The 57671-nt window shown below is 53.4% G+C and carries 50 protein-coding genes, 1 pseudogene and 1 other annotated feature (1 of these 52 running past the window's edge); of the genes and pseudogenes, 43 read left to right on the forward strand and 8 right to left on the reverse strand.

Translation table 11 applies throughout. From position 1 onward, the window contains the following. Positions 1-45: 45 nt before the first annotated feature. The 7 genes from tenA to GCU45_RS30885 all read left to right on the forward strand — a co-directional run bounded on the left by tenA (position 46) and on the right by GCU45_RS30885 (position 7082). A complete protein-coding gene (gene tenA / locus GCU45_RS30855; RefSeq protein ID WP_116230874.1) occupies positions 46-744 on the forward strand; it encodes a thiaminase II in 699 nt (232 codons plus the stop codon). After that, positions 741-1589, forward strand: coding sequence for a hydroxyethylthiazole kinase (thiM, locus tag GCU45_RS30860; RefSeq protein ID WP_425281319.1), 849 nt, complete (start codon positions 741-743; stop codon positions 1587-1589). Before tenA ends, thiM begins: the two co-directional genes overlap by 4 nt. Further along, on the forward strand, positions 1586-2401 hold the full coding sequence (gene thiD, locus GCU45_RS30865) for a bifunctional hydroxymethylpyrimidine kinase/phosphomethylpyrimidine kinase (protein WP_152403724.1): 816 nt from the start codon (positions 1586-1588) through the stop codon (positions 2399-2401). Before thiM ends, thiD begins: the two co-directional genes overlap by 4 nt. A gap of 191 nt (positions 2402-2592) precedes the next feature. Beyond that, complete coding sequence (locus tag GCU45_RS30870) at positions 2593-4095, forward strand: carboxylesterase/lipase family protein (protein ID WP_152403726.1); 1503 nt, start codon at positions 2593-2595, stop codon at positions 4093-4095. A 235-nt stretch (positions 4096-4330) separates the two neighbouring features. Further along, entirely contained in the window at positions 4331-5614 is a 1284-nt protein-coding gene (locus GCU45_RS30875; protein ID WP_152403728.1) for an alpha-L-fucosidase, read from the forward strand. A 24-nt stretch (positions 5615-5638) separates the two neighbouring features. Next, on the forward strand, positions 5639-6511 hold the full coding sequence (locus GCU45_RS30880) for a sugar phosphate isomerase/epimerase family protein (protein ID WP_152403730.1): 873 nt from the start codon (positions 5639-5641) through the stop codon (positions 6509-6511). Between the two features lie 88 nt (positions 6512-6599). Further along, complete coding sequence (locus GCU45_RS30885; RefSeq protein WP_152403732.1) at positions 6600-7082, forward strand: NUDIX hydrolase; 483 nt, start codon at positions 6600-6602, stop codon at positions 7080-7082. On the opposite strand, the gene GCU45_RS30890 is transcribed toward GCU45_RS30885, so the two are convergent. Next, positions 7079-7453, reverse strand: a complete 375-nt coding sequence (locus tag GCU45_RS30890) for a hypothetical protein (RefSeq protein WP_152403733.1) — start codon at positions 7451-7453, stop codon at positions 7079-7081. The genes GCU45_RS30885 and GCU45_RS30890 overlap by 4 nt on opposite strands. Positions 7454-7524: 71 nt before the next feature. Continuing rightward, positions 7525-7959, reverse strand: coding sequence for an Lrp/AsnC family transcriptional regulator (locus GCU45_RS30895; RefSeq protein WP_152403735.1), 435 nt, complete (start codon positions 7957-7959; stop codon positions 7525-7527). 222 nt (positions 7960-8181) lie between these two features. On the opposite strand from GCU45_RS30895, the gene GCU45_RS30900 reads away from it, so the two are divergent. From GCU45_RS30900 to GCU45_RS30965, 14 genes are all read left to right on the forward strand, one after another. After that, positions 8182-9192, forward strand: a complete 1011-nt coding sequence (locus GCU45_RS30900) for an oxidoreductase (RefSeq protein WP_152403737.1) — start codon at positions 8182-8184, stop codon at positions 9190-9192. An 81-nt stretch (positions 9193-9273) separates the two neighbouring features. Next, the gene (locus tag GCU45_RS30905; protein ID WP_152404678.1) at positions 9274-10224 is read left to right on the forward strand and encodes an AraC family transcriptional regulator; all 951 of its coding nucleotides are present in this window, start codon (positions 9274-9276) and stop codon (positions 10222-10224) included. 207 nt (positions 10225-10431) lie between these two features. Next, a complete protein-coding gene (locus GCU45_RS30910; protein WP_152403739.1) occupies positions 10432-11346 on the forward strand; it encodes an SDR family oxidoreductase in 915 nt (304 codons plus the stop codon). 148 nt (positions 11347-11494) lie between these two features. Continuing rightward, positions 11495-12475, forward strand: coding sequence for an aldo/keto reductase (locus GCU45_RS30915; RefSeq protein ID WP_152403741.1), 981 nt, complete (start codon positions 11495-11497; stop codon positions 12473-12475). A 178-nt stretch (positions 12476-12653) separates the two neighbouring features. Beyond that, complete coding sequence (locus tag GCU45_RS30920) at positions 12654-14462, forward strand: LTA synthase family protein (RefSeq protein ID WP_152403743.1); 1809 nt, start codon at positions 12654-12656, stop codon at positions 14460-14462. A 140-nt stretch (positions 14463-14602) separates the two neighbouring features. Next, the gene (locus tag GCU45_RS30925) at positions 14603-15022 is read left to right on the forward strand and encodes a MarR family winged helix-turn-helix transcriptional regulator (RefSeq protein ID WP_152403745.1); all 420 of its coding nucleotides are present in this window, start codon (positions 14603-14605) and stop codon (positions 15020-15022) included. Positions 15023-15113: 91 nt separating this feature from the next. Then, positions 15114-15947: an alpha/beta fold hydrolase gene (locus GCU45_RS30930; protein ID WP_152403748.1), complete on the forward strand. Its 834-nt coding sequence runs from the start codon at positions 15114-15116 to the stop codon at positions 15945-15947. A gap of 247 nt (positions 15948-16194) precedes the next feature. Continuing rightward, positions 16195-16800 (forward strand): DUF2087 domain-containing protein, encoded by a 606-nt coding sequence (locus GCU45_RS30935; RefSeq protein WP_145023034.1) that lies wholly within the window; start codon positions 16195-16197, stop codon positions 16798-16800. Between the two features lie 12 nt (positions 16801-16812). After that, the gene (locus GCU45_RS30940) at positions 16813-17472 is read left to right on the forward strand and encodes a spermidine synthase (RefSeq protein WP_244364743.1); all 660 of its coding nucleotides are present in this window, start codon (positions 16813-16815) and stop codon (positions 17470-17472) included. A 371-nt stretch (positions 17473-17843) separates the two neighbouring features. After that, entirely contained in the window at positions 17844-18509 is a 666-nt protein-coding gene (locus GCU45_RS30945) for a Vat family streptogramin A O-acetyltransferase (RefSeq protein WP_152403750.1), read from the forward strand. Then, the gene (locus GCU45_RS30950) at positions 18499-19386 is read left to right on the forward strand and encodes a Vgb family protein (RefSeq protein WP_152403751.1); all 888 of its coding nucleotides are present in this window, start codon (positions 18499-18501) and stop codon (positions 19384-19386) included. Before GCU45_RS30945 ends, GCU45_RS30950 begins: the two co-directional genes overlap by 11 nt. 312 nt (positions 19387-19698) lie before the next feature. Beyond that, positions 19699-21768 (forward strand): GxGYxYP domain-containing protein, encoded by a 2070-nt coding sequence (locus GCU45_RS30955; protein WP_152403753.1) that lies wholly within the window; start codon positions 19699-19701, stop codon positions 21766-21768. Positions 21769-21940: 172 nt separating this feature from the next. Then, positions 21941-22984, forward strand: a complete 1044-nt coding sequence (locus GCU45_RS30960; protein ID WP_244364744.1) for an alpha/beta fold hydrolase — start codon at positions 21941-21943, stop codon at positions 22982-22984. Positions 22985-23049: 65 nt separating this feature from the next. Continuing rightward, on the forward strand, positions 23050-23640 hold the full coding sequence (locus GCU45_RS30965) for a TetR/AcrR family transcriptional regulator (RefSeq protein ID WP_152403757.1): 591 nt from the start codon (positions 23050-23052) through the stop codon (positions 23638-23640). 81 nt (positions 23641-23721) lie between these two features. On the opposite strand, the gene GCU45_RS30970 is transcribed toward GCU45_RS30965, so the two are convergent. Together GCU45_RS30970 and GCU45_RS30975 are read right to left on the reverse strand one after the other, a co-directional pair. Beyond that, positions 23722-24969, reverse strand: a complete 1248-nt coding sequence (locus tag GCU45_RS30970; protein WP_152403759.1) for a stalk domain-containing protein — start codon at positions 24967-24969, stop codon at positions 23722-23724. Positions 24970-25228: 259 nt separating this feature from the next. Next, positions 25229-26161: a DMT family transporter gene (locus GCU45_RS30975; protein ID WP_152403761.1), complete on the reverse strand. Its 933-nt coding sequence runs from the start codon at positions 26159-26161 to the stop codon at positions 25229-25231. A 129-nt stretch (positions 26162-26290) separates the two neighbouring features. Here GCU45_RS30975 and GCU45_RS30980 point away from each other — a divergent pair, with 129 nt between their 5' ends. The 9 genes and pseudogenes from GCU45_RS30980 (at position 26291) to GCU45_RS31020 (ending at position 38790) form a co-directional block, all read left to right on the forward strand. Beyond that, the gene (locus GCU45_RS30980; RefSeq protein ID WP_152403763.1) at positions 26291-27715 is read left to right on the forward strand and encodes an aminotransferase-like domain-containing protein; all 1425 of its coding nucleotides are present in this window, start codon (positions 26291-26293) and stop codon (positions 27713-27715) included. Positions 27716-27886: 171 nt separating this feature from the next. After that, entirely contained in the window at positions 27887-28666 is a 780-nt protein-coding gene (locus GCU45_RS30985) for an alpha/beta hydrolase (protein WP_145946217.1), read from the forward strand. 214 nt (positions 28667-28880) lie between these two features. Continuing rightward, on the forward strand, positions 28881-30596 hold the full coding sequence (locus GCU45_RS30990) for an alpha-keto acid decarboxylase family protein (protein ID WP_152403765.1): 1716 nt from the start codon (positions 28881-28883) through the stop codon (positions 30594-30596). A 278-nt stretch (positions 30597-30874) separates the two neighbouring features. Then, a complete protein-coding gene (locus tag GCU45_RS30995; protein WP_152403767.1) occupies positions 30875-31057 on the forward strand; it encodes a hypothetical protein in 183 nt (60 codons plus the stop codon). A 102-nt stretch (positions 31058-31159) separates the two neighbouring features. Then, a complete protein-coding gene (locus GCU45_RS31000) occupies positions 31160-32638 on the forward strand; it encodes a polysaccharide deacetylase family protein (protein WP_152403770.1) in 1479 nt (492 codons plus the stop codon). A gap of 14 nt (positions 32639-32652) precedes the next feature. Then, positions 32653-33974: pseudogene (locus GCU45_RS31005) on the forward strand (nucleotide sugar dehydrogenase). Between the two features lie 9 nt (positions 33975-33983). Next, complete coding sequence (locus GCU45_RS31010) at positions 33984-35861, forward strand: glycosyltransferase family 2 protein (RefSeq protein ID WP_152403772.1); 1878 nt, start codon at positions 33984-33986, stop codon at positions 35859-35861. 36 nt (positions 35862-35897) lie between these two features. Next, complete coding sequence (locus tag GCU45_RS31015; RefSeq protein ID WP_152403774.1) at positions 35898-37667, forward strand: polysaccharide deacetylase family protein; 1770 nt, start codon at positions 35898-35900, stop codon at positions 37665-37667. 49 nt (positions 37668-37716) lie between these two features. Then, the gene (locus GCU45_RS31020) at positions 37717-38790 is read left to right on the forward strand and encodes a glycosyl hydrolase family 18 protein (RefSeq protein WP_167527296.1); all 1074 of its coding nucleotides are present in this window, start codon (positions 37717-37719) and stop codon (positions 38788-38790) included. Between the two features lie 34 nt (positions 38791-38824). Here GCU45_RS31020 and GCU45_RS31025 read toward each other — a convergent pair whose 3' ends face one another. Further along, positions 38825-39727 (reverse strand): helix-turn-helix transcriptional regulator, encoded by a 903-nt coding sequence (locus tag GCU45_RS31025; RefSeq protein WP_152403777.1) that lies wholly within the window; start codon positions 39725-39727, stop codon positions 38825-38827. A gap of 202 nt (positions 39728-39929) precedes the next feature. Here GCU45_RS31025 and GCU45_RS31030 point away from each other — a divergent pair, with 202 nt between their 5' ends. From GCU45_RS31030 to GCU45_RS31055, 6 genes are all read left to right on the forward strand, one after another. Then, positions 39930-41012 carry a glycoside hydrolase family 172 protein gene (locus GCU45_RS31030; RefSeq protein WP_152403779.1) on the forward strand — a complete coding sequence of 361 codons (1083 nt, stop codon included), beginning with the start codon at positions 39930-39932 and terminating at the stop codon, positions 41010-41012. 85 nt (positions 41013-41097) lie between these two features. Beyond that, positions 41098-41361 (forward strand) — a binding site (T-box leader). A gap of 71 nt (positions 41362-41432) precedes the next feature. After that, positions 41433-43118: a glutamine--tRNA ligase/YqeY domain fusion protein gene (locus tag GCU45_RS31035; RefSeq protein WP_152403781.1), complete on the forward strand. Its 1686-nt coding sequence runs from the start codon at positions 41433-41435 to the stop codon at positions 43116-43118. Between the two features lie 68 nt (positions 43119-43186). After that, the gene (locus GCU45_RS31040; protein ID WP_167527297.1) at positions 43187-43870 is read left to right on the forward strand and encodes a VOC family protein; all 684 of its coding nucleotides are present in this window, start codon (positions 43187-43189) and stop codon (positions 43868-43870) included. A 96-nt stretch (positions 43871-43966) separates the two neighbouring features. Continuing rightward, on the forward strand, positions 43967-44920 hold the full coding sequence (locus GCU45_RS31045) for a LacI family DNA-binding transcriptional regulator (RefSeq protein WP_152403785.1): 954 nt from the start codon (positions 43967-43969) through the stop codon (positions 44918-44920). A gap of 302 nt (positions 44921-45222) precedes the next feature. Further along, a complete protein-coding gene (gene rpoD / locus GCU45_RS31050) occupies positions 45223-46128 on the forward strand; it encodes an RNA polymerase sigma factor RpoD (protein ID WP_186381884.1) in 906 nt (301 codons plus the stop codon). A gap of 184 nt (positions 46129-46312) precedes the next feature. Beyond that, positions 46313-46885 carry a restriction endonuclease gene (locus GCU45_RS31055; RefSeq protein ID WP_244364746.1) on the forward strand — a complete coding sequence of 191 codons (573 nt, stop codon included), beginning with the start codon at positions 46313-46315 and terminating at the stop codon, positions 46883-46885. A gap of 58 nt (positions 46886-46943) precedes the next feature. Here GCU45_RS31055 and GCU45_RS31060 read toward each other — a convergent pair whose 3' ends face one another. Both GCU45_RS31060 and GCU45_RS31065 read right to left on the reverse strand, forming a co-directional pair. Then, positions 46944-48548: a response regulator gene (locus tag GCU45_RS31060; protein ID WP_152403789.1), complete on the reverse strand. Its 1605-nt coding sequence runs from the start codon at positions 48546-48548 to the stop codon at positions 46944-46946. Positions 48549-48559: 11 nt separating this feature from the next. Further along, positions 48560-50287, reverse strand: a complete 1728-nt coding sequence (locus GCU45_RS31065; protein ID WP_152403791.1) for a sensor histidine kinase — start codon at positions 50285-50287, stop codon at positions 48560-48562. Between the two features lie 274 nt (positions 50288-50561). Between GCU45_RS31065 and GCU45_RS31070 the strand changes: the two genes are divergently transcribed. From GCU45_RS31070 to GCU45_RS31090, 5 genes are all read left to right on the forward strand, one after another. Continuing rightward, positions 50562-51485, forward strand: coding sequence for an ABC transporter permease (locus GCU45_RS31070; protein ID WP_244364747.1), 924 nt, complete (start codon positions 50562-50564; stop codon positions 51483-51485). Positions 51486-51509: 24 nt separating this feature from the next. Continuing rightward, a complete protein-coding gene (locus GCU45_RS31075) occupies positions 51510-52418 on the forward strand; it encodes a carbohydrate ABC transporter permease (protein WP_116231709.1) in 909 nt (302 codons plus the stop codon). Between the two features lie 40 nt (positions 52419-52458). Beyond that, positions 52459-54063, forward strand: a complete 1605-nt coding sequence (locus GCU45_RS31080; protein ID WP_152403794.1) for an extracellular solute-binding protein — start codon at positions 52459-52461, stop codon at positions 54061-54063. 53 nt (positions 54064-54116) lie between these two features. Then, positions 54117-54845, forward strand: a complete 729-nt coding sequence (locus tag GCU45_RS31085; RefSeq protein ID WP_152404682.1) for a ThuA domain-containing protein — start codon at positions 54117-54119, stop codon at positions 54843-54845. 114 nt (positions 54846-54959) lie between these two features. Further along, positions 54960-55073: a sporulation protein YjcZ gene (locus GCU45_RS31090; protein ID WP_145134200.1), complete on the forward strand. Its 114-nt coding sequence runs from the start codon at positions 54960-54962 to the stop codon at positions 55071-55073. 221 nt (positions 55074-55294) lie between these two features. Here GCU45_RS31090 and GCU45_RS31095 read toward each other — a convergent pair whose 3' ends face one another. After that, positions 55295-56182 carry a helix-turn-helix domain-containing protein gene (locus GCU45_RS31095; RefSeq protein WP_152403796.1) on the reverse strand — a complete coding sequence of 296 codons (888 nt, stop codon included), beginning with the start codon at positions 56180-56182 and terminating at the stop codon, positions 55295-55297. A gap of 136 nt (positions 56183-56318) precedes the next feature. Between GCU45_RS31095 and GCU45_RS31100 the strand changes: the two genes are divergently transcribed. Both GCU45_RS31100 and GCU45_RS31105 read left to right on the forward strand, forming a co-directional pair. Continuing rightward, positions 56319-57194, forward strand: coding sequence for a sugar phosphate isomerase/epimerase family protein (locus tag GCU45_RS31100; RefSeq protein ID WP_425281320.1), 876 nt, complete (start codon positions 56319-56321; stop codon positions 57192-57194). A 12-nt stretch (positions 57195-57206) separates the two neighbouring features. Then, positions 57207-57671, forward strand: partial view of a Gfo/Idh/MocA family protein gene (locus tag GCU45_RS31105; protein ID WP_152403798.1) — the 5' portion only. 594 nt of this gene lie beyond the right edge of the window; the window shows 465 of its 1059 coding nt (coding positions 1-465); the start codon lies at positions 57207-57209; the stop codon falls past the right edge of the window.

Here is a 57671-nt window from a genome sequence, read left to right on the forward strand (position 1 = left end):
GCTCGAACATGCGATTTTCGTCAAAATTAACGGAGGTGCATTATCATGGCCCGGTTTACCGAAGAATTGAGACACGCGGCAGATCCTATTTATCAAGCGATCTTCAAGCATCCGTTTGTACGGGGGATTGCGGAAGGTACATTGTCCAAGGAACAGCTGATTCACTATGTGAAGCAGGATTTTGAATATCTGAATGCCTACATCCGGATCTATGGCATTGCCATATCCCGATGCGATTGCCGGCAGACGACCGCGCTTTTCAACGAACAGATTTCGTTTATTTTGAACAGCGAAACGCATCCCCACCAAAACTTTTGTGATGTCGCCGGTGTTGCATATGAGGAACTGCAAGGCTATCCGCTGGCTCCATCGGCCAATCATTACATCCGGCATATGCTGAACGTCGCCCACGAAGGGGGACTAGAAGATATTGTAGCTGCTCTGTTACCTTGCCCGTGGACCTATACGGAAATCGGCCAACGTCTTCTGGAGGAAGTCCAGCCGGAGAAATCCCATCCGTTTTATGAATGGATGCACTTTTACGGAGACCGAGAAAGCGGCGTGACGGTGCAGCTGCGGCGGCTGCTCGACGAATGGGCGGAGGGCCTGCCTCCCGCAAGAAAAAAACGGCTGATGGAGCATTTTCTGACCAGCTGTCAGCTGGAGTACATGTTCTGGGATATGGCGTTTACGCTTGAGGATTGGCCGGTTTCCCTGGCTGCAGCGGAAGGGGTGGGACGATGACCGCCGATATGTTTCCGTCCCGACTCATCCAGCTTCCTTTACGGATAAAAGAGCAGCGTCCGCTCATTCACAACATGACGAATGTGGTCGTGACCAACTTTACGGCCAACGGCCTGCTTGCCCTTGGCGCCTCCCCGGTTATGGCCTATGCCAAAGAGGAGGTGGCCGATATGGCTCGGGTCGCCCAAGCCGTCGTTCTGAATCTGGGAACGCTGAGCAGCGAATTGGTGGAAGCGGCGATCATCGCCGGCCGATCGGCAAATGATCATGGCGTTCCGGTGTTCCTGGATCCCGTCGGCGCGGGAGCGACCGCATTTCGCACGGAGGCTGCGCTGCGAATTTTGCGCGAGGTGCGCGTGTCTCTGGTTCGGGGCAACGCAGCGGAGGTTGCCTATCTCATTGGAGAATCCGGCGCGATTAAAGGCGTCGACGCAGGGGAGGCCGGGGAGTCTGCTCCTACCGACTTGGCGGCACGGGCGGCACACCGTCTGGGGACTCTTGTCGCCATTACCGGACAAGAAGATGTGATCACCGACGGAACGAAAGGATACTTGATCCGGGGCGGACATCCGATGCTGACCCAAGTCACCGGGACCGGCTGCCTGCTGACATCGGTGATCGCCGCTTTTGGAGCGGTCGAATCCGATCTGCTGTCCGCCGGCGCGGCCGCCTTGGCGTACTACGGTGAAGCGGCCGTTCGGGCATTTGAGCGGGCAGGCATTGAGGGGCCCGGAAGCTTCCAAATCGCTTTCCTCGACGCGTTGTCTGTGATGGACCGGCATCCGCTGGAGGAAGGAACCATTACCGCTCTTCTGGAGTCGGCAGGAAGGGGATTTGTGCAATGAGCATCCCGAAAGCATTGACGGTAGCCGGTTCTGACAGCGGCGGCGGGGCAGGCATCCAGGCGGATATCAAAACGTTCCAGGAGCTCGGCGTATTCGGTATGTCGGCCATTACAGCCATTACCGTTCAAAACACACTCGGGGTACAAGGCGTATATCCGCTTCCCGCGGCTGCGGCAGCCGAACAAATGGATGCCGTGGGCACCGACCTCGGCGTGGATGCGGTCAAAACCGGTATGCTGTTCAGCGCGGATATTATTGAGGCCGTCGCAGGACGAATAGCCGCTTTTGGCTGGAGGAATGTGGTCGTCGACCCGGTTATGGTCGCCAAAGGCGGCGCGCGCCTTCTGCAGCAGGACGCTGTTGACGCGCTGAAGAACAAGCTGCTGCCGCTGGCTGCTGTCGTCACCCCCAACATTCCGGAGGCGGAAGTGATCGCGGGGATGGCGATCCGGTCGATGGAGGAACGCTGCGAGGCGGCCTACCGCATCGCGGCTTACGGTCCGGCGATGGTTGTGATCAAGGGCGGACATGACGAATCGTCTGACAAGGCGGTTGATCTTACTTTCGACGGAAAATCCTTCTCGACCCTGGAAGGAAGTCGGATTGACACGCGTCATACGCATGGAACGGGATGCACCTTCTCGGCTGCGATCGCCGCTGAGCTGGCTAAAGGGAACCCGGTCAACGAGGCTGTACGGACAGCCCGTGAATTCATTCAGGCGGCCATCGAGAACGCGCTCGGCATTGGCGGCGGGAGCGGTCCGACGAATCATTGGGCCTACCGCAGCCAAAAGGAAGGGGCGGCAAGATAGAGGCAGCCGATACCGGCCTGCTTCACAAGCGATTAGCACCTGTCTATATAGACAGGTTTTTTTCTTGGCGATGGCTTCCTTAAGTGGTCGTCGATAGATGGTTTTTTGCACCGAGCTTCGGTTAGGCTTTGTCCAATTTTTAGTGTTACAATGGTAGAACGATTCCAACGCTAGAAAGGATGTTAACGAAATTGGACCAACTCCTCATCCGTACTCATAATGGCCTGATTCAAGGATATGTTCAGAACGGCGTCCGGACTTGGAAGGCGATTCCTTACGCCCAGCCCCCCGTCGGCGAGCGGCGTTTTCGGGAACCGCTTCCTGCACGGCCATGGGCAGGCGTCAGATCCGGGGACATGACGGTACCGCTTGCCCCGCAGCGCGTCAACCCCACGGGTGGCGCGTATAGACTGAAACGGGATCAGATCCCGCAGTCCGAGGACTGCCTGTACGTCAATGTGTGGGCCCCTGACGAGCCGGCACCGCAGCCGCTTCCGGTCATGGTGTGGATCCATGGCGGCGCCTTCGTGACGGGCGGCGGCGGACTGCCCATTTATGACGGCTCCGAGCTGGCGCGCCGGGGAGGCTTAATTGTCGTCAGCCTCAGCTACCGGCTGGGTCCACTCGGTTTTACGCATTTTTCTCCATTTTCCGGAGAGTCCGAAGACGGTTATGTAAGCAACGCCGGTCTGCTGGACCAAATCGAAGCGCTGCGCTGGGTGAAGCACAACATCGCCGCTTTCGGCGGAGATCCTCAACAGGTGACCGTATTTGGTGAGTCGGCGGGAAGCATGAGCATCGCGGCGCTGCTCGCAATGCCTGCGGCACAAGGCTTGTTCACCCGGGCGATTATGCAGAGCGGGGCTTCCCAGGCGATCTCGGACTCCCATGGCAGGCTGCTTACGAAGGGACTGCTGGATATCCTTGGCATTCCTGAAGATCAGCTGGAGCGGCTGCAAGAAGTACCGGCCGAGGATATCCTAAGAGCGGCAGACGAGTTAAAACAGGCGGCGGGAGCAAGTGCCGTCATGCTGTTCCAGCCGGTCGTCGATGGGGAGCTGCTGCCTGTGATGCCCTTGGATGCGGTGGCTGCCGGTTCCGCAGCCGGCATCGAGATCATCATTGGTACGAACCGGGATGAGGGGGCGCTTTTTATACCGGAAGGCATGCCTATGCTGACCAAGGAACAGAACGCCCGGGCGTATACAGCGGTAACCGGATCGAAGGAAGCGGCGAGCTGGATCGAAGCATATCCGGCCACCGTGGAGGGACAGCGTCAGGCGATGACCGAGCTGTTCTTCTGGAGGTCGACCCTTCAGTTCGCAGAAGCCCAGATGCCGCATGCGACGGTATGGATGTACCGTTACGATTATGCGATGGTGCCGGGCGATCCGCTGCTGGGAACGGCCTTTCATTCCGCCGAAATTCCGTTTGTGTTTAACAATCTCGACTTGCTTGCAGGCGCAGGTATGCCGGTGAACGAAGAGATGAGGAGCGTGGCGGAACGCATGCAGGAGGCCTGGACGTCTTTTGCCAAGCGCGGACAGCCCTCAACGCCTTCTCTGCCGTGGCCTGCGTACGATGCGGAGGAACGCTGGACGATGGTGTTCGGTGCAGACAGCGCGGTTACCCGTGATCCGGACGCGGATAAACGGCGGATGCTGACCGGCGGGTCTGACAGAAGAACAACTTAAGCTCCCTATGTCAAAAGGTCACGCCTGGCAATCCAGGTGTGACCTTTTTTTCTTAAACCATGACGGTATTCATAGATGACTAGATTTCGTGCGAAAAAAGCGAGTTTGAATAAAAGGGTATCCCGGATGCCGGAACGAAGAATAAGGGAGTGCCGTCCGGCAGTGCAGTAAGCAACGCTGTCGAATTTTGCTGCGGCACAAGTCAAGAAAACAGCTATTGGAGGGCGAATAGGGCATGAATCCGCGTTTTGAAAGAACGGCAACATTAATGAACGACCGCTTTGGCCTGTTTATTCATTGGGGATTGTATGCGATTCCGGCCAGAGGCGAATGGGTACGGAGCCAGGAGCGCATCACGAACGAACAGTACCAAGCCTATTTTGAGGAGTTTAATCCGACTCTGTATGATCCGCGTGCATGGGCCAAGGCGGCCAAAGCGGCAGGACAGCGCTACGCCGTGCTGACGACCAAACATCACGACGGCTTCTGCTTGTTTGACAGCGAGCTGACGGATTATAAAGCAACGAATACGCCGGCTGGAAGAGACCTGATCCGCGAGTATGTCGATGCGTTTCGCGAAGAGGGGCTGCAGGTCGGTTTCTATTATTCGTTGATCGATTGGTACCATTCGGATTATCCTGCCTTCGGCGACCGCCAGCACCCGATGCGTGCGGAAGAATCGTACAAGAACCGGGAGGAGCAATTCGACCGGTATTTGGAGTATATGCACGGACAGGTCCGCGAACTGCTGACCAACTATGGAAAAATCGATATCATGTGGTTCGATTTCTCATATGATGATATGACCGGCGAAAAGTGGCGCGCCACCGAGCTGATCCGGATGATCCGCTCCCTGCAGCCGGACATCGTCATCGACAACCGCTTGGGCGGCAATATTATGGCGGCGGAGCCGGAGGAATACGCGGGTGACTTCTTCTCGCCTGAACAGATTATTCCGCCGCGCGGCATCGTGAATGACCTGGGCGAGCCGATTCCGTGGGAGGCATGTATCACCCTAAACGACCATTGGGGCTACCATGCGACGGACAAAAACTATAAGTCTCCGAGACAGGTCATCCGTGCGCTGGTGGAATGCGTCAGCAAAAACGGCAATTTGCTCCTGAACGTCGGACCGGACGCCAAAGGGGAAATTCCAAAGGAGTCCCTGGCCATTTTGTCCGTTGTTGGTGAATGGCTGCGCCGGAACGGGGACAGCATTTACGGCTGCGGAATTGCGGCGCTTCCCAAGCCAGAGTGGGGGCGGTATACGCAAAAAGGCAATAAGCTGTACGCCCATATTTTTGACCGCGGCATCGGCCCGATCTACTTCCAGGGACTGAAGGGGAAGATCAAGAAGGCCCGCCTGCTGTCGGACAGCAGCGAGCTGCACGTGGAAACGCCTTGGATGGCCGATCAATATTCGGATACGGACAGCGGCGCGTTTATTCACCTGACCGGCGGCGATCTGCCGGATGAACTGGATACGGTCATCGAACTGGAACTGACAGAAGAAATTTAACAACAGACCGGAGGGATTGCGCGAATGAAGCCTGGAGTAAGTACATACAGCCTTTTGCAAGCGATTAAGGCGGGAGAGATGACCGTACTGGACGTCATCGACTGGATTGCGGAGCAGGGCGGGGAACATATGGAGATCGTACCGTACGGATTTACGCTGGAGGATCAGCCGGAGCTGGCCGATGCGGTTCGTGAGCGGGCCGCCGCCAAAGGCATCGAGCTGTCTAATTATTCGATGCCGGCCAACTTCGTACAGGATACGCCGGAAGCCTTTGAAGACGAAATTGAACGCATCAAGCGGCATGTGGACACCGTTCGCCGATTGGGTATGAAGCATATGCGTCATGACGTGACCGCATTTACGCTGCCGCCGGAGAAGCGGGGCATCGATTATCTCGAAGCCAACCTGGACCAGATCGTCGAAGGCTGCCGGCGGATCGCCGATTATGCGGCGGGGTTCGGCATCACGACCACCGTCGAGAATCACGGCATGAGCGTTCAGGCCAGCGACCGTGTTCAGCGCGTGCTGCAGGCCGTGGACCGTCCCAATTTCAAAACGACGCTCGATATCGGCAACTTCCTCTGCGTCGATGAGCAGCCGCTTGTCGGCGTCAAACGGAATCTCCCTTATGCATCGCTTGTGCACGTAAAGGATTTCTATATCCGTTCGGCGGATCAAAATCCGGGAGGCGGCGCCTGGTTTCTTACCTCACACGGCAACTATTTGCGGGGAGCTATCTTCGGGCAGGGCGATATCGATGTTCGGCGGGTGCTCCGTTTGATTAAAGAATCCGGCTACGACGGATACATTACGCTGGAGTTCGAGGGCATGGAAGAGTGCCGGGAAGGCACGAAGCTTGGCCTTGAAAACCTGAAGCGGATCTGGGACGAAGTCTAAAGCACTCCGATAGGGAAGCGGCTGCCGGGCCTGCCCGGCAGCCTTGTTTTTTTGCTGAAACGTAATCATTTACTTGGAGGTTGATTGCATGATGATGCCTACGCATATCGGAGCCGTCGGAGGCTTTGTTGAGAACGGCCGCGGGGATATTCTCTTGGTCAAGACACGGCACGGCGGATGGGTTTTTCCCGGTGGCCAGGTGGAGAATGGTGAGAACTTGATGGATGCCCTGACCAGAGAAATCAAGGAAGAGAGCGGCATCGACACCGAAGTGTCGCATCTGATCGGGATTTATTCCAATACGGGCAGCTACCTGTGGCATGACGGACAAACCCCGGTTCCGACCAAGCTGATGCTGGACTTTGTATGTACACCAACTGGAGGGGAGCTGTGCACATCCGAAGAGACTTCAGACAGCCGCTGGGTGCCGAAAAGTCAGGTGCTCGACCTCGTAACCGCGCCGGCCATCCGGCTCCGCTATCAGGCTTACCTGGACTTTAGCGGTAAAATCCATTATATGGAGTACATCACGAAACCGGAATTTGAGGTTAAGATGCGAAGAACGCTTTAATCCGAATGTAACGCCCCGGGCTCGGGGCGGGTCCATTTGACCCATACCCGATAGATGGTTGTTTTATCAATGACGTGCTGCTCGTCGGCAAACACCTCACGCCTGCCGTCACCCGCGGTCTTCGCTTTCATCAGCTCCCATACCAGGGCGCCGGCGATCTTCGGATCGGCCGTCCGGTACCCGTCATACTCCCAGCCGAGTTTGTTATAGGGTTCGTCCAATGCCCATACTTGGGCTTCATACATCGAATCAAACGTCATTTCTTCATCGTGCCAAATCAAACCGGACAAGTCGTGCTGCTTCAATCCATTGCCCGTACCTTGGGTTACAAGCTCGAAAAATGGCTCAGGCTTGTTTCCATCATGCTTCATGTCCTGTCATCCCCCCAATTATCAATTCAACGAAACGCCGTACTAGCGGTGCATAAGTTTCTTGCGGATGCTTAAGGTTCGTCCAGCGCAAAAGCTCTGGAATCAAACGTCGTTGACAGCACGGTGATCGTCTGCGTGAAGCCGTACTTGCTGCAGGCCATCCGGAACTCCTCCAGCGATTGCATCGAAGCCGCAACCACCTTCAGGATAAAATTATATTGACCGCTGATTTGATGCAGCTCAAGCACGTCGGGAGACTGGGAGCAGAATTCGGTCAATGCGTTGCAGTGATCGGCCTGCACGAGAATAAACGCCGTGATCGGTTTGCCTATTTTATCAGCAGACAGCACCGCACGGTAGGATGCTATGACGCCTTTATCCTCCAGCTTGCGGATCCGCTCGGTCACGGCCGGACCGGACATGTTGATCATGCGGCCCAGCTCGGAAATGGAAATCCGGGCATCCTTTTGCAGAATATCTAAAATACGCAGGTCAATTTGGTCCATAAAGTGAACTCCTTTCGTCATTTGAAAAAAATCCAGGCAGAGCAAGCCTCTTGATTCAGATTCCGGACAGAACCTTCAAATTATAAATTCCGGAACGGTGGATAACTTCAAATTCAAAGTATAAGGGTAGGAATAACTTGGTTTTTGTATGTAACGATGCCCCTGTGACTCTTACAATGGAGTTAAGAAATCCAAACACAAGAGTCTTAGGAGGAGATAACCATGAAAACCATCATATATAGCGAAAAACATATCGGAGGGCTGAAGCTGAGCAACAGATTGATCGTTTCCCCCATGCAGCAGAACCAGGGGACGCCCGAAGCGTTCGCCACCGATTATCACGTGAACCACTACGGACGGCTTGCCGGCGGAGCCGCGATGGTGATGCTGGAATCGACCGGGGTATCGCCGAACGGCAGGCTGTTCAGCAACGACATCGGTATTTTTACGGATGAGCATATCGCCCCTTTGAAAAAAGTGGTCGAAGCTGTCCACGCCAAAAACACGCCGGTTTTCATTCAGCTTACGCATGGCGGCAGAAAGTCGTGGAGAAACGGGGTGTCTCGTCTGCTAGCACCGAGTCCGATTGCCTACGACGACGAATACGGGATTCCGGAAGAAATGAGCTTGTCGGAGATCTGGAGCGAGATCGATAATTTCCGGCTAGCTGCCAGAAGAAGCCTGGAAGCCTGCTTTGACGGCATCGAAGTGCACGCAGCACACGGCCATTTGGTGCATCAGTTCCTCTCCCCGCTGTCCAACCACCGGACAGATGAATATGGCGGCTCTCCGGAAAAACGAACCCGGTTTCTGCGTGACATTTTGGAAGCCGTCCGCTCGGAGGTGGGACGCGACTATCCGGTACTGATCCGCGTATCCGCGTCCGATTTTACCGAAGGGGGCCTTACGCCCGTAGATGTGGCGCAAATTTCTGCTTCCCTGGAACCACTGATCGATGCCGTTGACGTGTCTTCCGGCGGCCTGCTCCCGGTCAATCCCGCCGCGACGCCCGACGGGTATCAGGTACCCTATGCCTCCATTATAAAGCAATACGTGAGTATTCCCATCATTGCCGTGGGTAAAATTTACACCAAAGAACTTGCCGAGTTTATCCTAACGGACCGACTGGCGGACTTTATCGCCATCGGACGGCCGCTGCTGGGCAATCCGGAGTATATCCGCAGCACTTTTTTTACTTCTGAAGTAGAAGCCGTCGGTGTTAATTCTAATTGAGCCTTGAGATGAAAGAGTATCGAAGCTATCGTTAAGGGAGGAAGTATATGATATGAGGAGTTGTTAAAAACGGTGCAGCTAATGAATGAACATGCAGTTCCATCGGCATATCCTGACGCCGGGGGGACGCTTGAAGCCGAAACAGCCCGGCTGATACAGCTGATCTACCTGTATGCTCCGCATGACGGTGCCTTTGATCAGCGCATCCCTGGATTGTTCATCGGCCGCTATTCACGAGTAGATATGGACAACGTTAAAACCTTTTACTCGCCTTCTTTGGGAATCGTTGTGCAAGGAGCCAAGGACATCACGGTCGGGAAGGAGGTTCATCGGATCGGCCAATCGGATATGTTTGTGACGCCCGCGGCCCTGCCGGTTGCTGTTCAGACCACACAAGCCAGTCATTCCGAGCCGCTGCTTGGTGTCAGACTGGATCTGGATCCGCAAAGAATCGCCGAGTTGGTCCTGAAAGTGTATCCCCAGGGACTGCCTCCAATTCATGAACGGACTGCATGCTACGTCACTCACGCAGACTTAGGCATTGTAAGGACGATGTCGAGACTGATAGAGTATCTATTTCACCCCGGCGATGCCGAATTGCTGGCTCCACTCGCAGTGGATGAGATTTTAATACGCCTTCTGCGCAGCCCCGTCGGCGTTCATGTTGCCGAAATGGGTTTTGCTGACTCGGAAATGCAGCCTGTGGTGAAGGCCATTGCTTGGCTCCGTGACCATTTTTCTCAGCAAATAAAGGTTGAAAACTTAGCGGAATTGGAGCATATGAGTGTGTCTACTTTTTACAAGCATTTTAAGTCAGTCACGTCGATGAGCCCGCTGCAATACCAAAAAGCGCTGCGCCTTCAAGAAGCCCGGCATCTGATGTTATCTCGCCAAATGGACGCGACCACTGCATGCCGGCTTGTAGGGTATGTAAGCGACTCCCAGTTCAGCCGGGATTACAGCGCTTATTTTGGACGCCCTCCAAGAAGGGACGTTTCCAGATTGCGTCAAAGAGAACTAATCATGGACTGACCGAATGGTGTGGGTGAGGCGGGGGTTCGATCAGATTCGGGAAGCATTCCAGAATATCAGGCAAAGAGCGGCGAGGATCAGGCAAAGATCTAGGTGAGCTGTGGAGTATGCTAAGTTTAACGTTGAATCAGCGGCAAGGGGATAAGAGATCACCGCCGGAAGAGATGCAGCAGCTAAACTACTCTACAGCTTTAGGAGGACTTTACTATGCGTGTTTTTGTTACAGGAGCAACAGGCTTTATCGGTTCCGCTGTCGTCCGCGAACTCTTGGGTGCCGGACATCATGTGGTGGGGCTTGCCCGATCAGACAAATCGGCCGAAGCATTGACTGCCGCCGGGGTTGAGGTGCATCGGGGCAACCTCCACGATCTCGACAGCCTTAAAGCTGGCGCCGAGGCATCGGACGGTGTCATTCACACGGCTTTTAACACGGATTTTAACAACTTTGACGAAACCACGAACTTTGTAGACACCGTCGAAGCGGACCGGCGAGCGATCGAGACGTTGGGCGAAGCGCTCGCGGGAACGAATCGGCCCCTCGTTGTCACATCCGGTACCGCCCTTCTTAGACCGGGCCGTCTCGCGATGGAAGAGGACCCGCTGGATTCACAGTCGTTCGCAGCGCTTCGGATCCGATCCGAAGAGACGGCACTGTCATTCGCCCAACAAGGTGTGCGTGTATCGGTGGTGCGGCCCCCGCTGTCCGTACACGGCAAAGGGGATCATGGATTCATCCCGGCCCTCATCAACCTAGCTCAGACCAGAGGTTTCTCGGCATACTTAGGCAAAGGGTCTAATCGGTGGTCCGCTGTGCACCTTCTCGATCTCGCGCACCTGTTCCGGTTGGCCTTGGAAAAGGCTCCTTCCGGCGCACGGCTGCATGGTGTCGGCGAAGAAGAAATCCCGTTCCAAAATATCGCCAATGTCATTGGCCAACGCCTTGAAGTGCCGGTAAAGGCCATTCCCCCCGAGGAGGTTGATGAACATTTCGGTTTTCTTGCTGCCATGGTAAAGATGGACAACCCGGCCTCAAGCACCTGGACCCAAGAGCAGTTGGGCTGGTCTCCCGTGCAGCCCAGGTTGATTGCTGACATCGATCAGAACTACTTTACAAACTCATAATTCGGACCTACCGGCTTAGGCGGTCGACAAACCCTTGTTGGTAATTCATCTAAATTGGTTCTTCCAAAATCGCATGTATTGGCTCTGATCATAAGCCATTTTCCTTATTATAATGAAGCCATACACAAGCGAAAGGGAGGAAATGTTGATGAACAGAACCTTGGGATCATCCGGTATTCCTGTAAGCCCACTGGGGCTCGGCTGCTGGGCGATTGGCGGAAACTTTACGCTCGGCGGCCTGCCTGACGGATGGGGCGAGGTGGACGATGCGGAATCGGAAGCGGCCATTCATACGGCGCTGGATATGGGAGTAACCTTCTTTGATACGGCCGACGCTTATGGAACCGGACATAGTGAAGAAGTGCTGGGGCGCGCGGTCAAGGGGCGCCGGCAACAAGTGGTGATCGCCACCAAATTCGGATTTTTGCAGGACGCCGCGAACAGGGAAGTACATTTGCGTTACGACGTCTCGCCCTCCTATGTACGCTTTGCCTGCGAGCGTTCGCTCCGACGGCTGGGGACCGATTACATCGATTTGCTGCAAATTCATCCGGGTTCATTGACCCGCGAAGAGATGGAGTCCGTGATCGATCCGCTGGAACGTCTGCGCGGGGAGGGGCTTATCCGGGCATACGGGTGGAGCACGGGTGATGCGGAGAACGCCGAATTTTTCGCCAGCCGGTCGCATGCAGCCGCCATTCAACATGAGCAAAATGTTTTCCATGACAACCGTGCCGTCGTGGCCGTTTGCGAGCGCTTGGGTCTTGCAAGCATTAACAACACGCCGCTGGCGATGGGGCTTTTGAGCGGCAAATTCCGGCCGGAGACAAGCCTGCCGAATACGGATGTCAGAGGCAGCGGGCATGACTGGGTGAGGTACTTTAAAGACGGCAGCCCCCTTCCCGAGTTCATTGAGAAGCTTGACGCCATCAAAGAAATTTTGACGAGCGGCGAGCGGACGCTGGTGCAGGGAGCCCTTGCCTGGTTGTGGGCGAGAAGCGATGCCGCGATCCCGATTCCGGGCTTTAAAACGAGACGGCAGGTGGAGGAACTGGCAGGTGCTGTATCCCTTGGCCCATTATCGGCTAAACAAATGCAAGAAATCGATGCGATTGTGAACAGCTTCTAGCAAAGTTCGCAAGTCGATATAGGTATGATCCGACCCTCACGGCATTTCCGTGGGGGTTTGTCAATTCACAGAATTGTAATGTCAGTATAAAGAGAATGTTAAATTTTCGTACGATTTTAATGTTTTTTTAAGATAATTGGCGTATACTGTTCGCTTGAGAACAGATGGGAGTGATACCGTGCGCCAATTATTTGTGCCGTCCAGGCGGGTGGGGACAACCCTTTTCTCCTTGCTGCTCGGCGGTTTTATTTTGAACTTCTTCATGCAGGCGGCTTCGCTCGGAATGAATATCGGAAGCGTGCTGAACTGGATTTCCCAATATTACTGGCTGTATTTATCCGGCAGTTTGTTTTTCTTTTTCGTGCTGCTGGTCTGTGCCATGATTATTCCGAATGTCTATACGGGGGCGTTGATCGCTTTTATCGTATGCGTGGTCCTCGGGATCGCCAATTATGAGAAGTTGTCCACAACGGGCGAGCCTCTATTTCCATGGGATTTAATGCAGATCAAGAACGCCCAGGAAATGACGAAAATTACGAAGGGTATGATTTCGCCGACAGCAGTCATCGTATCGGTACTGCTCGTTGCGGCATTGATCTATCTGATGCTGAAGCTGCCAAAGGTCAAGGTCCGTCTTCCGCTGCGGATTACGCTTGGCATTATCTCGTTGGTGGCAGTCGGCGGATTTATACAAATGGTAGGAGGCCAGCACGCACTGGCCACATCGCTGAAGTATCAGAACATTCCGTGGAACCAGAAGGTCAACTACGCCCAGAACGGGTTCGTGTACGCCTTCGCCGGCAACCTGATGCAGAACCTGATCGAAAAACCGGAGGGTTACAGCAAAGAAGCGATCGAAGCCATCTCGCAAAAATACGGAACATCTACCGGTACGCCGTCAAACAAAACGATAGAGCAGCCGAATATTATGTATATGATGGACGAGGCTTTTTTTGACCCGACCCGGATGCCGTCCTATACGTTCAGCGAGGATCCGCTGAAGTTTATTCACCAGAACGCCCAATCGACGCCGGATGGTTTTCTGCTGTCCCCTGAGTTTGGAGGCAACACGGCCAACGTGGAATTCGAGGCGCTGACCGGCCTGTCGATGTATTTTTTGAAGGACGGGTCGATTCCGTACCAGCAGCGAATTGTCAAAATGTCCTCACTGCCGTCCATCGTCAGCATTCTGAAGGACCGGGGATACGAGGCGCTGGCGCTGCATCCGTTCGATGACACGTTCTACAACCGCAATCGGGTGTATCCGATTCTCGGCTTCGACCAATTCACGAGCGAGAAGGACCTGCCGAACGCCAAGCGGTATACGCCGAACGGCTACATTTCCGACATGGCCGCCGTGCAGGAAGCCGTTCGTGAGCTGAAGTCGGCGAGCAAGCCGACGTTCCTGCACCTGGTGACGATGCAGAACCATTTTCCGTTTACCAAGGGGTTGAACGGTTCGAACACGATTACGGTTTCCGGCGTCAAACCGGAATACAAAGACGAGCTGGAAACGTACACACATGATACCAAGCTGACGGATGAGGCGGTGGCTTACTTGAGCCAACAGCTGAAGACGATTCAGCGGCCGACGATCGTCGCGTTCTGGGGCGATCACCTGCCGGCATTGTCCTCCGGGGTGTATGCCCAGGCCGGATTTAACGACAACCCGCGCCTGAAGCATGAGACAAAGCTGATCTACTTGGCCAACTTTGATATCGGCAGCAAATCTCCGGGCACGATGAGTCCCGCTTTTATCGGACCGACCGTGTTCGAGCTGTCCGGCCAGAGCATGCCGGCGTATTACAAGCTGCTGGAGAAAGTGAAGTCCGAAATTCCCGGCTTGAACAAAAGCGTGTTAATCGGCAAGGATAACGCCGTGATCTCTGCCTTGACGCCGGAGCAGCAGTTGCTGCTGAACGATTACAAGCTTGTGGTTTACGATATGCTGGAGGGAGAGCAGTACGGCAAAGATTTGCTGTACTGAATCCATGCTCTATCATGATAAAATAAGGATGTCCCGGATTGCTTCCAATGAATTCGCGGATGTCCTTTTTGTTAGTTGGCATGGAGTGAAACAGGGAGAACTCGGTGTATATGTACTCTATTTGACAGGATGGGATTAGGATGAAAAAAAACGCAGCCACGATGTTCAGCAAAATCCGCAACGCCATTAACGCCATGATCATATCGGAACTGGAACAGCGCGGCATCGAGGGCATCGTTTCCTCACACGGCGATATTTTGTGGGCGCTGTATATCCAGGACATGCAGCCCATAACCGTCCTGAGCGAAAAAATCGACCGGACGCAGCCGACGGTCACTGTGCTCGTAAACAAACTGGAGAAGCTGGGATATGTCCGCAAAGTGAAGAGCAAGGAAGACAGCCGCATTACGCTGGTTTCGCTGACGCCAAAAGGGAAAGAATTGGAGCCGGTGTTCCAGGAAGTGTCCGCCCGTCTCAACGAGACCATATACGGCGGACTTTCCGACAAGGAGCAGGTCCAGCTTGAATCGCTGTTGGAGCAAATATTCAAGAGGTTCTAATGCTTCATCTGCAAATACATAGACATCTATGAAATTATTCGGTACACTGTAATACATAGATATCTATGTAAATAGTGAGGAGGCATTCTTTATGAAATGCGAGCTGAGACATACGACGATTCACTACGAGATTCACGGCAACGGTAAGCCGGTTTTGCTGCTGCATGGGTTTTCCTGTGACCATCACCTCATGACGGGATGTATGGAACCGGTGTTCAAGAGCCAATCCGGCTGGAAAAGGATTTATCCGGATTTGCCGGGAATGGGGGACAGCACTGTTACGGACGGTATCCAGAGTACGGATGATATGCTGAAGGCGCTCGATGAGTTTATTGGAGAAATTTTGGGGGATGAGCCTTTTATTTTGGCTGGAGAATCTTACGGCGGCTATTTGTCCAGAGGACTGCTCAAGAAGCGTCAGCATCAAATTGAGGGTCTGCTCCTGATCTGTCCGACGGCCGGACAGGCGAAGCACGACGCGCCGGCATTTCAGCTCATTGCCCGGGATGAAGAGTTTATGGCGCAGTTGAACCATCCGTACGCGGGTGAATTTACCGGGATGCATACGGTTCAGGACGAGTACAATTGGAGCCGGTTTGAACGGGAAATTGTGACCGGGCTCAAAAAAGCTAATCGGCCGTTTCTGGAGCGTTTACGCAAGCGTTATGATTTCTCGCCTGAAGCGGAGCAGCTGGGCAGCCCTTATGTGAAGCCCGTGCTTATTCTGGCCGGCCGGCAGGATCATATCGTCGGTTATCGGAATCAGTGGGCGTTTGCGAACGAGTATCCGCGGGCAAGCTTCGTCATGCTTGATCGGGCCGGCCATAATCTTCAGATCGAACAAAGCAGGTTATTCCACGTCCTGGTGGAAGAATGGCTTGATCGGGTAACCGAAGAGCAGGAGGCCAAGCACAGAAGAGCGTAACTAGGATGCGTTGAATCTGAATTTTATTCACACACAGCATATTTTCACAATGACCAGACTCCCGATATGGGGTCTTTTTTTCTGGAAGGTACCTTTTCCGGCAATAGCCCGATCTTGATAAATAACCGTTGCAAGCTTTAGGGACAGAGGGGCTTCCCCAGCGCTTTTTCTTGACGGAAGCGAAAATATTGATTATCCTTATATTTAATAAACATTAAATTTAATATGCATATAAAGGGTGGTTTTTCTGCAGCTCGATAAACTGGTCAATTATTATAAGGCTTTAGCCGACCGGAACCGGATTCGGATTCTGGTACTCCTGTCTCAAGAAGAAATCAACGGAATGACCCTTGCGGAGAAGCTGGGTGTCACCCCTGCGACGATCACGCATCATATAGCCAAATTAAAGGAAGTCGGGGTTGTCATGGAGCGCCGGGAAAAGAACGTGTCGTACTACCGGATTTCGCAGGACATGATCGAGCGTACGGAAGGCCAGCTGCTGAAGCTGATTCGAAATTATGAGCCCCAGGAGGACCAGCCAGGGCCGCAGTTGTCCGCTAAGAACGAGAAGCTTCGGGACACCGTGCTCAAAAGCTTCATCATGGATGACGGCCGCCTGAAGAACATCCCGGCACAGCTCAAGAAAAAGCTGATTGTGCTTGAGTTTATGGTGCGAAACCTGGATATGGGACGAAAATACACGGAGAAGGAAATCAACGAGTTCATTAAAACGTTTCATCCCGATTTTGCCACGATCCGCAGGGAATTCATTATGCATCACTACCTGTATCGTGAAAAAGAAATCTATGAGTTGAATCCGGTGGAAATGTGGGAAAAATGGGAGTATCTCTAGGGAGGCGGTTACGTGCTAGTAGACCCATTGGAAGTTTTGGAACGCTGCGATACCCCGCGCGGTGAAATTCAGCTGCAGCGCCGGGGCGGCGAATACGAATTGATCAGCAACGGTACGTTTCTCATGGCCACCTATAACGGCGAGTCGGAAAAAAGGCTTGTCCGTTCGGCCATCGAGGCCTGCGCCAAAGACGGCATGACCCTGCTGATCGGAGGCTTAGGTGTCGGCTATTCTTTGGGAGAGGCGGTGCATCATCCGCAAACCGGTCAAGTCACTGTCGTGGAAATCGAAGACCAGGTCATCGCCTGGAACCGGACTTATTTGGCGCCATTTTCCGGAAACGCGCTGTCCCACCCAAAGACGAGGGTCGTATGCGCCGACCTGCTGAAATGGATATCCGAGACCGACGAGACTTTCGATGCGCTATGTTTCGACATCGATAACGGGCCAGATTGGACGGTGTTTCAAGACAATGAAAGCCTGTATTCTCCGGAAGGGTTGGAGGCGCTTACCCGCCTGCTGAATCCCGGAGGCGTCATGTCTTTCTGGAGTGCTTCGGCGTCTCCGGCATTTAAGGCGCTCCTCGATTCCCTTTTTGCCGGAGTGGAAGAAATCCGCATTGAGCAGCCGCGGAACGTCGAGCCGGATGTGGTGTACATAGCCAAAACTTAAACTAGTAATCGTGCAACGCTTTATGGAAAAAAAGGTTGAATCGGTGCCTGCGGTATGGTAAATTAAGGGCATTCAAGTCATGAAAGGGTGACCTTAGGCCAATGATCTACTAATCCTATCCACACAAAACAATCGTTTGAAACGATGTTTAGGATAGGATTCGTGCGGGCTTTTTTAAGAACTCATGCCGGTGGGGCATTTGCTTCTTAAAATACGGGATCATGGCGCAGCCTCTTGACGAGAGGATTCAGCGGATTTCCATGCGTATACAGCCTCCTGTCCTGAACATCGGGACAGGAGGCTTTTTTGTGTGTCAATGAGGCGACAAAGACGCTATTAAATCTGCTGAATGACCGAAAGGAGTGACTTGCATGCCAGGTCCTAATCCGAACGCGAAGTACCCGATACCCGGGGACAACAATATGCAGTTTATCAAAAACGTGATCACGATGCCGAATTTGATCGCGGGAGATTATTCTTACTACTATGCGATCAATGGAGAGTCGTTTGAAGATCAGGTGTTATATCATTACGAATTTCTCGACACCAAGCTAATTATCGGCAAGTTTTGCTCGATTGCCGGAGAGGCGCGCTTTATGATGGATGGAGGCAACCATCGGATGGACGGCTCCACGTTTCCTTTTAACATTTTCGGAAACGGCTGGGAAGCCCACACGCCAACACTAGATCAGCTTCCGATCAAAGGGGATACCGTTGTGGGAAACGACGTCTGGATCGGACGAAGGGCAACGATCCTGCCGGGCGTGAAGATTGGCGACGGAGCGATCATCGCGGCCGAAGCCGTCGTGACAAGGGACGTCGAGCCTTACACCATCGTCGGCGGCAACCCCGCGAAGGAAATCCGCAAGCGCTACGCACCCGAGGTGATCGCCGAGCTGCTGGTGATCCGCTGGTGGGATCACGATATCGAAGAAATCGAGCGGTTCATGGGCGCCATCGCCAGCGGCGACATGGATCTGCTGCGGCAGATGGGCAGGCCGAAGCAAGAGGAAGGAGGAAGGGCGGATGAGAATTGAAATAGAGGAATTTCCCTTGCCTTTGCCGGACTCTGGGCCGTACGGTATTGCGGCTGGCAGGGATGGGACCGTGTGGTTCACGGAGCAAAAAAGGAACCGGATCGGAGCCCGGAACGAGCGCGGCGAGTTTACCGCGTTTGAGGTGCCGACGCCCAATGCGGGGGTAATGTCGATCCTTTGCGACCGAAACGGGGATCTTTGGTTTAACGAATATCATACCGGGCAAATCGGCCGGATGACGCCAGGTGGAGAGTTCAAGGAGTATAAGCTGCCGGACCCGGGCTGTGCACCGTTTGGTCTCGCTGAAGGGCCTGACGGGGCGATCTGGTTCACCGAGATGATGACCGGCCGGATCGGCAGGCTCAGCCCTGCGGGTGAAGTGACCGAGTACAAGCTTCCTCATGAGGGTGCTTTTCCATCTTTCATCACCACAGGCAGTGACGGGAAGCTGTGGTTTACGGAAAACCAAGGAAATCGGATCGGCACCATCGCACCGGACGGTTCAGTTACTCACTATGCGCTTCCAACGCCAGGTTCCGCACCGGTCGGAATTACGGCGGGGCCTGACGGCGCGCTGTGGTTTGTGCAGATCGCCGGGAATCGGGTCGGCAGAATCACGACGGACGGTGAGATAAGCGAGTATTCGCTGCCTACCGAAGGGGCGAAGCCTCACGCGATCACGTCCGGAATCGGCCAGGACCTTTGGTTCACGGAATGGGGGGCGAACCGGATCGGCCGCATCACCGTGGACGGTAAACTGACCGAATATAATATTCCGACACAGGGAGCGGAACCGCATGGCATCGCTGTGGCCGCAGACGGCACGGTGTGGTTTGCCGAAGAATGCAATCGGCTTGGACGATTGACGATCAAGTAGAGAGTGCGAAGCAAAAGTCTCAGGATCATCCGTGACCTGAGGCTTTTTGGTATGAAAATGACATATCTTTTTCTGTCCGTCTATTCGGAACAATGGACTAAGTGGATGCTCCGCGAGTACTAATTTTTTAACTATTTTTGTCGAAAGCCTTGTAAAGCAATATTAGATATATTAAATATAGATTGTATAACAGCAATGGAGAACCTCGATTCCGTTCGGCGTTCAGCATGGCGAGGTTTCAAATACGGGCCGGGAGTAGGGTGTTTCTTTCAATTGCCAACCAAATCAGCGTAAAGTTGAGGTGTATTGTTCATGCTTCGAAAGTTCACCACGGTTTGTCTCGCTGCGGTCTGTGCGCTGTCCATCTCCATGGGCGCGTCCGCCGAACCGGCGGCAAACCCCTCATCCTCATCCAGCGGCATCAAATGGCCGGAATCGCAAGCGCTTCCAAGCTTTGCTAAGGTGAAGCATCTGGACGTTGCGGACGTTTATGACGCCCCCGGAGACGTCAAGATCATGCTGGCGACCCTGCAGGGCATCGTCAACCGAAACCAGCCTCGAATCTATTTGCTGGAGAGTCAGGAAGAAGGCAAAATGACTTGGCTGAACGATCTCAAGGTGCCTTATACGGTGCATGACGATCCTTGGGAACTGGTAAGCGATTTTAAAAAAGAAGTGAAGGGAATCATCGTCTACGATCCGAAAGTGCCGGACAGCATTAACGTGGCGACAACGCTTGCCGGGCTGAAGGATGCGGTGGTCGCCAGCCCGGAGCTCAGCGCTAAGCTGACAGCGGCTCCTTATGGCCTGAAAGTGCTCGATGATTTGCAGGGCAAGTTTAAGGATAAATTGGATGCCTACACCTGGCAGTACGAAAATTTGTGGAAGCAGACGACGCACCGGATGCTGATCGGGCTGAGCCCGGATACGTCAGTGAAGCTGCCTCCGGGACTCCCGCAGTCGTTCAAAGTGGTGGCTGAGGAGAAGACGCAGGAACGGGATGCGAAGAACCGCAAGATCTACGACCTGGATTTGACGTCTTTCCTGGGTACGGATGCGGTATACCTCCGCTTTGAGGATGCGTTCCAGCAGGACGGATGGGGATCGGCCGTTCATGAAGTGACCGTGAAGGCTGATGGTCAGACGATCGCCCAGTTTGTGCCCGGAACCGATGACGAGAAGCCTTTCCTGTACGACGCCCAAGGCTCGCAGCTTTCCGCCGGCAGCGGAGGACACCGGTTCGCAGACAACGGGCGGTACTTTGTCTACGAATTTAAAGTACCTGCTGGCACGAAGTCGTTGACCGCTTCGGTGGACATGTGGAACCAATTTAAGGTGCTTGCGGGCAACGAAGCTCCGCCTTCATCGGAACAGAAAGAGCCGTACGGCTATCTCCGCGATTATGCGGTCGCCAACAAGGCGATGGTATTCTGGCTGGGCACCAATACGCCTGAGCAAAAGGCATTGTTTGATAAGATCCTTGCCGATGTTCCTGCAGGAACACCATACCTCGGCTGGTTCAGCAACGATACCGAAGGCGAATTCAACGGGGTAGAGCTGTTGTCGAACCACAGTATCTACGTTCTTGCTGCCGACTGGTTCAGTAATCTGACCGTATTTTCCGGTACGGAGAACAAAGGCCAAGGGCCGCTTCCGTCCGACAAGGTCAAGACACCAAAGCTCGAAAATAAAATTTATGTGACGTACACCTTCAGCGAAGGCGACAACTTCCAGTACAACCAGCACCGGATGCGCAATTTGTGGGATGATCCGAACCGCGGCAAAGTGCCGATCAACTGGACGTCCAGTCCGATGCTGTACGACGGGGCGCCGGCTATGCTGAACTACTACAGAAGCACGGCTACGGCGAACGACCAGCTGATCGCTGGACCTTCCGGCGGCGGGTACTTCTACCCGAACGCTTGGCCGGAGAAGACGCTGCCTGCATTCCTGAAGAAGACTTCCTCATACCTGAAAAAGACCGGAATGACCGTACCCTACGTACTGAACCGCGTTGCGAACCAAAACGTTCCGCTCAGCGACTCGGTCGTCAAAGCTTATGAGGACAATTACCGTCCAAACGGACTGCTCCTGAGCTGGGAAGATCATTTCGGTGTGGAAATCCTGAATGGAAACCTGCCTGTATCGACGATCCAGGGCATTAGTACCGTACAGGACGGACAAAAGATTCTGGCGGACGCCAAAGCAAAGTGGGATGGCAAATCTCCGCTGTTCGTATCCCTCGGACTGCTGGCCTGGAATATGACGCCGACCGATGTGGTGAAGCTGACGGATTCGCTCGGACCGGAATACCAGCCGGTGCTAGCCGACCAATACTTCTCCCTCATTCGGGAGGCGAATGATCTGCCAAAAAAGCCGTAAATCAAGGACAATAATAAAAGCGGTCAACGCGAAAAGGCGTTGGCCGCTTTTGGCATCTTATCAGAGAAAAAACTCAATATACCCATTGACAAAGGATCCAGGAATCCATTATCTTTATGATTAAAGATGAGTGAGTAACTCACTCATTATAAAATGAAAGCGGGGAATTCATATGAGCAATGCTTTGGTTCAAATTGTGATGCGGAAAAGAAATCAACAGGAAAATGCGCGGCTGCTTCGTATAACAGCTTCCGAAGGAATCGCTGAATCCGGCTTTGTACGTATTGGCGGGATTGAACAATGGGTGACCATCCGGGGGGAAAACCGGCGCAATCCGGTGCTGCTGTTTATTCATGGAGGGCCGGGATCGGTGTACTCCATCTTCAGTCCACTGCTGCGTTCCTGGGAGAAGGATTTTACGATCGTGCAGTGGGATCAGCGGGGAGCAGGAAAGACCTTCCGGCGCAACGGCAAACAAGGCAGCGGATCGTTGACCTTCGACCGGTTGGCGAAGGATGGGATCGAGTTATCCGAATATCTATGCGGCAAGCTTCAGCAGACAAAGCTAATTCTGGTTGGCAGTTCGGCGGGCAGCCTTACCGGCATCATGATGGCTGCGCGACGCCCGGATTTATACCACGCTTATATAGGGACGGATCAGAACGCCCCCGATCCCGAACACGTTGGGCATGGATTGCTGCTGGAGGCATTCCGAGCTACGGGCAGCAAGAAGGGAGCCGAGCTGCTCGAGCGTATGGGGACCGATCCTTCTACTTGGAACAGCAGGGATGTCGATACACGCAACCGGCTTATGGTGAAGGCAATACGTGGTGTCCCCAATATGATCACGGATTTGATCATGCCGTCGATGATGTCATCTCCGGAACATTCGATGAAGGATATGTCGGATCTGTTTAAAGGGATGAAGTTTTCCGCTGAGGCTCTTCATGAAGACATGGTCCGTTTTGATTTTGATAAGATCGGATACCGCTTCGAGCTGCCTGTGTTTATTGTTCAAGGGGATTCGGACTTTATTACACCCACGGCAACGGCCAAAGCGTATTACGGCCGCATCGATGCCCCATACAAAGAGTTTGTGCTCATCCATCAGGCTGGCCATTTGGCGTGCTTTTCCCGGCCGAAACAGTTTTACGCATTTCTTCTGAATAAAGTACTCCCCTTGGCGGTGGCTGGGGAAATGAAGCAAGCACGGTGATCCAAAAGGAACGTCATGGTACAATAGGGATACATTATTTTTGAGAGATTGGAGTTCGGAGTCTATTGTCACCATTAAACAAGGAACAGCTGGCCCATATCCGGGATGAGAGGAAAAATCAAATCAAGCAGGCCGCGACAAAGCTTTTTGCCCGCAGCGGCTTTACAGGAACAAAGACCAGCATGATCGCGGCGGAAGCCGGCGTCAGCGAGGGGCTGATTTATCGTTATTTCACGTCCAAGGATGAGCTGTTTACCAGCATTGTCCAGGAGCTGATGGAGGAAGGGCGGAGAGAGACGGGGAATGTGCCGAGCCTGCCGGGCACGCCATATGAGCAGATTCAAGCGCTGACGGAAAATATGCTCAGCGAGAACAAATTCGCTTTTATGCTCATTCTCCGTGCCGTCCGCAGCCTTGACGCCATTCCCAAGGACGCCGCAGAGATTCTGAAGGAGCACTCGGCGGATGCCATGATCGAGCCGCTGATTCCTTTGTTCGTGCAGGGGCAGGAAGCCGGGGAGTTTGCCGAAGGCGATCCTCGCGAGCTGCTCCACTGGTATTTTTACATCGTGAACGCCTTGATCGTCGAGGAAGCGGATGAGAAGCCGTATGGAACACCGTCGGCGGAAATGCTGATGAGGATGCTGAAAAGGTGATGACGGCAAACGGCCGGTCAGGATGACTCCTGATCGGCCGTTTTGATTGTGTGATTTTATGCAAAAACAGTTGGATAGAGCTTATTCCGTATCAACGAAGAAATTCCGGCTGCCGATTTGAACATCCTGAATATTTGGTTTTCCATCTTTGCCGGTGTGGATAAAAAAGACGTAACGTTCAACTGTACCGCCAGTAAACTTGAGGGTAATCGTATTGCCCGAAATGCTGTACGTTCCCGTTCCGCTAGACCCCGCGGAGGTATTGGTTGTTCCGGAACCAGCCTCCTGTGTACCAAGGGTGAAGTTGTCTGCTTTGAACGTACCGTCGGTTTGGAAGGTCAATCGTTCCTCCCATGCCGAGGAAGCCGAATTTACTCCAGCCATTCCCGAATAACCCCTATACACGTAACTGCCGCTTAGTTTAAGGTTGGACGCAACCGGCGTTACTTTCACGAGAAGCACATCGTCAATGTACAGGTTTCCTAAGGACGATACCCGAATGGTATGGTTAGTTCCGTTACCCAAAACCAACTTACCTTTGGTGATGGAGTAATCGCTGCACGAAAGCTTCGAGCAGTCGATGGTTTCAGGGCCTCCGGTAGCCGGCTCGCCGATGACAACCTTTTTACCGGAAAGGAAGGTGTAATAATCCCAGCAAGCTCCTCCGCATTCATAACCGCCTGGGTCCAAGCGCATGCCGACATACATTCCCTGAAGCTTATCAAGCTGTACCGGTACGGCCGGTGCTGATTCTTCGCCGTCGTTTTCCGTTGGTTCCGTGCCAGTCGGCGGATTTGCTGTCGTATCTCCAGAGTGCGCAAGAATCTCCGCCGCCTGTTCTTTGGTCAGTCCAAGCTGTTTCAGCATTTGTTCCGAAAATATTGTGATTTCGCGATTTTTGGCATCCCATACGACAAATCCGCCAGTCGCCTCGCCGACAAATCTTAGAGGTACAAGCGTGTTACCGCGGACGCTCCGCGCCGGTTTATCCAGGGATACTTTTTTTTCGTTCACAGTAGCTTCCTTGCTGTTTAGCTGCAGGGTAAAAGACAGCGAATCTTTCTGGCCTGTGATGGTTTGATTACGCGGGTCCCAGTTCAGGGAAATTCCCATCGACTCGAACAATGGGCGCATTTGCACCAAGGTAGTTCCCCCATCCACCAATGGGTCCACTGAAAAGTTGACCCACTTTGTATCCACGGCGACTTTGATCGGTGAGGCGGATTCGGCATGAGCCGATGTGCCACTCCAAATCCCCGTCAAGAGCAAGCAAATGAACGCCATGATGAGCGCAGCTGCTCCGGTTTTTGATTTTACGGCTTGAATCATCTTTCTTCTCCTTTTCCCAAATATGTTACAGATACGACATTTCGGCGACGACAACCATGTGTATGTGTAAAATGGCCGATTATTCCCGGACGCTTCCGATTATAGTTCGATTTGGATGTGCAAGTGAGGACCATAGTTCCTTTTTTTTACATATACGTTATAGGTCGAAAAGAAGAAAAAAATTTGCATATCTGCACACGGTTTGCCACGGTTGCTGAAGTTACCAGATGTTGATTTCTACTGGGGATAAAAAATGCTGCTAGTCCCGGACAGTCGTCACGTCTGTCGTCAGTTGTACCGGCCTGCGGATCACCCGCAGAATGCTGTCCAGATTGCTGATCAGCGTACCGGCAATAATCGTAATCATGCCGGCGACCGAGAGCCAGGTGATGCGTTCATGATACAGCACGGCCCCTGCCGCCATGGCGATCATAGGCGAGATGTACAGCCATGTCGACGGAAAAACAGGATTTGTCTTGGCAACCAGCCAATAATAGAGACTGTGGGCGACCATGGATCCCATAACGATCAGATAAACGAGTGAACCGAAAGCGGCACCGGCGGGCAGCCCGGCGGCATGTATGGGCTCAGTCAGCAGAGATAGCACAAGCAGAAGGAATCCGCCATGCATCATCTGCGCCGCATTCAGCGCAATGGGCGACGCTTCGGGGAAGCGTTGGATCACCTTTCGTGAATACAGCGTTCCTGCGGCGTAGCAGATTTCCCCGGCAAGGATGACCAGTCCGCCGCTGATCCATGCGCCTCCGGTGGAGGGAGAGAGGTCCGAGAGCAGCAGCAGCAGGACGCCCGCGAAACCTAGAAGGCAGCCGGCGACGGTCCTCGTCGTGCTCTTTGCTTTGAAGACCAGCATTTGGATGAGTAAAATGATCAGCGGACCTGTAGCCGAGAAGACGGCGGCGGATCCGGAAGAAACGTGCTGCTCGGCCCAATAGAGCGGCGCAAAAGTGCCGAAGGTCAGCAGGGTGCCGCTCAGCAGCATTTCTTTACGCAGCAGAAGACCAAAACGGGTCTTTTTACGCCAAATCATCCACAAAAACAGCGCCAAGCCGGCCGCAAAAAAGCGAAGTCCCGCCGAGAAAAAGGGCGGAGCGGACGCGTCCACCCCGATTTTAATGGCCAGAAACGTTGTGCCAAAAATAAGACACATCAGCAAGTAGTTGACAAGTATCATACTAAATCCTCCTTTGGTTGTCTTCCCATCATACAAGGAGGATTACAGAACAGATGCATGATAACAGAACAGATGGACGCAGGTTTATAGTACAATGAGTCTACAACCCATTTGATGTCCGGAGGGAAAATGAAAATGCAGACCACACAGAAGGATCATCCGCTGTTGTACCGGCAGGTCTACGATCATATTGTCGCCAGGATTCAGCGGGGAGAACTTGCAGCCCATGACAAGCTTCCTTCGATCCGGATGCTGGCCGGGGAGCTGCAGGTCCATCGGCTCACCGTTTTTCGCGCCTACCAGCTGCTGAAGGAAGAGGGGAAGGCTTACGTAAAGGAAAAATCGGGATATTATGTTGCTCCGATGCATGAAATCACGGGACTTCCAACCTATGAAAAAAGCTCCGCTGCTGCCCGGACCTATCAGAACGAGATGTCCGACATTCAGCGCGTGCCTTCCGTTTATCAATTTTCGCAGGCGCTGATTGATCCCAATCTGCTGCCCAATTTGTATCTGTCCCAATATGTCAAAGAGGTGTTTGATCGCTATCCGAAAATGATCGGCACTTATTCCGATTTGCAGGGGGATGCCGAGCTAAGGGATTTTCTGGGCGATTACATGACGGGAAGGCTCAAGGTGAGTATATCGGCGGACGAGTTGATCATTACATCCGGTGCGCAGCAGGCTATTGATCTGTTAGCCCGGCTCTATATTCGTCCGCTGGATGCCGTGATGGTGGAGCGTCCGACTTACAGCGCGGCACTGGATATTTTTCGCGCTCAGGGGGCCCGGTTTCTCCCCGTCGACATTTTGCCTGGCGGATACGACCTTGACCAGGTCGAGGAGATGATGAAGCGGCACAAGCCACGCTTTTTCTATATGAATCCGACCTTTCACAACCCAACGGGCTATTCGGTCCCTGCCGGTCAGCGGAAAGAGCTTGTCGCCTTGGCCGAGAAATATCAGTGCCTGCTCGTTGAGGACGACACGTTTCGGGACATTTATTTCGGAGGGCCACCGTCGTTACCGCTGTTTACCTATGACACGGAGGGATGGGTCGTCTATTTGAGCAGCTTCAGCAAATACGTAGCTCCCGGTCTTCGGATCTGTGCTGTAGTGGGCCGAAGCTCGGTCATCCAGCCGCTGTTAACCTTGAAGTCGCTTGCGGATAACGGCTCGCCGCTCGTCAATCAGAAGTTGTTTTTGCACTATTTTGGATCAGAGCGGATGCAGAATCACCTGGAAAAGCTGCGGATTGCCCTTCAGATCCGGCGGGATCTGATGATCGAGTCACTCCGGGACACCGGTTGGCAGTGGACTGTGCCTGAAGGAGGTCTCAACCTGTGGGTGAAGCTCCCGGATCAACTTTCTGTGGACATGTTATGGCAGCGCGCCACCGCGGAGGCGGTTTCGTTCGTTCCAGGCGCGGTGTTTGACCCGAAGCGCGAAATGCGGTCCTGGATCAGGCTCAGCTACAGCTTTGTCAATGAGGAGCAGATTCGAACCGGCATGCGGCTTCTGACAAACTTGGCGGGCAGCATGGACAATAGATAGCCTCGATCACACCTTCGTTACACCCAAAAATCATCATGAACTTTTTGCCATGACGCGTTACAATAATGATGGAGGCCGAACAACCGGTACCCGCTTGCAGCAGGCAATGGAGCAGGCGGGAAGAACGGCAGCCGATTCAATGGATCGATTATAGAGAGGTGGACTTATATCATGGCTTTGATTCAATGTCACTTTTTTTCGGACGTGCTGCAGCTCAGTACTTCCATGACGGTCATTCTTCCGCAGCAGACCCGCCATCAGATCGGGATGCAGAACAACACATTTGCGGACAAGCATCCGACGCTGTACCTGCTCCACGGATTGTCGGATGACGATTCCATCTGGCTGCGCAGAACGTCGATCGAGCGTTATGTCGCATCGACGGGACTGGCGGTCGTTATGCCTCAGGTGCACCGCAGCTTCTACACGGACATGGCTTATGGGAACAAGTACTGGACGTTCATCAGCGAGGAGCTCCCAAGCATTGCCCGCTCTTTCTTCCCGCTGTCGGCGGAAAGGGAGGACAATTTCGTCGCAGGGCTGTCCATGGGAGGTTACGGGGCGTTTAAATGGGCGCTTAGTAAACCGGAGAGCTTTGCGGCCGCCGCTTCGTTGTCAGGTGCTATGAACGGTATGAGAGCCCCGGAAGATCCGGATCGCTTCCCGGACTACAAGCTGATCTATGGCGACAAGCCGGAAAAAAACCGTGAGGAAGACTTGTTCTGGCTGATGGAGCAGTGCGCAAAGTCGGAAGGACCGAAACCGATGCTGTATCAATGCTGCGGCACCGAAGACTTTTTGTACGAGGACAACGTTATGTTCCGTGAAGCATGCAAGCAGTCGGGTCTGGACTATACATACGAGGAGGGCCCGGGAAGCCATGAATGGGGATATTGGGACGCCAAAATTCAAGACGTGCTCGCCTGGCTCCCGCTGAAGAACAACGCATAACCTGAGGATTTGCAACCTTGTAATGCAGACCGAGGCATACGACATATGCCAAGGTCTTTTTTTGTAAATGGAAAAAAGCTTAGGCTTCAAAGACAGAGCTTCCTTATTTTCCACTCTGGGGAGCGATTTGATTCCTCGTGTAGAATAACCTGTCCACGGAAAGGGTAATGTTATACAGAAACAGCCCAAGAAATGGATAAGGAGTGAGCGAAGAATGGGTAACATGACGGCGACGGGAAGTACCAATCAGAAGTCTGGCACCACAGGGAAAAGTCTCGGCCAGTATTTGTTTGACTGCTTAAAGCTTGAGGGAATCACCGAAATTTTCGGCGTGCCCGGAGACTATAATTTTACCCTGCTCGATACGCTGGAGAAGTATAACGGCATTGAATTTATCAATGGAAGAAATGAATTGAACTCGGGATACGCAGCGGACGCTTACGCCAGGATCAAAGGCATTTCGGCGCTGATTACGACGTTCGGCGTCGGTGAACTCAGTGCCTGCAACGCGATCGCCGGGGCGAACAGCGAGCACATTCCGCTGATTCATATCGTCGGATCCCCTCCGGACAAGGATCAGAAGGAGCATAAGCTGATGCACCACACTTTGATGGACGGCAATTTTGACGTCTTCCGCAAGGTGTACGAGCCGATTACGGCCTATACGGCCGTCGTCACGCCGGAGAATGCCGAGATCGAAATCCCGACGGCTATCCGGATCGCCAAGGAGAAGAAAAAACCGGTCTATCTGGTGATCGCCGACGACTTGGTCTCAAAGCCTGTTATGGGAAGGGGAGAACCGGCACCGCCAAAACCGTCATCCAACCTGACGACTCTTCAAGCAGCGGCGGATCAGGTGCGCCAGCTGCTTGACCGGGCCCGCAAGCCGGTTTTGCTGGTCGACGTGAATGCGATGCGTTTCGGACTTCAAACGGCGGTGCGCCAGTTGGCAGATGCCATGAATATTCCGGTGGCAACGATGATGTTCGGTAAAGGTGCTTTCGATGAGTCGCACCCCAACTATATCGGGGTGTACGGCGGCTCGTTTGGTTCGTCTGAAGTACAAACGGCGGTGGAACAAGCCGACTGCGTCATCGCGGTCGGGATGGTGTGGGCGGACAGCAATACGGGCACGTACACCGCCAAATTGAATCCGCTCGTTACCGTCGATATTCAGCCCAAGATGGTCAAGGTGGGAGAAGCTGAATTCCCGAATGTGCTGGCTGCTGACATGCTACTAGAGCTCCAAAAGATCGGTTATAAAGGCAGCGGCGCCGCCGGCAAGGGGGCGTTTCCGTATGATCAAGTTACGGGTGAACCCGAAGCACCGCTGCTCGCTTCGACTTATTATCCAAGGATTCAGCGTATGCTGAAGGAAGGCGACATCGTCGTCGCCGAGACGGGAACGTTCTATAACGGCATGGCTTATGTTCGGCTGCCCCGGAACGTCACGTATATTACACAGGGAGGGTGGCAGTCGATCGGCTATGCCACGCCGTCAGCCTATGGTGCCTGCATTGCCGCCCCGGACCGCAGGGTGCTGCTGTTTACGGGGGACGGCTCGCTGCAGCTGACTGCGCAGGAGATCAGCTCGATGCTGTATTATGGCTGCAAGCCGATCATTTTCGTTCTGAATAATGACGGATACACCATCGAAAAATACTTGAACGTGAAGACGGAGAATCAGCGCTACAACCAGATTCCGCGCTGGTCGTACACGAAGCTGGCCGAAGCCTTCGGCGGAGAGGCATTTACGGCGACCGTGCGGACAAACGGGGAACTCGAGCAGGCGTTCGCTCAAGCGGACCAGGAGCGGGCCGCAAAACTCTGCATCATTGAAATGATCGCCGCCGACCCGATGGATGCGCCGGAATACATGAAGCGGATGCGCAATTACATGGAGGAGCAGGCGAAAAAAGGGCAGAAATAAACCATGGGAACAGTGCTGCAGGAAGGTTCTTGATGAACTTTCCAGCAGCACTTTTTTTGTGTATGAATCGATTCCGGTAAGATGATGAAAATCGCTGATTTTGACCGGGTCTATGGGCATGTTCAGAATTTGTACAGTTGAATCTAGTATTCTATATAGAATGAACTAAAGAAAAGGATGCTATCGTGCCATTTTGGGCCGTGTAACAGGAATTTAATGTAAACTTTAGTTCAATCTATCTAGTTCTATACACATAGATAAATGGAGTGGTTATTAGGATGTTCGACCGTTATTTTACAGAAATGCGTAAGCTTAGTCATGAAGACGAATTGCGTTACCGTTATTTGATCAGAGGGGTTAAACTGCTGCTGGAGCAGCGAAAATCGGAGAACTCCAAAGGACTCCCGCGATGGAGAAGATGCCGGCAGTCCGAATCGATCCAGCCCGGGACCTGGGATTAAAGTTTGAATGTCAAAAAAATTGACATCTTTTTGTCATTTGTTGAATAGGCTGTACACGTTATTCTTTTGGTAGGACTTAAGAGTGTGTCAAAGGAGATATCTATGAAAGTGATGAAAGACTTTTCGCCCAGAAAACCGGCCGGATGGCTGGTGCTCGCGGTTCTGGCAATAAGCATGCTGTCAGGATGCTCTTGGATGGGGGGAGACGATACGGACGGCGGCATGAAAACAGCTGAGGCTGACAAGCCGGTCCAGCGTTATACCGGTGAGATGAGCCAAGCCGTTTCTCTGGCATACACGACCAGCCGGAACCTTGCCTTAACGTTTAACGGGATGGCAGACGCCCAAACGATGGACAAGCTTCTTGATCAACTGGATGCCTTAGGCATAAAAGCAACCTTCTTTTTGCCGGGGATGCGGGTGGCGGAGGAACCGGACATCGCCCGGCAAATTTTGTCCCGGGGACATGAGGTCGAGAACAATACGCTGAATGCGGTCGACATGAGCCGTATGGACTACGGACAGATCTACAAGGAAATCCATTTGGCCGACGATGTCATCCGCAAACAAACGGGGGTCACTCCGAAGTTCGTCCGAACGCAAACGGGAGCGATCAGCGAGGATATCCGGCTGGCTGCGGCACAGAGCGGACAGCAGGCGGTCATATCCTACAGTCTGTTTTTACATAATTGGAAGGCGGAGACCCCTCAGCAAAAAAAGAACTATATCCGGAAATACATCAACCGCGGTGGGATCGTTGCGATTGACCTGGCAGAGAACCGGACTTTGAATGAATCGGTGGACCTGATCGCTTCGGAAGCTTCGGCAGCCGGTTATCATTTCGTTACTCTAGACAAGCTGGTCGCCACAGGCGGCGTACGTAAACCGGCCGACACGGTTCAAGGGTATCAGGCTGCGAAGTATAACGCCGATTACGCCAAAGCGGATTACAATCTCGTGTACAGCCACAAGACCGCCAAGAAGGAAATCGCCCTTACCTTTGACGACTGGGGCACGGATGAAACGATCACGAAGCTGCTCGATATTTTGGACCAGTACCACGTGAAGGGTACGTTTTTTTTGCGTGCGGACGGAGTTGAGAAAAATCCGAACTTGGCGCGGGCGATCGCGCAAGCAGGGCATGATGTCGGAAATCATACTTACAGCCATCCGGTCCTGACCAAGCTCAGCGTCAAGCAGCTTCAGGATGAAGTGGTCAAGGCGCACCGCATCATTACGGATGCGATCCAGCAGCAGCCGGCCATGCTGTTCCGGCCGCCGACCGGCGATATTGACGACCGCACAGCCCGGATTATCGCGGCGGCCGGTTACCGGAATATTGTCGATTTCGATATCGATCCGAATGATTGGAACCGGGATCGCACCGCTTCACAGATCGTGAACTCGGTTATCCAGCAAAGCCACAGCGGCGGAATTATTTTGCTGCATTCGCTGGACGATACCCACACGGCGGAGGCGCTGCCGGGCATTATTCAAAACTTGCGGAAACAAGGATACACGTTCGTGAAACTGTCCGACTGGATTTCTGATGATGGAAATCCGTCAGGTAATGAAAGATAGATGGAGATGGAAATATGTCAACACCAACTAAAAATGTGCTGTATACATACAGCCCAGTCGCGGTCATTGGACTCGGGTATGTAGGCCTTCCCCTGGCACAAGCCTTCTCGAAAAAGATGCGGGTGATCGGCTTTGACGTCAACCCGGACAAGGTCAGCCGGCTGCAGAAGGAAGCTTCTTCTGACGCGCAGACGTCCGTGTATGACGCAGACCCAGCGTCTGCGGGATTGGAATATACGTCTGACGCGGACCGGCTTGGCGAAGCCATGTTTTATGTGATTGCCGTACCGACCCCGGTGCAGAGCGGTAACGTGCCGGATTTACGGTTTGTGGAAGAAGCGAGCCGCATGGTCGGCAGGAGATTGCGCCAAGGTGCGGTCGTGGTTTATGAATCGACCGTGTACCCTGGCGTCACCGAAGAGATTTGCGTTCCGATCCTGGAGGCGGAGTCAGGCCTGCGCTGCGGAACCGATTTTAAAGTAGGATATTCGCCGGAGCGGATCAATCCAGGCGATGAGGTTCACCGGCTCGACAATATCGTCAAGATCGTGTCGGGAATGGATGAGGAATCGCTCGGGATCATTGCCGGCATGTACGAACAGATCATCGATGCCGGCGTATACAGGGCGGAAAGCATCAAGGTGGCCGAAGCGGCAAAGGTTATTGAAAATGCCCAGCGGGACATTAATATCGCCTTTATGAACGAACTGTCCATGCTGTTCCACCAGATGGGCATCGATACCCGGGAAGTGCTGCGCGCCGCAGGGACAAAGTGGAATTTCCTGAACTTCGTTCCCGGTTTGGTTGGCGGGCACTGCATAGGTATCGATCCGTACTACTTGACGTACAAAGCGGAGGATACCGGTATCCGTTCACGGATCATTCTGGCGGCACGGCATATCAACGACGGGATGGGCAAATATGTCGCCGAGCAGCTGATCAAGCTGCTCGTCCGGCAGCGGCTGGACCTGCGCGACGTGAAGGTCGGCGTTCTTGGCTTGGCTTACAAGGAAGACTGCGCCGATATCCGGAATTCCAAAGTGGTGGATATCATCAAAGAGCTTCAGGATTACGGTATTGAACCCCGGATCGTGGACCCGCTGGTAGACCCGAAAGCGGCTTATGCCGAATACGGTCTGGAGCTGTCCCGAGTGGAGGAGCTGCTGGACCTGCATGTGCTGGTCACGGCCGTCCCGCATCAATGCTTTGGGGCATGGGCTATGCGGATATGGATCCGATGTTCAGAAAGGACTCGGTAAAGATCTTGCTGGACGTTAAGGGAATATATGACAAAGCAGAGTTCGAGCGTCAGGGTTACATTTATTGGCGGCTGTAACGAGAGCAGATGGGAGAAATAAGAACCGTGTTCAGACGAAAGAAAAAACAAACCGATGAGATTCTGACCTTACCCCGTTCGGATCGGCGGATCTTATCGAACGTTCCTGACCCGGAACAAATTCGCCGTTCAGTCGACCGGAGAGGCTCGCGGGATAACGATGCGGACCAGTTCAGTTCGGATTATTTGGAACGGATGCGGAAGTTCAGCCTGCGTTACGAGGCGGATTTCCCCGTGTTTCTGACTTGGGGCAAAGGAAAGAACCGGAGAAAACTGAAAACGAAGGCTGTCGATGTATCTTCAACGGGCCTCCTGCTCGAGCTGCCCTTCACGACGGACCACATCCAGCCGGGAAGCAAAGTGTCCATGCACTTTGAAATTCCGGCAGGCACGATGCCGGAAGGCTTTGAATCCAAAGTGGATATTGAAGGAGTCGTCGTGCGGACCTTTGAGCGCGGAACCGGCAGAGAGGCCGTTTCGTTGGCTGCTTTTGAGTTCACCAACCCGCTGCATGAATATTTTCAGCGCAGACGCTGGGGGTACTCCGTGTATACGGCCAGCGGCCTGCTGCTGCTTGCCGCCGTTTTTGTGCTGCTGCTTCGGGCGGAGAGCATCATTTATTTTAAGTACAATTTCCTGCTGTATTTATACAGCCTGATCGCCGCGGCATTTTTGTTGACGAGATACTTGTTCGGGTCTCTATACCGTGACGTGCCGGTCAATCCGGATTTTACGCCGGGCGTATCGATCATTATTCCGTGCTTTAATGAAGAGAAGTGGATCCATCGGACGATTATCAGCTGCATCAACCAGGATTACCCGGTGGACAAGCTGGAGGTCATCGTCGTTGATGACCGCTCTACCGACCGGTCCGCGGAGCAGATTCAGAAAACGATCGACCTGCTTCATCAGGAAGCCGACCGCTTTCAAACCAAAGAACGGCTTCGGATGCATATCCTCCCTGAGAACGGAGGGAAACGGGAAGCCTTGGTGCAGGGGGTACGGATGGCAAAGCATGATCTGGTCGTGTTCGTGGATTCGGACAGCTTCCTGGATCCGCTCGCCATTAAGCATTTGGTGCAGCCCTTCCAAGATCCGCGTATGGGCGGGGTTGCCGGGCGGACGGATGTGGAGAACAAGTACACCAACTCCATTACGAAGCTCCAGACCGTGCGCTATTATATCGCGTTCCGCATTATGAAAGCGGCCGAGTCCTGGTTTGACAGCGTCACCTGCCTGTCCGGGCCGTTATCCTGTTATAAAAAGAGGCTTGTGCTGAAGCATGCGGACGCCTGGCTCAACCAGAAATTTCTGGGACAGCCCGCTACGTTCGGCGACGACCGCAGCATGACCAATTTTATCCTAAAGACACACCGGACGGCGTACCAGGATAAAGCGATTTGCTCCACGATCGTTCCTTCGGAGATGAATGTCTTCCTGAAGCAGCAGATGCGCTGGAAGCGTTCCTGGCTGCGGGAATCCCTTAGGGCGGCCGGATTTATTTGGCGCAAGGAACCGTTTATGGCCCTCTTTTTCTACATCGGTGTCATCGTTCCGATCGCTGCGCCGCTGATTGTGCTCTACAACCTGCTGTATGTGCCCATTTTCCACCATGTGTTTCCGGGAACCTTCTTGATGGGGCTTCTGCTGATGTCCCTGCTGATGAGTCTGGCCCATCTATTGTTCCGTAAAAGCAAGCTGTGGGTATTCGGGTTCGTCTTTTGCTTTTTCTACGAAATGGTGCTGCTCTGGCAAATGCCGGTCGCCTGGTTCACCTTCTGGAAATCAACCTGGGGGACAAGGGAAACGCCGCAGGACGTCGAGGCGAGAAATAAAAAGGCCGCAAGGAAAAACCGAAAAAATACGAAGACGGAAGTGCCGCTGTAACCCGGCGGAACCGCGGAATTTAAATGAGGATGCAGGATGAAAAAAGGAAAACGCACCGAAGCGCTTGATGTGAAGCGCAAAAACCGGCGGAAGTGGATCAAAACCTGGATCCAGTTCTTCCTGGTGATCATGGTCATCTTTCTGATCTACCAAGCCGTCGCAAGAACCGACCGCTACGCCGAACCGGACAAGTCGACGTGGCATAATCGAAGCGGGTTTGTCGCGCTGTCTTATTTTGGGGTCAGCCGAACCGGAACGCCGCTTCTGATCGATAAAGCCCAGCTCAAAGCCCAGCTACAGACCCTCCATGACCAAGGTTATGTCACTGTGTCACAGCAGGACATCCTCGATTTCTACCATAAGGGGAAAGCGCTGCCGGACAAGGCGCTGTTTTTGTCCTTTGAGGACGGGCGCAATGATTCCAGTCTTTATGCCCAGCCTTTGCTGGAGAGATACAATGATAAGGCGACCTTCCTCACCTATGCCAACAAGATGGGGAACGGGGATCATAAATTCGTGCAGCCCAAGGAACTCCGCAGCATGATGAAAAGCGGGTATTGGGAAATGGGGACCAACGGGTACCGTTTGACCTACATCAATATTTTCGATAAAAACGGCGGCTACATCGGCGTCAAGGACGAAAATAAGCTGGACAGCAAAGAGGACATCGAGCATTATAATCACTATCTTATGGATTTTATCCGCGATGAAAATATGATTCCGCTCGAGGACCGGGGTACGATGCAGGCGCGGATCAGCAAGGATTATCAGCTGATGGACACGGTCTATACCGACAAACTCGGCTTCGTGCCCGGCGTCTATATGATCATGCATGCCAACGCGATGTACGGGAGCATGAACCCGCTTGTGACGGATGTAAATGACCGCAATATCCGTTCTCTGTTCCAGATGCACTTCAACCTGGAGGGCAATGCGTTCAATGGGCCGTCACAGGATGTGTACAACCTGACCCGCGTCCAGCCTGAGCCCTATTGGTCAACCAACCATCTTTTAATGAAAATTGGCAAGGACAGCGGCGAGCAAATGACGTACGTGACCGGGGACCAGAAGCAGTCGGGGCAGTGGAAGCAGGCTGGAGGCGCCGCCGAATTCAAGGATAACCGGATCGTTCTGACGTCACCGCCTGCCGGAGAAGGCAAGCTTTTGCTGGATCAAGGAGAACAGGCGCCTGAGGATTTCACCTTAAGCGCGAAGGTTTCCGGCAACGTGGTCGGCAAACAGTCTTTTTACTTTAGGGACTGTGGAAACGGTCAGCAGTACGTGCGCGTCACGCTGGACCGCAATGAAATCCAGGTGGAGCAGAAGCTGTCTGGGTCGTCTGTGACTGTCTTGGGTTCACAAAAGCTGGATCCGGTCAGGTGGTCCTCGGAGGACCTCGCCTTTGACAAGGCAACGGTGTATTCCGCCGAAGAAGCGCAGGCCGGCGCCAATCCGGATGACGAGGATGAATATCCCGTCAACATCAAAAGTACCCGGCAGATTCAAATGAAGGTGTCGGGAAATCGGCTGGAGGTCATCGTGGACGGGCAGCCCGTTCTCCAAGCCTCGGTCGATCCTTCGCTGAAGGGTGGTGCCGTGGGACTGGGATCAGCCTATAGTCCGCAAAACACCAAGGACGATATCTATGACGGAATCTTTGAGGATGTCACGGTAACTACGGAAAACGCGGCGGATGGAAAAACCTCGGTGTGGTATACAAATAAGCTGCTCGGCTGGAAAAAAGTTGCGGCGCAGGTTGAGCATGCCATGGACGCGACGATCGATTGGGCCATCGATACGTTCTGACGAAAGAGCAATTTCAAAGGCGAAATGGCGGTGTAATGAGAAGATGGGTATGAAGCAAGTGGCTCAATCCGGATGGATGACTTTGGTGCTTGTCATCTTCGCCGTAGGGGCCGGTTTCAGCATTTGGATGAGGCAGCCGGCGATGCAAGCGGCGGCTCCGCCGGCCAGAACTCCTGTGAACCTCACCGCATGGGTGGTGGATTGGCAGTGGGAGTCGGGGCTTACGGATGCAAGGGAGCTGGGCAACGCTCTGAGCCGTGTTCAGGCGTTTGCCGCCTGTTTTGACGAATCGGATCAGCCCTATTTTACGAAGGCGTTCCAAGAAGCGCTGCCGCAAATCCGGGAAACGGCGGAGGCTGCCGGCATCGGCGAGCTGAACTTGACCCTTGTTAACGATATCGTGCGGCAGGACGGCAGCGAGTCCCCCAAAGACTCGGAGCTGGTCTCGCGGTTGGTATCCACGAAGGAAGCGCGGGAGAAGCATATCGCCGAGATTGAGGCCCTGCTCGATCAATACTCGTTTCAAGGGGTGGAGATCGATTATGAGCGCATCCCGGACAAGGACTGGGGTTATATGACGGCTTTTTACCGCGAATTGTATGAGCGAATGCATGCCAAGGGGAAATCGCTCCGCATCGTGCTGGAGTCAAGGGCTCCCGTCGAAACGCTGAAGCTGCCCGAAGGGCCTGAATATGTGATGATGGCCTACAATTTGTACGGTACGCACAGCGGTCCAGGACCGAAAGCGGACAAAGTTTTTCTGAAAAAGCTGGCCAAGCGGATGACAGCCGTTCCGGGGGTGAAGACGATCGCGATTGCGGCCGGTGGCTTTGACTGGCATGGGGATCAAGTGACTGCCATTACCGAACAGCAGGCCGTAAAGATACGGTACACGAACGGCTCGGAGCTCAAGCGGGACGCTGCCAGCGGAAGTCTGCACTATCAGTACACCGATGATAAGAACGTAAAACATACGGTGTGGTATGCGGACGGTTCAACGCTGACTTCCTGGATCGACACGCTGCGCCAAGCTGGGGTTAGCCATGTGGCCCTATGGAGGCTGGGGGAACTCGGAAGCGGAACTTTGGACAAGCTGGTTCAAGCTGCCACAACGGCAAAGTAAATAAAAGGCCGCTGCGCGTTTATGCGTCAGCAGCTCAATGATGGATTTCCGGAGCACCCATGGAGGCATGGGTGCTCATGTATTTTTTCGGAGAGATGCCGCAGGCGGACTTAAACGCTTTGCTGAAAGCGTAAATGCTGCTGTAGCCAACCTGCTCGGCGATCGCGGACAAGGATAACCGGCTGTACATCATCAGCTCCTTGGCCCGCTCCATCCGGTACCGGATCTGGAATTGGTGTGGGGACACGTCATACGTCTGCTTGAATACGCGCGAGAAGTGATACAGGCTCAGGCAGGCCGTTTTGGATAAGTCCTCCAGCCGAATGATGTCATTGTAATGCTCCATGATGTGGGTCACCGCCCGCTCCATCGCAGCCTGATGAAGCGATATCTGCCCATGTCCGGCTGATTTCAGGCCCTTGATGATCAAATACAGAATATCCAGCACGAGCGATTTCTGAAGCAGCGGAAATTCGGCATCCCGGCGCTCGTAGGCGTGGATGAGCTGCATCAGCTCCTGATGAATTTCCGCATGGTTCTGTACCCGGATCAGATGGGGGATTTCCAGCACGGAACCGAGCCAATCCGGCCGGAGCCACGAAAGCTCTTGTTGGCTGCATTCCGCCCGCAGTTTAAAGTTGATCGGTACCTCCTCGTAGTCTTCATAATACAGGGCGTCGAAATGGATATGGGGCATCCAGCAGGGTCCCCTGGAACGGACAAATTCATGCTCAATACCGGGCTTGAACAGCAGCAGGTCGCCTGGAAACACAGTCAGTGAATCCCCGCCAATCCGGATATCGAGCTCGCCTTGTTCAACATACAGCAGTTCGTAATCAAAAATGATCCGCGGCGCCAGTTTCATACGGTCAACTTTGTGATGCCACGCCCTTCGCACGTAGGGGGATAAGGCTTGCAGCAGCTGTTGCCGGTCCATACGCTTTGACAGCTCCCTCCTTTAATGGTCCCTTATCCGGGTTTCCGCTCTTTCAGCGGCTCGGCGGTTCTTTATTCTGACAATAGCAAGAATGGATAACAAATAACAAGTCCCAACATCGATAAAGAGGGGAAACGCCTGTAGAATGACTTGTAACCGCTTTAATGCAAATCCGATTTGACCAATGACAGGAGAGATGAGCATGGAACCTTTTAACGGGCTGAACATGGGCCTCGGCAATCTATTCCGGATGTCCTCTGCACAGACGAGATCGATCAGCGCGGAAAATGTGACGGGAGCTAAAGGAAAAGGCGGCATGGCCACCCAGGGAACCGGAGCGAATGCCGGCCGGGATTTGGGTCAGGGATGGAAAATATCTCCATCGGTGGAGATCAAACCGGGTGAGGTGTTTACCGCCGCAGAAATCGACGGACCCGGGGCCATTCAGCATATTTGGCTGACCTGCTTTCCGGACAGCTGGCGTCATATGATTCTGCGCTTTTATTGGGATGATGAGCCGGAGCCTTCCGTAGAAGTGCCTGTCGGCGACTTCTTCTGCAACGGATGGTGCGGGCGGAGCAATGTCAACTCCCTGCCTGTGGCGGTCAATCCCGCCGGCGGGATGAACAGCTATTGGGTGATGCCGTTTCGAAAGAAAGCCCGGGTTACGGTAGAGAACCGGATGGACAAACCCGTCGTGCTGTATTACCAGTTCACCTATACGCTGACCGAGGTGCCTGAGGATGCGGCCTATTTTCACGCCCAATGGCGCCGGAGCAACCCCTTGCCGTATAAGCAGGACCATGTGCTTCTGGATGGCGTGAAGGGGAGGGGACAGTACGTCGGCACGTACATCGCCTGGCAGGTGAACAACACGGGGTGGTGGGGAGAAGGCGAGATCAAGTTCTATATGGACGGCGACCGCGATTTCCCGACGATTTGCGGCACCGGGACCGAAGACTATTTTGGCGGCGCATGGAACTTTGAGCATCCACAAGGACAGTACGGTGCGTTTTCCACTGCCTATTTGGGCTTTCACCAGCAAATCAGACCGGACGGCCTATACCGGAGTCAGCAGCGATTCGGGATGTACCGCTGGCATGTGATGGACCCGATCCGGTTTGAACAGGACTTGAAGGTAACGATCCAGGCGCTCGGTTGGCGTTCCGGCGGCCGTTATTTGCCGCTGCAGGACGATATCGCCTCCGTCGCTTTCTGGTATCAGTCCGAGCCGCACACCCCGCATCCGCCGCTGCCGGATAACGATGGCCTGGAGGTTGTTTAATCCCCGCCCTTTCCGGTTAAAGCATGCATAATGCGGTTTACATTGGCCGAAAATGATGTTAATATGGTCAAAATCAAATCGGAACGAAAACGCGGTGAAGAGAAGAGTAGATGAACGGGCAGCCTTACAGAGAGCTCCGGCAGCTGTGAAGGAGCAGGCCGCCCGTCATTGAAGCAAGCCTCCGAGCGGCGCATCGGAAGAGGGATTCTCATTCCTTCGGATGGTGCGACAGGAGCTCCTGTTACAGAGCTAGGGTATAAGCATGCGTGCATGCCGTACCCGAAGAGGCGGATGTAGCGATAGATCCGCGAACCGGGGTGGCACCGCGAAATACAATCTCGTCCCCAAGACGTCAGCGTCTTGGAGGCGGGATTTTTTTGTTTTCTTTTTGATTGATATAAGAGCAGGAGGGGACAGTTTATGGAAGGAAAAGTAAGGAAAGAAGATGCCGTGGATTTTCTAACGAAAATCGTGATGGAGGATGTGGTAAACGAAACGTATTCCAGACCGATCGCGACCCGGTTTCCGCCGGAGCCGAACGGCTATTTACACATCGGAAGCGCCTATGCCATTCACGTGAACGCAGCCATTGCCGAAGCATTTCACGGGAAGATGAATCTGCGCTTTGACGATACGAATCCACTGAAGGAAGACATGAAATACGTGGAGGCGATCCGGGAGGATGTCCGGTGGCTTGGTCTGGACCTGCCGGTATACTTTGGCTCGGATTATTCGGAAGAGATCTTCGAAGCGGCTTTGAAGCTCATCCGTAAAGGAAAGGCTTATGTCTGCGATTTGTCGGCGGAGGAAATGACGGAATACCGCGGAACGCTCACGGAGCCTGGAAGAAACAGCCCTTATCGGGAGCAGTCTGTGGAGGACAATCTGTCCCTGTTCCGTCAAATGAAGGAAGGCCGGTTCCCGGACGGCGCCAAGGTGCTGCGGGCCAAAATCGACATGTCTTCGCCCAACATCAACTTGAGGGACCCGGCCTTGTACCGCATCATCCACGCCGAGCATTACCGGACAGGGAGTGAGTGGTGTATCTATCCGATGTACGATTTTGCTCATCCGATCCAGGATGCCATCGAGGGCATTACGCATTCGCTGTGCTCCGCGGAATTCAGGGATCATCGCCCCTTGTACGAATGGGTGCTGCGCGAACTGGAAGTGCCGGAACCCCCGAAGCAGCGGGAATTCGGACGTCTGAACGTTTCCGGAATGGTCACGAGCAAAAGGTACATCAGGGAGCTGGTCGAAGGCGGATTCGTCGACGGCTGGGATGATCCCCGCCTTCCGACCTTGAAGGGGCTGCGGCGAAGAGGCGTTACGCCGGAAGGCCTGCGGAGGTTCATGCACGAAGTGGGCATGCTGAGGGGGAGCAGCACGGTGGATGCCGCGATGCTCGACTACTTCATACGAAAGGACTTAAAGGATAAGTCTGTCGCTGCGATGGTTGTGCTTGATCCGCTTAAAGTCGTCATCACGAATTATCCGAAGGATGAGGTGGAAATGCTGCATCTCAACCACAGCGATGCCGATCCGACGCTTGGCAGCAGGGATGTCCCCTTTTCTGGAGAATTGTATATCGAGCGGGAAGACTTTATGGAACATCCGGTACCGGGCTTTCATCGTCTGTTTCCAGGAAGCGAAGTTCGATTGAAGGGGGCGTATTATTTAAAATGCCATCATGCCGTCAAGGATCCGGAGACCGGTGAAGTGATTGAGCTTCACTGCACGTACGATCCCGAGACAAAAAGCGGGACCGGGTTCAGCGGCAGAAAGGTGAAGTCGACGATTCATTGGGTGTCCGCCGCACACGGTATTCCCGCCGAGATCCGCTTGTACGGCAGCCTGCTGAAAGATGCCGCGTCCGTGGTGGAATCGGACAATGATTGGGCAGAGCTGGTATCTCCCGATTCCCGAACCATTTACAGGCAAGCTATAATGGAACCATGGATGAAAAATGCTTCACCGGAAGCCAAATACCAGTTTATCCGCCAAGGCTATTTCTGCCTGGATCCCAAACATCTGACCGGGCCGGTACCGGTATTTAACCGGATCGTTTCGCTGAAAGATTCATGGAAGAGGGAAACATCGCGTTGACCTACGCGCTGCATACGCTGCCGCAGAGCAATTCATTGATAATCAGAAGGATATGGAGGTCTTTTACGATGAAAATCCAACAACTTACGATAAATGCCCGGCATTTTGCGGAGATGAAGCAATTTTACGCCGGGAAGCTCGGTCTTCCAGTGGCCGAAGAACAGTCGGATAGAGTCACCATTCAAGCTGGCGGAAGTCAGCTCATTCTTCAGAAGGCGGAAGCGCCCGGCGAAAAATCGATGTACCATATTGCCTTTACGATTCCGACGAATCTGCTCGAAGCTTCCAAAAAATGGGCCGCTCAGCGTGGAATTACACTGTTCCGCGATCAGGACGGGGATCAATTTCATTTCGAGAACTGGAATGCCGATGCCTTGTATTTTTACGATCCGGATGAGAATCTGATTGAATTCATTGCCCACCATTCCTTTGATAACGCCGAAAATGAGGACTTCACAAGCAGCCAGCTGCTGCGAATCAGCGAAATCGGGCTCCCTGTTGATGAAGTGGCCGCTGCCGTGGAACAGATTCAAACGACGCTGGGACTGTCCATGTGGAGCGGCGACGGCCGGCAATTTGCGGCGATGGGCGATGCCGAGGGCTTGTTGATCGTGGTGAACCGCGAACGGCCTTGGTTTCCGGACGGAAGAGCGCCGATTGTCAGCGGGACACGGGTTGTCATTCAGGCACAAGGCAACGAGCAGCTTTTGCTGCAGGCAGATCAGTACGACATTCTGTCCCGGGACGAATAATCCGCTGCGGCTGGTCCACTGTCGTAATGAGGATCGGAGTCAGCGTGATATAATAAAGGAACCATTCGAAATGAAAAAGTCAGAAGGCAGGGAGTTATGGCCAACATTCACGAAATCGCCAGACGTGCCGGTGTTTCGGTATCCACAGTATCCCGGGTTCTCAACCAGCATCCGTACGTTTCCGCTGAGAAAAGAGCCGCCGTGCAGCGAGCCATCGACGAACTGGATTACACGCCAAACCGCAATGCGGTTGATTTGATCCGCGGCCGGACCCGCAGCATCGGCGTGATCATCCCGTACAACAACAACCCGGCTTTCGACCGGATGTTAAGCGGTGTATTGAACAAATCGGTTGAGGAAGATTACACCGTGACTGTGCTTCCAACCCGGTATGATCCGGAGAAAGAGCTGGAGTATTTAACGATGCTGAAAACTAAACTGCTCGACGGGATCATCATTACGTCCCGTGCCAACGATTGGTCGTCCATCGTCCCCTTTGCGGGATATGGTCACATCGTAGCCTGCGAGTATACGGAGCTGGAGGAAATCGGCTGCGCGTACATTGACCGGTATGCCGCGACGCTCGAGGTGTTTTCCTTCCTGAAAAACAGGGGACACACAGAGGTTGCGTTCACGGCGGCAAGAGGGGAGACCAGCATCAGCACCCGGCTGACGATGCAGGCTTACCGGGACGTTTTTGGGGAAGTATCGCCATGCCGGTGCCTGGATGGCTGCACCACATTGAAGGATGGTATGGATGCAGCCCGCCACTTTCTTGAAGGAGAAGTCCGGCCGACCGCCGTGTATGCCAACGGGGACGAGGTGGCGGCCGGAATCCACCAATTTGTTCTCTCTGCCGGGCTGCGCATTCCGGAGGATATCGCCATCATCGGACAGGAAAATCAGCCGATTGGCCAAGTCCTTCAGCTTACCACGGTAGACCATCAGCTCTTCATGGTAGGTGAGGAGGCTTTAAGGCTCGTGACCCGTGGTTCCAGGGAAAAGGTGCAGATCCCGTACCGGATCATATACCGTTCTTCATCCGGATAAAGCCAACAAAAAAGACCCGTAGGAGAACATCAGCGTTACTCCGGCGGGTCTATACTATGTGATTTTTATGTAATTTAATCCAAAAGGCTAAATTCTATGAAACATATTGAAATGTAAGTGCGTATATGATATTATAATGTGTACTCCAAAATTAATCACATTATTACCATTTATCGTATCACAACGATTGGTGATTGTCAATATTTTTTACACCTCAGAAAGCCGTATCAAGCGATACAGAGAGATTATTTTCAGGGGGAGGAACGTACAGGATGATGGAAGAACGTGAACGCGATGAAGTGATGAGAAATCAAGCCGAGTCGAATCAACAGGAGCAAGATCAGCCCTACGCTGACGTCGAGCTGCTGCCGACGGGCATGAAGAACGATGATTCTGTGCGTATGTACTTGAAGGGAATTGGCCGTGTCGGCCTGCTGAGCACGGAAGAAGAAATCAAACTGGCCAAGCGCGTCGCCGAAGGAGACGAGGAAGCCAAGAAAATTATGGTCGAGGCGAACCTGCGTCTGGTTGTCAGCATTGCCCGGAGATATGCGGGCCGCGGCATGCAGCTGTTGGATCTGATCCAGGAAGGCAACATGGGGCTCATCAAAGCCGTAGATAAATTCGATTACACGAAAGGCTTTAAGTTCAGCACCTATGCCACATGGTGGATCAGACAGGCGATTACGCGGGCCATAGCCGATCAGGGAAGAACGATCCGGATTCCGGTTCATATGATCGAAACGATTAACAAGCTGGCACGTATATCGCGGCAGCTGGTACAGGAGCTTGGACGCGAACCCGAAGTGGAAGAAATCGCTGCGGCGATGGAGCTCAGCGTAGAGAAGGTCCGTGAAATTATGAAAATTTCGCAGGATCCGGTTTCGCTCGAAACACCGATTGGGGACGAGCATGATTCCAAGCTGGGTGACTTTATTGAGGATCATGACGCCCTGGCACCGGTTGACTCTGCGGCGTTCACCTTCCTGAAGGAGCAGCTGGGCGATGTGCTCGACACGTTGACAGAGCGGGAAGAGAACGTTCTCCGTCTGCGCTTTGGCCTCGAAGACGGCCGCACGCGCACGCTGGAAGAGGTCGGCAAGGTATTCGGCGTAACCCGTGAGCGCATCCGCCAGATTGAGGCGAAAGCGCTGCGGAAGCTGAGACACCCCAGCCGGAGCAAACGATTGAAGGATTATATCGATTAAACGATAGAGTCTAAGCGAATTCATTCGATTTGGAATTCATTAATCATTTCATATGTCATCATATTCATTTGAAAGCTGTCTGCAGGTCTAACTGCAGGCAGCTTTTCTCGTTGGCCGTGGCTTGAAGGTCTGAAAAAGATCGGCGCTGGTTACACTGATTTTCATAGAAGGAGGTTGGAAGATTGTGATCATCAGTATATTAATCGTGACCAATGTCTGCTGGCTGCTGCTTTATCTCCGGCAGAAAGGGATGTTGATGCATTACCGATCCAGTGCGATCGATACGCTGACCACCCATGACGAGATGAAAGAAACGCTAAAAATCGGCTTATATCATCGATATAAAAAGGAACAGGGTGAAGACAAGGACAAAGGGTCCCTGGAGTTTGAGGCGTTTGTCGCCGAAATGATGGAAGCGGTAAGGGGAGGACGGACCTATGTAACCCGAGCATCACGCAATTACGGAATCGATATCGAGGAGCACACCGACCATGGCTTGTACCTGGGGCTTGCCGTCTGTGCTGACGACCGGAATCCGGTGGATTACGGCCCCATTGCCGTGGTCCATTCCCAGATGGTGAAGCGCGGTGCCGTCGGCGGGTATGTAGCGACGACCGGGGAATTCACGGCGGGTGCGTACCAGTATGCCGATGAACTGAACATCGAGCTGTACAATGGAGACAGGCTGGTGGAGCTGTGGGTGGGAAGCGAAGAAGCCGAGGAAGAAGAACTGACGGAGTTCAGCCCGGCGACGTGACTGTTCCCCTTGATTTCACTGAAGGAAACAGCCGCGTCCATGCTGTTGATAAGACCGCCTACCCCAGGCGGTCTTTTTGCTGCTTGTGCCTAAATTCGTAAGGAGTCAGGCCGCATTCCTGCTTGAACAGCTTGGAAAAGTAAGAATCGTTGGCGTAGCCAACCTTTCCGGCGATCATATGAACAGGCATTTGTGATGTGGCGAGCCAATGCTTTGCCATCTGAATTCGGGTCTCGATAATGTAGTTGCCTAACGGCACACCCGTTTCCTTTTTAAACAAACGCGCCAAATAATCCGGATTGAGATAGACGGTTTCGGCAAGGTTGTTCCGCGTCAGATCTTCCCCGATATGCTTGCTGATATACAGCTTGATTTCCTCCACGACCGAGTTGGGCTTTTCCGCAAACGTCCGGTACGCCAGAGCAGTATCTACCAGATAAGCGATATACTGCTCCATATCTTCAATCGATTGGAGCGACTGCTGAAACAATTGATCGTTGGTGCTCCCGGAATACAGCTTATGAGCCTGGATTTCCCGCTGCTTCAGAAAAGAGTAAATCATCTGCATCAAATCAAGCCGGAACTGCCGCAGTGCGGACACATTCAGCGCCTGCCGCCCGGTCAATTCATGCAGATACCGGCTTATCTCCGCACAAAATGCGGAAGCGTCACCATCGCTCAGCAGTCTTTCCAGCAGCTCCAGGTTGGGCGGGATATAAGCCGCTACGTCCACCGGCCGTTGATCGATACGGAAGACTTGATTACGGATGTTGATCATTTCTTCATTGATCTGAATCAGCTGCCGGATCATAAGATGCACCGCCGCCAAGCTCTCAGTAAGTCCCAAATGACAGTATACGTCGCACTTCAGGAACCGGTTGGCTTTGGGGATGAGGGAGGCGCATGTGTCTTCAATCTGACCGGTAGAAGGCTCGGCGCTCCATTGTAAAATGACAATCCAGTGGTTCTCCGTGTATTCCAGCACCGTTTCGACCTTGTACAAGGGACTCCGCAGCAGTTCGTTCAGCACGTTGAGCAGGGCGTAATCAAACAGGTCCTTGTCGTTTTTGCCAAGACTCCCGTCATGAGGAAACACCTTGATGATCAGGGGCGTAAACCGGTCGGACAGCTGATAAGGCAAATGCTGTTCCTCCATAACACGCTGAATGGCCTGGGGTTCCGAGGGAAAGCTTTTGCCCGTGATCAGCTTGCGCCAGAACAGCTCCAGCAGGCGGTTCTGGTTTTTTTTCCACAGCAGCCCCTCGCGGGCAGCCTCCTCAATCGAACGTTCCTCGCTCGCTTTATTGGCCGCCTTGCGGATAATCAGGGCTAATTTGTCAAACTCGATCGGTTTGAGGAAATAATCGAAGCTCTGCAGTTCGATAGCTTTCTGGGCGTAGTTAAAGTCCGCGTAATTCGTCAGGAATATCGCCTGCACCCGGTAGCGCTCCTCCCGGATCCAGGCCAGCAGCTCCAGGCCGCTGCCTTGCGGCATTTCAATATCGCATATGAGAATGTCTACGGCTTGCTGCTGCAAAATTTCCTTCGCCTGGGAAACGTTATAAGCCGTGTAAATTTGCTCAATGGAGAGTGCTTGCCAGTCGATTTTGCTTTCGAGCGCCGTTACGACAAAATAATCGTCATCCACCAGTAACACGTTCATGCGATTCCTCCTTAATCAATGGCTTCCGGCGGCGATACGGGGATGGTGATGGTTACTTCCGCTCCGCCTCCCTCGCGGTTAGAAAAGGAGACGTCTGCTTGACCCTTGTAGAGCAGTGTAAGGCGCTGTATCGTGTTCATTATACCGATCCGGTTGCCGTTCTCCGCGTTCAGCGGCCCACCCTGCATGAGCTTTTCTAAAATGTCCGGAGGAAAGCCCAGTCCCGAATCCGAGATGGTGATTTTGGCAAGAGCATCCGGCATTTCCCTGCTGACCGATAACGTAATGTTCGCCTCGGTGACGCGTGATACGGCATATTTAACGGCATTTTCAATGAAGGTCTGCAGCACGAGCGGGGGAATGCGGATATCTCCGGTTTCTGCATCTTGGGAAATATGATAGGCGAAGGCGTTCCTGTACCGGTGACGCTGGATGTCGAGATAAATGCGGACATGCTCAATTTCATCCTGCAGCCGCACGAAGTTGTACCCGTTCTGAAAGATGTAGCGAAAGTATTGGGTCGTCGACATGGCCATCCGCTCGATTTCGCCATACATTTGCATTTGGGCCATGCTGTACATGCTCGTCAGGCAGTTGAGAAAAAAGTGCGGGTTGATCTGCAGCTTCATGTAATCCAGCTGGATCCGCTGCTTTTCCAGCTCCTGCTCATACATATCGATCTTGATCCTGCGGATTTGCCCGATCAGATCCTTAAACTGCTGGCTGGCCTGCTCCAGTTCGATAATCTTGCTGTTTTTAAAATCCAATGCGGCGCTCTCCTCGTTCCACCGGGCGAGCGTATCCGAGAAGCTTTGGATCGGCCGCAGCACCCGTTTGTTGAAATAGAGCATGACGATGCAGAGGACGATCGCGATCATCAGCGCCAGCAGAATGATGACCAGCTGGGCGATCATAATTTTTTCGAACGTGCCGTATCTGGCAATCATTTGAACGCTGAATGAGGCGTCGGAGAACCGGCTGGTCACGGCGGCCCGGGAGTGGGCGAAGCCGAAGGGAGAAGGCTTGGCGGTATCCAGCGCCTGGGTCTCATCCACGCGGATCGGTGTGGAAATATTGATCCCATGTTCATCAACAAGTGAGACGGTGCCGTTCTTCCCCATGTCGATGCTCTGCAGCGGACGGATCAGTTCGTCTGCAGAGATAAGGCAGATCAAATAACGGTCATGATAAGGGACGATATTGACAATATAATATTTATTCCGGACAAGGACCGGCGTCCAGCGGGAATAAAACTTGTCGTATACATTTTTGTCCTCGGCGTAGGAAATGATCTGCCGCTTCAGTTCCAAATAATCGGGATACCCGATGCTTAAGGGAGCGCAGTTCAGGAAAAAGTCTTTGTTTTTCAGATAGATGAAAAATTGATATGCCTGGCCGTAATTTTTCTGCAGCTCGGTAAATCGCTGATGAAGCTGGGTGTTGGACTTTAGAAATTCGGCCGAACCTGAAGCGTTCTCATCCATCGTCTCGATGATTTGGTCATTGGCCAGCGACCAGCCCATGTAGTGATTGATGTAGGCGAAATCATGGTTGATCCTGTTGATGTACAGATCTGCTGTGTCCCGCAGGCTTCGGCCGGACTGCTGCTTGACGATGGAGATCGAAGCATAGCTGATCATAAAATCGAGGACCAGCGCCGTAAATAAAATGACAATCAGCATGTTGACATAATGTTTGACCGGGTAAGGTTTACCGGTACGGTGGATGATTGGCCGCATGAAAATTCTGTTCTGACGCCTCCTCTTATGAATGCGCTTTATTTTTCATTATATATAACCCCGGCCTGTAACAAAATGCGAAATACTGCGCATCTGCTCCAAAAGTCCGGATAGTGACATCCTTACGTCCGGATCGGACGGTTGGCGTGGGTGCGCGGACAGACTTTTCCGTACCCGGGAGTCCGGATAACGGCGGCAAGAGGTCCGATTAAGCCCCTCAAGTCCATTTATAATGAGTCTTGTTCCGAAAGAAAGGAGAGAGGGGGGACCTGCGTTGAAATCAGAGTCATCCGGCTTCCGGCGAAACTGGGGCAGAATCGAACGTAATTGGGGGCTGTACGTGCTGCTGCTGCCGGCGGCGATACTGCTGCTGCTGTTCTCCTACAAGCCGATGTACGGCGTCCTCATTGCGTTCAAGGATTACAGTCCGGCGCTGGGCATTGTGGGAAGTCCTTGGGCAGGGATGAAGTATTTCGAGAAATTTTTTCATTCCTACCAATTTAACGTCACGATCAAAAATACGCTGATCATCAGCCTGTACAGCATCGTGACCTTCCCGATCCCGATCGTATTGGCCTTGATGGTCAATCAGATGCGGGCGAACCGGTTTAAACGGTTTTTTCAAACCGTGACGTACATGCCTCATTTTATCTCTACCGTCGTCATGGTCGGCCTGATGCTGATTCTGCTGTCTCCAGGGAGCGGCCTGATCGGCAGCATCTACCGGCTGTTCGGTGCGGAGGCACCCAATATCATGGGATCGGCCGGGATGTTCAGCAGCGTGTATGTCTGGTCAGATGTGTGGCAGCACGCGGGTTGGGACAGCATTATCTACATTGCGGCGCTGTCAGCCGTAGATCCGAGCCTCTATGAAGCGGCAACCGTAGACGGTGCCAGCCGCTGGCAGAAAATCCGTTACATCGATATTCCGATGCTGATCCCGACGGCCGTCACCTTGTTTATTTTGCGGATGGGCGGGCTGCTGGGCGTCGGCTTTGAGAAGGCGTATCTGATGCAGAACAACTTGAACATCTCATCCAGCGAAGTCATTTCTACGTACGTGTACAAAATCGGTCTGCTCAGCAGCCAGTACAGCTTCTCATCGGCCATCAACCTGTTTAATACGCTGATCAACTTTGTGCTGCTGATCCTGGTAAACCAAATTTCCAAAAAGCTCAGCAGCAACAGTCTGTGGTAAGGGAGGGAATACACCGTGGAAGCCATGCAGGCGGCAAGCACCGCCACCGGAAGGGCCGGCGGCCGGTCATCCGACCGCGTTCTGGAAGTTTTGCTCTACATCGTCGCGGTGCTGCTGCTGATCGTCCTCATCTATCCGCTATATTTTATCGTTATCGCCTCCTTCAGCGACCCTTCGGCCGTGGGCAACGGCCAGGTATGGCTGTTTCCGCGAGGCTTTACGCTCGACGGCTACAAAGAGCTGCTGAAGCATGAGAACATTTGGATCGGATACCGCAATACCATTCTCTACACGGTCGTCGGCACAGCGATCGGTCTGATCGTGAACGTATCGGCCGCTTACGCATTGTCCCGGAAAGACCTGGTCGGCCGCAAAGCGATTTCCCTGTTTTTTATTTTCACGATGTTTTTTAGCGGCGGCTTGATTCCGACCTTCCTGACCATCCGGGATTTTCACATGTACAATACTTTCCTGGTGATGGTGCTGCCATTTTCGGTCGTCGTTTACGACATCATCGTAGCGCGGACCTTTTTCCAGACCAGCATTCCGGGGGACCTGTGGGAGGCGGCCCAGATCGACGGGTGCGGCAACTTGCGTTATTATGTCCTGGTCGTGCTGCCGCTGTCCAAGGCGGTCATCTCCGTGCTCGCTTTGTGGATCGCCGTCGGCTACTGGAACTCCTATTTTAATGCTTTGATTTATTTGAAAAATCCTAATTTGTATCCGCTGCAGTTAATTCTGAGAAACATCCTGATCACGAATCAAATGCAGTCGAGCCTCGGCAGCGGGGAAGCGGCCAATATCGCGCTGCGGCTGGCGAACATGATGCGGTATTCGGTCATTATCGTATCGACCCTCCCGATTATGTGCCTGTACCCGTTCGTGCAAAAGTACTTCAACCAAGGGGTGATGATCGGAGCGGTCAAGGAATAAACGGCAAGGCCATTTAATAAATATTAGGGGGATTTCTGGAATGGGCAAAAAAAGAGCCGGTAAACTGTTGGTTACCTTGGGGCTGGTGTCCACGCTGCTGGTCGGTATGACGGCGTGCAGCGGCGGCGACTCCGGCGGCAAAACGGCCGAAAGCAGCGACAGCTTCAATCAAACAGGCCTTCCCATCGTGAAGGAGCCGATTACGCTGAACGTGCTGACCGTCCGGTGGGGAAATATGGGCGACACATTCACGAAGAACACCTGGCTGCAAAATTTGGAAAAAGAAACGAATATCAAGATCAACTGGCAGGTCATGTCTTCCAACGATTGGGGTGAGCAGAAATCGATCATGCTGGCCAGCGGCACGCTGCCTGATATTGTCTTTGGGGACATCGCTTTCTCCGACTCGGATATCGTGAATAATCTCAGCCTCTTCCAGCCGCTGGACGATTATATTGACAAGTACATGCCGAATTTGAAAGCGGCCATGGAGGAATCGCCGGAGCTGAAGAAGCTCAGCACTTTCCCGGACGGCAAAATGTACTCCCTGCCCGCAAGGCTGCCGTCCCGTCCGGTGACGCAGAATCAGCCGGTCATCAACAAAGCCTGGCTGGACCGCCTTGGGCTTCAGGTTCCCGAGACGATTGATGAGCTGCATCAAGTGCTGAAGGCTTTTAAAGAAAACGATCCGAACGGCAACGGTAAAAAGGACGAAATTCCGTACAGCGGTTCCGGCGACATCAGCATGGACCTGCTCAATCCATTCGGCATTACGGACCTGAATGGTACCGGCATGATGATCAAAGACGGCAAACCGGTGTATTATCCGACGTCCGAAGAATACAAGGAAGCGATCAAGTGGGCGCATCAGCTGTTCTCGGAAGGACTGATCGACCAGGAGCTGTTTACCCAGGACAACACAATGCTGACAGCCAAGCAGCAAAATCCGGACGTATCGCTGGTCGGCTTCACCCATCAGTGGACACCGGATGCGGTGTTCGGGAAATGGAAGGACGAATATGTCACCATTCCGACGATATCCGGACCGGACGGTAAGCGTTATCAAGTCGGCGATCCGAACGGGCTCAGCTACCGGCGTAACGAGCTGCTGATCACCACGACATGCAAATATCCGGAAGCGGCAGCGCGCTGGGCGGACCAGTTCTATACGAACGAAGCCAGCATCCAAAACTTCTGGGGCGCCATCGACACCGTCATTAAGAAGAACGACGACGGCACCTATGCCCTGATGAATCCGCCGGCAGGGACCAGTGCGGATGCGTGGTATTGGGAGTCCTCCGTCCGTGATTTTGGCCCGAAATACGTGAGCCCGAGCTTTGAGAAAAATATTATCCTCGACCCGAGCAACGGGGACGGCCTCAAGCTGACCATCGACAAGCTGGGCAAGGATTACGTTACGACCCCGTTCCCGAATGTCATGTATACCGCTGAGGAATTTCAGGAGCTGCCAACGCTCACGACCGATATCGATACGTATGTGCGGACGACGCGCGCTCAGTGGATTACAAAAGGCGGTATCGACGAGCAGTGGGACGCTTACATTAAAAAGCTGAATGAGATGGGTCTGGAACGGCTGGTGACGATCCGGACGGATGCCTATGAGCGTTACAACAGCGTAAAATAGCGCGCCGGACGATTCCAGACCGTCAGTATTGGCTTTTCGAAGGAGTGCTGAACATTATGAAAGTTACGGTCTGGAATGAGTTTCGTCATGAGCAGCGGCATGCCGCCGTCCGCGAGATTTATCCGGATGGCATCCATGGCACGATCGCCGGATTTCTAGAGAAGGCCGGATTGACGGTTGCAACGGCGACGCTGGATGAACCAGAGCACGGATTGACCGATGAGGTGCTTGCGCAGACGGATGTGCTTGTCTGGTGGGGTCACCTTGCCCATCATGAAGTCCAGGATTCGGTCGTGGACAAAGTGTACCGCCGGGTCATGGACGGGATGGGTCTCATCGTGCTTCACTCCGGCCATGCCTCCAAAATATTCGGGCGGCTGCTGGGAACGCCGACCGGGCAGCTGAAATGGCGCGAGGCGGACGACAAGGAACGGATCTGGGTCATTAACCCGGCTCATCCCATTGCCGCCGGTCTCGGCGAGTATATCGAACTGCCGAAAGAGGAGATGTACGGGGAGCATTTTAACATCCCGGCGCCCGATGAGCTGGTGTTCGTGTCCTGGTTCGAGGGCGGGGAAGTATTCCGCAGCGGAGCCGTGTTCTACCGGGGACGGGGCAAAATTTTCTACTTCCGTCCGGGTCATGAAACCTATCCGACTTATCATAATGAGGAAATTCAGCGGGTGATCACAAACGCCGTGCAATGGGCTGCTCCCAGCGGTGCGGCGGCTCCGGTCTACGGCAACCGGGCGCCGCTGGAGCCTATCCTGGTTAAGGGATAAAGCGCCCTGCATTACAACCGCACATATTGGCGGGAACCTTCCTCTTAGCCCGCTCCTCTCCCAGGATCAAATCATAGAATATGATGTATTCCGATGCGAAGGAGGGACTCGCTCATGAGTGAAGTAGCTGGTGTTGGATACGGCGGTGGCTTGTGGGGAAACAGCGTAGCTGCCATTCTCGTTCTGTTCATTCTCCTCGTCATTATCACAAAGGCTTTCATCTATTAATCTCTCAAAGGGCTTAGCTATCGGCTAGGCCCTTTGCATTTGTACGGCAGCTGAAATGGAAGCCCGAAGAAAAGTTAGGTACGTATAACAAGGGAGTCTGAGCGAACAACTCTGTGTCGTCGCCTTGATGTTTACATAATCTTCATTACGTAAATCTTCGAACGGAATCGCACCTGCTTACTATGTACCAAATGGAGTTTTGGCACTGGAGCCAATCCCATTCAGCTTTTTCTTTCCCTGGTTGGTGTCGTCCCCATGTACTTTTTATAGAGCTTCGTAAAATAATTCGGATTATCAAGCCCTACACGCGAAGCGATTTCCGTCACGGACTCGTTGGTTTCGGTCAGGAGCCGCCGGGCTTCCTTTACTCGGCAGATGTTAACATATTCAACAAAAGTGCGGCCCGTCAACCGCTTGAACAGCTTGCAGAAATAGTATGGATTCAGGCTGACCTGCCGGGCCGCCTGCTCAACGGTCATCTTATCCGAAAAGTTCGATTCGATATGCCGGATCAGCTGCTTAAACCTCTCCCGGTTGGGAAAATAAGCGTTATGCGTCTCAGCTTCGAGCATGCTCGGATTATTCTCCCTGGCCAACAGCGTCAAGAAGAGATGCAGTCTGGATTTCACGGTCAGCTGGTATGCCGGAGGCTTGGAGCTGAGTTCCCGGATGATCTCCTCCAAGTGGGCCAAATAACCGGGATGCCCTTCTTCAAAACAGCTAATTTTTACAGGGAACCGAAGCCGGCCTTCCAGATAGGGGGCGACGTATTGAATATGTATAGGATCATGCAGCCAGTCATTAAACAGGGAAGCATTAACGACAATGCAGTCATAATGGACGTCGCCTTCGGCGAGGGAGTAGCCTACGTGAAGGCTCCCGCCGGGAATGATGAGGACATCCCCTTCAGCTGCAGCATACGGGCGGCTGTCGATATGGAACACGGCGCTGCCGCGCTTCATGACAAGCAGCTCAAAATGCTCGTGCCAGTGCAGGTACAGAATACAGTGGCCGGCGCGGGCGGCAAGGCAGCGGTTTTGAAAAAGCTGAAACGGATAAGCGGTATTTTCCAGCGCGGTATCTTCCCATAGGTCCCTGGGATAGGTCATTTCCACACCCCCTCAAAATCAGACTAGTATTCCACAAGATCGGTTAGAGAAAACGGCGGTTCTCCCCGCTATAATGGTGATGTTAGAAATACTATATGTCAATATAGGAGTGATCACAATATTGGATACCAATATCATGCGTATCGGAACGCTGGTCGGCGGCTCTGACGCGGTCCGGGTGATCCCGCAGATCGTCAAGCACGGCTTTGAATCGTTTAATCTGACTTTTTGGCAAACCTCGGGGAGCACCGATCTGAAGGAGCTTGCTGCGCGAATGAGAGAGCTGGCGGATGAACATGATTTTGTCATTTCGGCCATCAGTGTGTTCGGCAATCCTTTAACAGGGGAAGGCAACAATGAGGATACGCTGGCGACGTGGGAGCGGCTGATTGATCATGCCCATTTGTTCGGCACTGAAATTGTATCCGGTTTCACGGGCCGTTTGACGGGACGTCCCATTGACGAATCCATCCCGAAATTTGCGGAGGTATTTGGAGAGCTGGCGCGGCGGGCGGCAGGTCAAGGCGTCAAACTGGCGTTTGAGAACTGCGACATGGACGGGACGTGGAAGACCGGGGACTGGAATATCGCCCATGGTCCGGCTGCGTGGGAAATGATGTTCAATGCCGTGCCGGCGGACAATCTCGGACTGGAATGGGAGCCATGCCATCAAATGGTCAGCCTGATCGATCCGATCCCGCAGCTTCGCAAATGGGCCCCGAAAGTGTTCCATGTGCATGGAAAAGACGCCACGATCGCATGGGATGTCGTCAGAGAGCACGGCGTTCACGGCAATCAGCCGTTCGTCTGGCACCGGACGCCGGGATTCGGCGACAGCAACTGGGCGGACATCATCACCATTTTGCGGCAGAACGGATATCAGGGAACGATCGACATCGAAGGTTGGCATGACCCGGTTTACAGGGGCGAACTGGAGATGACGGGCCAGGTTCACGCATTGAATTATTTAAAACGGTGCCGGGGCGGGGATTTCATCCCGAATCCGGTGTAGGAGGACAAGCGGATGACTGCGAAGTACAAAGTCGTCGTCGCAGGCTGCGGCGGCATGGCGAATACCTGGGTCGATTATGCGGCCGGGCGGGAAGACACCGAGATCGTCGGATTGGTGGATATTAAAAAGGAAGCGGCGCTGGCGATGGCTGAGCGCAAGTCGCTGAACTGCCCGGTATTTACAGATGTCAAGGAAGCGATTCAGGCTTCGGGAGCCAATCTCGTTTTTGACGTGACCATTCCTTCAAGCCATCATGGTGTGAGCGCGACGGCTCTGGAGCTGGGCTGCGACGTATTTGCAGAGAAGCCGCTGGCTGAAACGATGGAGGACTGTCTGGACATTGTCCGGAGATCGGCGCGGACCGGGCGCACGCATGCCGTGATGCAGAATCGGCGTTACGACCCGCGCATCCGGGCTTTCCGCAAGCTGATTGCCGAGGGAACGATCGGACGGACGGGGTTTATCGGGGCAGACTTC

The organism is Paenibacillus cellulositrophicus, assembly GCF_009363095.1.
In the GTDB taxonomy this organism is placed as follows: Bacteria; Bacillota; Bacilli; order Paenibacillales; family Paenibacillaceae; genus Paenibacillus_AQ; species Paenibacillus_AQ favisporus.

Coding starts and splice junctions, on each gene's coding strand:
- GCU45_RS30950 (WP_152403751.1), top strand. CDS start 18,499: ATGAGAATTGAAATAGAGGAATTTCCCTTGCCTTTGCCGGACTCTGGG.
- GCU45_RS30895 (WP_152403735.1), bottom strand. CDS start 7,959: ATGGACCAAATTGACCTGCGTATTTTAGATATTCTGCAAAAGGATGCC.
- GCU45_RS31020 (WP_167527296.1), top strand. CDS start 37,717: ATGAAGCAAGTGGCTCAATCCGGATGGATGACTTTGGTGCTTGTCATC.
- GCU45_RS31060 (WP_152403789.1), bottom strand. CDS start 48,548: ATGAACGTGTTACTGGTGGATGACGATTATTTTGTCGTAACGGCGCTC.
- GCU45_RS31035 (WP_152403781.1), top strand. CDS start 41,433: ATGGAAGGAAAAGTAAGGAAAGAAGATGCCGTGGATTTTCTAACGAAA.
- GCU45_RS31010 (WP_152403772.1), top strand. CDS start 33,984: ATGGGAGAAATAAGAACCGTGTTCAGACGAAAGAAAAAACAAACCGAT.
- GCU45_RS30925 (WP_152403745.1), top strand. CDS start 14,603: ATGAAAAAAAACGCAGCCACGATGTTCAGCAAAATCCGCAACGCCATT.
- GCU45_RS30955 (WP_152403753.1), top strand. CDS start 19,699: ATGCTTCGAAAGTTCACCACGGTTTGTCTCGCTGCGGTCTGTGCGCTG.
- GCU45_RS31040 (WP_167527297.1), top strand. CDS start 43,187: ATGAAAATCCAACAACTTACGATAAATGCCCGGCATTTTGCGGAGATG.
- rpoD (WP_186381884.1), top strand. CDS start 45,223: ATGAGAAATCAAGCCGAGTCGAATCAACAGGAGCAAGATCAGCCCTAC.
- GCU45_RS31045 (WP_152403785.1), top strand. CDS start 43,967: ATGGCCAACATTCACGAAATCGCCAGACGTGCCGGTGTTTCGGTATCC.
- GCU45_RS31095 (WP_152403796.1), bottom strand. CDS start 56,182: ATGACCTATCCCAGGGACCTATGGGAAGATACCGCGCTGGAAAATACC.
- GCU45_RS30915 (WP_152403741.1), top strand. CDS start 11,495: ATGAACAGAACCTTGGGATCATCCGGTATTCCTGTAAGCCCACTGGGG.
- GCU45_RS30900 (WP_152403737.1), top strand. CDS start 8,182: ATGAAAACCATCATATATAGCGAAAAACATATCGGAGGGCTGAAGCTG.
- GCU45_RS30975 (WP_152403761.1), bottom strand. CDS start 26,161: ATGATACTTGTCAACTACTTGCTGATGTGTCTTATTTTTGGCACAACG.
- GCU45_RS30910 (WP_152403739.1), top strand. CDS start 10,432: ATGCGTGTTTTTGTTACAGGAGCAACAGGCTTTATCGGTTCCGCTGTC.
- GCU45_RS31030 (WP_152403779.1), top strand. CDS start 39,930: ATGGAACCTTTTAACGGGCTGAACATGGGCCTCGGCAATCTATTCCGG.
- GCU45_RS30875 (WP_152403728.1), top strand. CDS start 4,331: ATGAATCCGCGTTTTGAAAGAACGGCAACATTAATGAACGACCGCTTT.
- GCU45_RS30990 (WP_152403765.1), top strand. CDS start 28,881: ATGGGTAACATGACGGCGACGGGAAGTACCAATCAGAAGTCTGGCACC.
- GCU45_RS30980 (WP_152403763.1), top strand. CDS start 26,291: ATGAAAATGCAGACCACACAGAAGGATCATCCGCTGTTGTACCGGCAG.
- GCU45_RS31015 (WP_152403774.1), top strand. CDS start 35,898: ATGAAAAAAGGAAAACGCACCGAAGCGCTTGATGTGAAGCGCAAAAAC.
- GCU45_RS31100 (WP_425281320.1), top strand. CDS start 56,319: ATGCGTATCGGAACGCTGGTCGGCGGCTCTGACGCGGTCCGGGTGATC.
- GCU45_RS30890 (WP_152403733.1), bottom strand. CDS start 7,453: ATGAAGCATGATGGAAACAAGCCTGAGCCATTTTTCGAGCTTGTAACC.
- GCU45_RS30970 (WP_152403759.1), bottom strand. CDS start 24,969: ATGATTCAAGCCGTAAAATCAAAAACCGGAGCAGCTGCGCTCATCATG.
- GCU45_RS30945 (WP_152403750.1), top strand. CDS start 17,844: ATGCCAGGTCCTAATCCGAACGCGAAGTACCCGATACCCGGGGACAAC.
- GCU45_RS30880 (WP_152403730.1), top strand. CDS start 5,639: ATGAAGCCTGGAGTAAGTACATACAGCCTTTTGCAAGCGATTAAGGCG.
- GCU45_RS31090 (WP_145134200.1), top strand. CDS start 54,960: ATGAGTGAAGTAGCTGGTGTTGGATACGGCGGTGGCTTGTGGGGAAAC.
- tenA (WP_116230874.1), top strand. CDS start 46: ATGGCCCGGTTTACCGAAGAATTGAGACACGCGGCAGATCCTATTTAT.
- GCU45_RS30885 (WP_152403732.1), top strand. CDS start 6,600: ATGATGATGCCTACGCATATCGGAGCCGTCGGAGGCTTTGTTGAGAAC.
- GCU45_RS30930 (WP_152403748.1), top strand. CDS start 15,114: ATGAAATGCGAGCTGAGACATACGACGATTCACTACGAGATTCACGGC.
- thiM (WP_425281319.1), top strand. CDS start 741: ATGACCGCCGATATGTTTCCGTCCCGACTCATCCAGCTTCCTTTACGG.
- GCU45_RS30985 (WP_145946217.1), top strand. CDS start 27,887: ATGGCTTTGATTCAATGTCACTTTTTTTCGGACGTGCTGCAGCTCAGT.
- GCU45_RS31025 (WP_152403777.1), bottom strand. CDS start 39,727: ATGGACCGGCAACAGCTGCTGCAAGCCTTATCCCCCTACGTGCGAAGG.
- GCU45_RS31080 (WP_152403794.1), top strand. CDS start 52,459: ATGGGCAAAAAAAGAGCCGGTAAACTGTTGGTTACCTTGGGGCTGGTG.
- GCU45_RS31075 (WP_116231709.1), top strand. CDS start 51,510: ATGCAGGCGGCAAGCACCGCCACCGGAAGGGCCGGCGGCCGGTCATCC.
- thiD (WP_152403724.1), top strand. CDS start 1,586: ATGAGCATCCCGAAAGCATTGACGGTAGCCGGTTCTGACAGCGGCGGC.
- GCU45_RS30960 (WP_244364744.1), top strand. CDS start 21,941: ATGAGCAATGCTTTGGTTCAAATTGTGATGCGGAAAAGAAATCAACAG.
- GCU45_RS30905 (WP_152404678.1), top strand. CDS start 9,274: ATGAATGAACATGCAGTTCCATCGGCATATCCTGACGCCGGGGGGACG.
- GCU45_RS31065 (WP_152403791.1), bottom strand. CDS start 50,287: ATGCGGCCAATCATCCACCGTACCGGTAAACCTTACCCGGTCAAACAT.
- GCU45_RS30995 (WP_152403767.1), top strand. CDS start 30,875: ATGTTCGACCGTTATTTTACAGAAATGCGTAAGCTTAGTCATGAAGAC.
- GCU45_RS31000 (WP_152403770.1), top strand. CDS start 31,160: ATGAAAGTGATGAAAGACTTTTCGCCCAGAAAACCGGCCGGATGGCTG.